Source organism: Hyunsoonleella sp. J2K-J805 (genome assembly GCF_057167125.1).
Genome location: NZ_CM169901.1, coordinates 1268774 through 1326444, shown reverse-complemented (window position 1 = coordinate 1326444; position 57671 = coordinate 1268774). Strand labels below are relative to the sequence as shown.

The 57671-nt window shown below is 36.7% G+C and carries 38 protein-coding genes, 2 tRNA genes and 3 rRNA genes (2 of these 43 running past the window's edge); 24 read left to right on the top strand and 19 right to left on the bottom strand.

Annotated features, from left to right (window positions below; translation table 11 throughout):
- The 3 genes from AC1B0Z_RS05790 to AC1B0Z_RS05780 all read right to left on the bottom strand — a co-directional run.
- Nucleotides 1-461, bottom strand: partial view of a carbonic anhydrase family protein gene (locus tag AC1B0Z_RS05790; RefSeq protein WP_483794672.1) — the 5' portion only. It extends 229 nt beyond the left edge of the window; 461 of the gene's 690 nt are visible here — the first part of the coding sequence; the start codon lies at nt 459-461; its stop codon lies off the left edge, out of view.
- 207 nt (nt 462-668) lie between these two features.
- Complete coding sequence (locus AC1B0Z_RS05785) at nt 669-1622, bottom strand: transketolase family protein (RefSeq protein ID WP_483794671.1); 954 nt, start codon at nt 1620-1622, stop codon at nt 669-671.
- A gap of 18 nt (nt 1623-1640) precedes the next feature.
- Nucleotides 1641-2486, bottom strand: a complete 846-nt coding sequence (locus AC1B0Z_RS05780) for a transketolase (RefSeq protein WP_483794669.1) — start codon at nt 2484-2486, stop codon at nt 1641-1643.
- A 157-nt stretch (nt 2487-2643) separates the two neighbouring features.
- On the opposite strand from AC1B0Z_RS05780, the gene tgt reads away from it, so the two are divergent.
- From tgt to AC1B0Z_RS05745, 7 genes are all read left to right on the top strand, one after another.
- Nucleotides 2644-3774 (top strand): tRNA guanosine(34) transglycosylase Tgt, encoded by a 1131-nt coding sequence (gene tgt, locus AC1B0Z_RS05775; RefSeq protein ID WP_483794667.1) that lies wholly within the window; start codon nt 2644-2646, stop codon nt 3772-3774.
- Nucleotides 3775-3787: 13 nt separating this feature from the next.
- Nucleotides 3788-4864 carry an LptF/LptG family permease gene (locus AC1B0Z_RS05770; RefSeq protein ID WP_483794666.1) on the top strand — a complete coding sequence of 359 codons (1077 nt, stop codon included), beginning with the start codon at nt 3788-3790 and terminating at the stop codon, nt 4862-4864.
- Nucleotides 4851-5750, top strand: coding sequence for a DMT family transporter (locus AC1B0Z_RS05765; protein ID WP_483794664.1), 900 nt, complete (start codon nt 4851-4853; stop codon nt 5748-5750). Before AC1B0Z_RS05770 ends, AC1B0Z_RS05765 begins: the two co-directional genes overlap by 14 nt.
- Before the next feature lie 67 nt (nt 5751-5817).
- Nucleotides 5818-6771, top strand: a complete 954-nt coding sequence (locus AC1B0Z_RS05760; protein WP_483794662.1) for an acetyl-CoA carboxylase carboxyltransferase subunit alpha — start codon at nt 5818-5820, stop codon at nt 6769-6771.
- Nucleotides 6772-6937: 166 nt separating this feature from the next.
- Nucleotides 6938-8482: a replicative DNA helicase gene (gene dnaB / locus AC1B0Z_RS05755; RefSeq protein ID WP_483794660.1), complete on the top strand. Its 1545-nt coding sequence runs from the start codon at nt 6938-6940 to the stop codon at nt 8480-8482.
- On the top strand, nt 8460-8861 hold the full coding sequence (locus tag AC1B0Z_RS05750) for a hypothetical protein (protein ID WP_483794658.1): 402 nt from the start codon (nt 8460-8462) through the stop codon (nt 8859-8861). The genes dnaB and AC1B0Z_RS05750 overlap by 23 nt, the downstream gene beginning before the upstream one ends.
- 146 nt (nt 8862-9007) lie before the next feature.
- Nucleotides 9008-10192: an asparagine synthetase B gene (locus AC1B0Z_RS05745; RefSeq protein ID WP_483795258.1), complete on the top strand. Its 1185-nt coding sequence runs from the start codon at nt 9008-9010 to the stop codon at nt 10190-10192.
- Here AC1B0Z_RS05745 and AC1B0Z_RS05740 read toward each other — a convergent pair.
- Both AC1B0Z_RS05740 and AC1B0Z_RS05735 read right to left on the bottom strand, forming a co-directional pair.
- Entirely contained in the window at nt 10189-10656 is a 468-nt protein-coding gene (locus AC1B0Z_RS05740; RefSeq protein ID WP_483794656.1) for a hypothetical protein, read from the bottom strand. The genes AC1B0Z_RS05745 and AC1B0Z_RS05740 overlap by 4 nt on opposite strands.
- Before the next feature lie 71 nt (nt 10657-10727).
- Complete coding sequence (locus AC1B0Z_RS05735) at nt 10728-11549, bottom strand: HAD family hydrolase (protein ID WP_483794655.1); 822 nt, start codon at nt 11547-11549, stop codon at nt 10728-10730.
- A 208-nt stretch (nt 11550-11757) separates the two neighbouring features.
- On the opposite strand from AC1B0Z_RS05735, the gene AC1B0Z_RS05730 reads away from it, so the two are divergent.
- From AC1B0Z_RS05730 to AC1B0Z_RS05690, 9 genes are all read left to right on the top strand, one after another.
- Nucleotides 11758-12204, top strand: a complete 447-nt coding sequence (locus AC1B0Z_RS05730; protein WP_483794654.1) for a hypothetical protein — start codon at nt 11758-11760, stop codon at nt 12202-12204.
- 291 nt (nt 12205-12495) lie between these two features.
- Nucleotides 12496-13818, top strand: coding sequence for a hypothetical protein (locus tag AC1B0Z_RS05725; protein WP_483794652.1), 1323 nt, complete (start codon nt 12496-12498; stop codon nt 13816-13818).
- Between the two features lie 132 nt (nt 13819-13950).
- Nucleotides 13951-15393, top strand: coding sequence for a T9SS type B sorting domain-containing protein (locus tag AC1B0Z_RS05720; protein WP_483794651.1), 1443 nt, complete (start codon nt 13951-13953; stop codon nt 15391-15393).
- A gap of 1 nt (nt 15394) precedes the next feature.
- Nucleotides 15395-18106, top strand: coding sequence for a PorP/SprF family type IX secretion system membrane protein (locus AC1B0Z_RS05715; RefSeq protein WP_483794649.1), 2712 nt, complete (start codon nt 15395-15397; stop codon nt 18104-18106).
- Nucleotides 18107-18176: 70 nt separating this feature from the next.
- Nucleotides 18177-26396: a T9SS type B sorting domain-containing protein gene (locus AC1B0Z_RS05710; protein WP_483794647.1), complete on the top strand. Its 8220-nt coding sequence runs from the start codon at nt 18177-18179 to the stop codon at nt 26394-26396.
- Nucleotides 26397-26430: 34 nt separating this feature from the next.
- Nucleotides 26431-27408: a PorP/SprF family type IX secretion system membrane protein gene (locus AC1B0Z_RS05705; protein ID WP_483794646.1), complete on the top strand. Its 978-nt coding sequence runs from the start codon at nt 26431-26433 to the stop codon at nt 27406-27408.
- 382 nt (nt 27409-27790) lie between these two features.
- The gene (locus AC1B0Z_RS05700; RefSeq protein ID WP_483794644.1) at nt 27791-28798 is read left to right on the top strand and encodes an IS110 family transposase; all 1008 of its coding nucleotides are present in this window, start codon (nt 27791-27793) and stop codon (nt 28796-28798) included.
- A 144-nt stretch (nt 28799-28942) separates the two neighbouring features.
- Nucleotides 28943-29221, top strand: a complete 279-nt coding sequence (locus AC1B0Z_RS05695; RefSeq protein WP_483794642.1) for an EF-hand domain-containing protein — start codon at nt 28943-28945, stop codon at nt 29219-29221.
- Nucleotides 29222-29287: 66 nt separating this feature from the next.
- Nucleotides 29288-29710, top strand: coding sequence for a secondary thiamine-phosphate synthase enzyme YjbQ (locus AC1B0Z_RS05690; RefSeq protein WP_483794641.1), 423 nt, complete (start codon nt 29288-29290; stop codon nt 29708-29710).
- Nucleotides 29711-29979: 269 nt separating this feature from the next.
- Here the strand turns inward: AC1B0Z_RS05690 and rplT are convergent, their stop codons facing one another.
- The 4 genes from rplT to thrS all read right to left on the bottom strand — a co-directional run bounded on the left by rplT (nt 29980) and on the right by thrS (nt 33235).
- The gene (gene rplT, locus AC1B0Z_RS05685; RefSeq protein WP_483794640.1) at nt 29980-30324 is read right to left on the bottom strand and encodes a 50S ribosomal protein L20; all 345 of its coding nucleotides are present in this window, start codon (nt 30322-30324) and stop codon (nt 29980-29982) included.
- 143 nt (nt 30325-30467) lie between these two features.
- Complete coding sequence (gene rpmI / locus AC1B0Z_RS05680; protein WP_483794638.1) at nt 30468-30665, bottom strand: 50S ribosomal protein L35; 198 nt, start codon at nt 30663-30665, stop codon at nt 30468-30470.
- Between the two features lie 45 nt (nt 30666-30710).
- Complete coding sequence (gene infC / locus AC1B0Z_RS05675) at nt 30711-31220, bottom strand: translation initiation factor IF-3 (RefSeq protein ID WP_483795257.1); 510 nt, start codon at nt 31218-31220, stop codon at nt 30711-30713.
- Between the two features lie 80 nt (nt 31221-31300).
- A complete protein-coding gene (gene thrS, locus AC1B0Z_RS05670; protein ID WP_483794637.1) occupies nt 31301-33235 on the bottom strand; it encodes a threonine--tRNA ligase in 1935 nt (644 codons plus the stop codon).
- Nucleotides 33236-34424: 1189 nt separating this feature from the next.
- On the opposite strand from thrS, the gene AC1B0Z_RS05665 reads away from it, so the two are divergent.
- From AC1B0Z_RS05665 to rrf, 5 genes are all read left to right on the top strand, one after another.
- A 16S ribosomal RNA gene (locus tag AC1B0Z_RS05665) occupies nt 34425-35941 on the top strand.
- A gap of 152 nt (nt 35942-36093) precedes the next feature.
- Nucleotides 36094-36167, top strand: a tRNA-Ile gene (locus AC1B0Z_RS05660).
- Nucleotides 36168-36345: 178 nt separating this feature from the next.
- Nucleotides 36346-36419 (top strand) — tRNA-Ala (locus AC1B0Z_RS05655).
- 237 nt (nt 36420-36656) lie between these two features.
- A 23S ribosomal RNA gene (locus AC1B0Z_RS05650) occupies nt 36657-39479 on the top strand.
- Nucleotides 39480-39707: 228 nt separating this feature from the next.
- Nucleotides 39708-39815: ribosomal RNA gene (gene rrf, locus AC1B0Z_RS05645) — 5S ribosomal RNA — on the top strand.
- Together the 16S, 23S and 5S rRNA genes with 2 tRNA genes alongside form the textbook arrangement of a ribosomal RNA operon.
- 204 nt (nt 39816-40019) lie before the next feature.
- Here the strand turns inward: rrf and AC1B0Z_RS05640 are convergent.
- Nucleotides 40020-41003: an integrase core domain-containing protein gene (locus AC1B0Z_RS05640; RefSeq protein ID WP_483791788.1), complete on the bottom strand. Its 984-nt coding sequence runs from the start codon at nt 41001-41003 to the stop codon at nt 40020-40022.
- 147 nt (nt 41004-41150) lie between these two features.
- On the opposite strand from AC1B0Z_RS05640, the gene AC1B0Z_RS05635 reads away from it, so the two are divergent.
- Nucleotides 41151-42482, top strand: a complete 1332-nt coding sequence (locus AC1B0Z_RS05635; RefSeq protein WP_483794635.1) for an exonuclease domain-containing protein — start codon at nt 41151-41153, stop codon at nt 42480-42482.
- 12 nt (nt 42483-42494) lie between these two features.
- On the opposite strand, the gene AC1B0Z_RS05630 is transcribed toward AC1B0Z_RS05635, so the two are convergent.
- The 6 genes from AC1B0Z_RS05630 to AC1B0Z_RS05605 are packed head-to-tail and all read right to left on the bottom strand — an operon-like array spanning nt 42495 to nt 51330.
- Nucleotides 42495-43385 carry a phospholipase D-like domain-containing protein gene (locus AC1B0Z_RS05630; RefSeq protein WP_483794633.1) on the bottom strand — a complete coding sequence of 297 codons (891 nt, stop codon included), beginning with the start codon at nt 43383-43385 and terminating at the stop codon, nt 42495-42497.
- Nucleotides 43386-43428: 43 nt separating this feature from the next.
- The gene (locus tag AC1B0Z_RS05625; protein ID WP_483794632.1) at nt 43429-44952 is read right to left on the bottom strand and encodes a class I SAM-dependent DNA methyltransferase; all 1524 of its coding nucleotides are present in this window, start codon (nt 44950-44952) and stop codon (nt 43429-43431) included.
- Nucleotide 44953: 1 nt separating this feature from the next.
- Complete coding sequence (locus AC1B0Z_RS05620; protein WP_483794630.1) at nt 44954-46459, bottom strand: RNA-binding domain-containing protein; 1506 nt, start codon at nt 46457-46459, stop codon at nt 44954-44956.
- Nucleotides 46452-47042 (bottom strand): DUF4062 domain-containing protein, encoded by a 591-nt coding sequence (locus AC1B0Z_RS05615; protein WP_483794628.1) that lies wholly within the window; start codon nt 47040-47042, stop codon nt 46452-46454. The genes AC1B0Z_RS05620 and AC1B0Z_RS05615 overlap by 8 nt, the downstream gene beginning before the upstream one ends.
- Nucleotides 47042-48499 (bottom strand): restriction endonuclease subunit S, encoded by a 1458-nt coding sequence (locus AC1B0Z_RS05610; protein ID WP_483794627.1) that lies wholly within the window; start codon nt 48497-48499, stop codon nt 47042-47044. The genes AC1B0Z_RS05615 and AC1B0Z_RS05610 overlap by 1 nt, the downstream gene beginning before the upstream one ends.
- Nucleotides 48499-51330 (bottom strand): type I restriction endonuclease subunit R, encoded by a 2832-nt coding sequence (locus tag AC1B0Z_RS05605; protein ID WP_483794626.1) that lies wholly within the window; start codon nt 51328-51330, stop codon nt 48499-48501. The genes AC1B0Z_RS05610 and AC1B0Z_RS05605 overlap by 1 nt, the downstream gene beginning before the upstream one ends.
- A 333-nt stretch (nt 51331-51663) precedes the next feature.
- Here AC1B0Z_RS05605 and AC1B0Z_RS05600 point away from each other — a divergent pair, with 333 nt between their 5' ends.
- The gene (locus AC1B0Z_RS05600; RefSeq protein WP_483794625.1) at nt 51664-54108 is read left to right on the top strand and encodes a helix-turn-helix domain-containing protein; all 2445 of its coding nucleotides are present in this window, start codon (nt 51664-51666) and stop codon (nt 54106-54108) included.
- Between the two features lie 207 nt (nt 54109-54315).
- The gene (locus tag AC1B0Z_RS05595; RefSeq protein WP_483794624.1) at nt 54316-54813 is read left to right on the top strand and encodes a hypothetical protein; all 498 of its coding nucleotides are present in this window, start codon (nt 54316-54318) and stop codon (nt 54811-54813) included.
- Nucleotides 54814-55075: 262 nt separating this feature from the next.
- Here the strand turns inward: AC1B0Z_RS05595 and AC1B0Z_RS05590 are convergent, their stop codons facing one another.
- The 3 genes in view from AC1B0Z_RS05590 to AC1B0Z_RS05580 are tightly spaced (at most 52 nt apart) and all read right to left on the bottom strand, a layout consistent with a single transcriptional unit that may run on beyond the window.
- On the bottom strand, nt 55076-55309 hold the full coding sequence (locus tag AC1B0Z_RS05590; RefSeq protein ID WP_483794623.1) for a DUF6095 family protein: 234 nt from the start codon (nt 55307-55309) through the stop codon (nt 55076-55078).
- Nucleotides 55296-56117 (bottom strand): N-acetylmuramic acid 6-phosphate etherase, encoded by an 822-nt coding sequence (murQ, locus tag AC1B0Z_RS05585; protein ID WP_483794621.1) that lies wholly within the window; start codon nt 56115-56117, stop codon nt 55296-55298. The genes AC1B0Z_RS05590 and murQ overlap by 14 nt, the downstream gene beginning before the upstream one ends.
- Before the next feature lie 52 nt (nt 56118-56169).
- Nucleotides 56170-57671, bottom strand: partial view of an NADP-dependent isocitrate dehydrogenase gene (locus AC1B0Z_RS05580; protein ID WP_483794620.1) — the 3' portion only. It continues 709 nt past the right edge of the window; only the last 1502 of its 2211 coding nucleotides appear in the window; its start codon lies beyond the right edge, outside the window; the stop codon is at nt 56170-56172.

The window sequence follows — 57671 nt, the reverse complement described above, 5'->3', positions numbered from 1 at the left end:
ATAGCAGTAATATTGCCTAATTTTACATCATCAACCGCTGCTTTTACAGCACCACAGTGCTCATGACCCATTACAAGAATAACTTTAGATCCTGCAACTTTACAACCAAACTCCATACTACCTAAAATATCTTCATTTACAAAGTTACCAGCTACACGCGCTACAAAAAGATCGCCAATTCCCTTATCAAAAACATCTTCAACAGGAATTCTGCTATCTAAACAGGATAAGATTACTGCTTTTGGGAATTGCCCATTGGTTGTTTTTCTTATCTGTACAGTATGATCTCTGGCGGTAAGCTCATTATTTACAAACCTATGGTTGCCTTCCTTTAAACTTTTAATCACACTATCAGGTGTTAATTTAGCTTGTTCGTCAGCTGTTAAAACTTTTTCTACTAAAGGCTTTATTTCAATGTTTTTTCCTTTGTATTGAAGGGTTATTTTAGAAGTGTCGCTCATAATAAATGGTGTTTTATTCCTATAAAGATAAATGTTGAGTTTTGTAAAAGAAAGACTGATCCTTAAATGTTAACGTAAATTTATGGTTTTTCTAGTCTTGCAGAAAAACTTAAACCAATTTCCTATTATCTTTTATAGAGAAGAATTTTCAAAAAAAAGGTTTTGTCAACTAAGACAAAACCTTTTTTATTAAGTATAATAGAACTTTTATTTTCTTGAAATTACTTTTTTAGCTTTCTCAACAATGGCAGTACTATTTAATCCGTATTTATCCATGAGTTGTGCAGGTGTACCAGATTCTCCAAATGTATCATTGGTGCCGACAAATTCTTGAGGAGTAGGGGTGTTAATCGCTAGCAGTCTAGCAACACTTTCACCCAAACCACCAAAAATATTATGTTCTTCAGCAGTGACCACACATCCTGTTTTAGCAACTGATTCCAATATAGCAGTTTCGTCTAAGGGTTTTATGGTGTGGATATTGATGACTTCGGCAGAAATTCCGGATTCATGTAACACTTTTGAAGCTTCTAAAGCTTCCCAAACTAGATGTCCTGTGGCTACAATAGTAACGTCTGTTCCTTCGGTAAATTTAATGGCTTTACCAATTTCAAATTTTTGATCTGCAGGCGTAAAAATTGGAACGGACGGGCGTCCAAAACGTAAATACACGGGGCCTTCATATTCGGCAATTGCTATGGTAGCAGCTTTTGTTTGATTGAAATCACATGGGTTAATTACCGTCATTCCCGGTAACATTTTCATCATCCCAATATCCTCAAGAATTTGGTGAGTTGCACCATCTTCACCTAAAGTTAAGCCAGCATGCGATGCACATATTTTTACGTTCTTTCCTGAATATGCTATAGACTGACGAATTTGATCATAAACGCGTCCAGTAGAAAAGTTGGCGAAAGTTCCCGTAAATGGAATTTTTCCTCCAATAGTTAAACCTGCTGCAATTCCCATCATATTAGCTTCTGCAATTCCTACTTGAAAAAAGCGTTCTGGGTTTTCCTTAATAAACTCGTTCATTTTTAATGAACCGATGAGGTCTGCACAAAGGGCAACCACATCTGGATTGGTTCTACCCAGTTCAGCTAAACCAGCTCCAAAACCACTTCTAGTATCCTTTTTTTCTGTGTATGTATATGTTTTCATTATTGTTTGAGTAAGTGGTTAGTAATCTCCCAAAGTTTCTGGGTTTTGTTCTAAGCCTATTGCCAATTGTTCATCGTTCGGCGCTTTTCCATGCCATGCGTGTGTATACATCATAAAATCTACACCATTACCCATAACAGTTCTAAGTAAAACACAAACAGGTTTTCCTTTACCAGTTTCTGCTTTGGCTTTTGCCATACCGTTTAAAACAGCTTCAAGTTTATTACCTTCTTCAATATCTAAAACAGTCCAACCAAAAGCTTCAAATTTTGCTTTTATACTTCCCATTGGTAGTACATCATCGGTCGAACCATCAATCTGCTGTCCGTTTAAGTCGATAGTAGAAATTAGATTATCAACTTTTTTTGCTGAGGCATACATTATGGCTTCCCAATTTTGCCCTTCCTGTAACTCTCCATCACCATGAAGCGTATATACTATTTTATCATCATTGTTTAGCTTTTTGGCTTGTGCCGCACCAATGGCAACACTCATACCTTGCCCTAAAGAACCAGACGCTATTCTTACTCCAGGAAGACCTTCGTGTGTCGTAGGATGTCCTTGTAAACGAGAATCAATTAATCTAAATGTATTTAACTCTTCAACTGGAAAATATCCAGCTCTAGCCAAAACACTATAAAATACAGGTGAAATGTGCCCATTTGATAGAAAGAACAAGTCTTCACCAATTCCGTCCATTTCAAATTCATCTTTTCTGTCCATAATTTCGTTGTATAGTGCAACGAAAAATTCAGTGCATCCTAGAGAGCCTCCTGGATGTCCAGAATTGACCTTGTGTACCTGTCTCAAAATATCTCTTCGTACTTGTGTACAGATATCTTCTAAGTGTTTAATGTTTGGCATGTTAAATTATTTTTTGCAGCACAAAAATAGGGTATTGCAATAGTTTTACAAAGCATTAATATTCTATTTTTCATAAATCTACTTAAACATTAAGTAGTGCTGAATAGTTTGTTTTTTTTGCTATAAAATATGTAGGTTTGCGGCTGGAATTAGGTATATGAAATTCAATTTAAAGCAAACAGATTCCCAAAGTAAAGCGAGGGCTGGAACTATTACTACCGATCATGGTGTTATTGAAACGCCCATTTTTATGCCGGTAGGTACTGTAGCCACTGTAAAAGGAGTACATCAACGCGAACTTAAGAAAGATATCAATCCTGATATTATTCTTGGAAACACTTATCATTTGTATCTAAGACCGCAAACCAATATTATTGAAAAGGCTGGGGGACTTCATAAATTCATGAATTGGGACAGAAATATTTTGACCGATTCTGGTGGCTACCAAGTCTATTCACTATCAGCCAATAGAAAGATTAAAGAGGAAGGCGTAAAATTTAAGTCACATATTGATGGTAGCTATCATGTTTTTACACCTGAGAATGTGATGGAAATTCAGCGAACCATTGGTGCGGATATTATTATGGCATTTGATGAGTGCACACCATACCCTTGTGATTATAATTATGCCAAACGCTCTATGCACATGACGCATAGGTGGCTGGATAGATGTATTAATCATTTAGAAAAAACACCTTTAAAATACGATTATAGTCAAGCATTTTTTCCGATAGTTCAAGGAAGTACATATAAAGATTTACGAATTCAATCAGCGGAATATATTGCGAATGCCGGAGCAGTTGGTAATGCCATTGGTGGTTTATCGGTTGGCGAACCCGCCGAGGAAATGTACGCCATGACTGAGGTAGTTTGCAACGTTTTGCCAGAAGACAAACCAAGATATTTAATGGGAGTGGGCACTCCAATCAATATTTTGGAAAATATTGCGTTAGGTATTGATATGTTTGATTGTGTAATGCCAACACGAAATGCTAGAAACGGAATGTTGTTCACCGCTTATGGTACCATAAATATAAAAAATAAGAAATGGGAAGATGATTTTTCGCCTATTGATGATATGGCAATTACATTCGTGGACACTGAATACAGTAAAGCCTATTTGCGTCATTTGTTTACAGTAAATGAATTATTGGGAAAACAAATCGCCACAATTCATAACTTGGGGTTTTACCTCTGGTTGGTTCGCGAGGCAAGAAAACATATATTAGCAGGGGACTTTGCAGCATGGAAAAACAAGATGGTGAAACAAATGGATAAACGATTGTAATAGGCGCGCTTAGGTGAAAATTCTAGATTGGTACATATTAAAACGTTACTTATTTACATTTTTGATGATGTTATTGCTGTTTATTCCAATAGGAATTACAGTGAATTTAGCTGAAAAAATCGGGAAGATACTAGATAACGATGTGCCTTTTAATGAAGTAGCGTTGTTTTATTTAGATTTTACAATTTATTTTGCAAACCTACTCTTTCCACTTTTCTTATTTTTATCCGTAATATGGTTTACTTCAAAATTGGCAAATAATACCGAGATTATTGCTTTTTTAAGTTCGGGTGTGTCTTTCTCAAGATTCCTTAAGCCGTATTTGTATGGTGCTTCAATTACCGCTGCATTTGCGCTTTTTTTGGGGATGTTTTTAGCACCAGAAGCTAGTAAAGGCTTCAATGAATTTGACTACAAATATTTTAAGAGAGGGAAAAGTGCTGTGGACAATAAAAATGTTTACAGGCAGATAAATGATAACGATTTTATATACGTAAGCAGCTACGATTCTAAAAACAAACTAGGGCAGAATTTTACGCTAGAGCATCTTGAAAATAATGAACTAGTATATAAAATTAGTGCTCGAAGCATCAGATATATTGATAAAGACTCTTCCTATAGGTTGATAGATTATGTAAAAAGAAAAGTTGGGCCATTAGGAGACACTTTAGAAATTCAAAGGAGAAAGGATACATTGTTTTCTTTTGAAGCTGAAGATCTTACACCTGTTATTTATATTGCTGAAACCTTATCATATCCAGAGTTAACAAATTTCATAAAAAAAGAAGAAGCAAGAGGGTCTTCAAATATAGGACGTTATAAATTGGTGCTGTATAGAAAATGGAGTTTACCTGTTTCAATATTTATTTTAACTATTATCGCCGTTGCGGTGTCGTCCATAAAACGTCGTGGTGGTATGGGGGTTAATTTAGCTCTTGGTATTTGTATCGCCATGGTTTTTGTGTTTTTCGACAAAATATTTGGTGTAATGGCACAACAATCTAACTTTCCTCCAGTAATAGCAGTATGGTTTCCCAACTTCATTTTTGGTATTTTAGCTATCTATCTTTTATATAATGCCAAACGCTAAAGCTAAGAATTACCTTCATTTACATCTTTTAGTATTTATTGCTGGTTTTACGGCTATTTTAGGAAAAGAAATTTCAATCACAGCAATTCCATTAGTGTGGTATCGCATGGCTATGGCAACCATCTTAATGTTTCTTTTTATAAAGATTAGAAAAATTAAGTTAAAAATAGACAATAGGTCTATTGTGAGACTATCATTGGCAGGTATCATCATTGCATTACATTGGATTACCTTTTTTGCTGCCATAGATGCAGCCAATATCTCCATCGCATTGGCAATGTTTTCAACCGGTGCTTTTTTTGCCTCTTTTATAGAACCAATATTTTACAAAAGAAAAATTATTGGCTACGAAATTGTATTTGGAGTATTAGTGATTATAGGGGTATTCATCATCACAAAAGGTGAAATAAAGTATTTAACTGGTATTATACTTGGTATTTCATCTGCATTTTTTTCATCCTTATTTGCGGTGTTAAATGGCGTCTTTCTTAAGCGTCATTCCGCAACTGTCATATCATTTTACGAATTTATTAGTGGCGTATTTTTCATTTCCATATTCATTACTTTATTTAAAGGAGGCTTTTCTGCAGACTTTTTTAAACTAAGCACTAAAGATTTTTGGTATTTATTTATACTGGCTTCCATCTGTACTGCTTATGCCTTTATTGCAGCCGTTTATGTTATGAAACTTATTAGCCCGTTCACCGTCGTACTCACCTATAATTTAGAACCCGTTTATGGAATATTACTGGCAATTATCCTATATCCTGATAGTGAAAAAATGAGTGCAGATTTCTATTATGGCGCAATAATGATAATAGGAACCGTAATATTAAATGGTATTTTAAAAAACAAACATGCATTCAAACGAAAACAAATCCAATGATTTCTAAAATTGAAACAAAATAAATTCCTTAGTTTTGTATGCTAACTGAAAACCGAATTAAGTTCTTATGGAATATTTAGAATTTGAATTACCAATAAAAGAGCTCGAAGATCAACTTCAAAAATGCAAAATTATTGGAGAGGAGAGCGAAGTTGATGTTACTGAAACTTGCGAGCAAATTGAGAAGAAGCTAAAAAAGACAACAACTGATATTTATAAAAATCTTACGCCATGGCAGCGTGTACAGTTGTCAAGACATCCTAATAGACCATATACCTTAGATTATATCAAAGCCATTTGCGGTGACACATTTTTAGAACTTCATGGAGACAGAAGTTTTAAAGATGATAAGGCCATGATTGGAGGTTTGGGAAAAATAGGTGACCAAAGTTACATGTTCATTGGCCAGCAAAAAGGGTATAATACAAAAACACGGCAGTATAGAAATTTTGGTATGGCAAACCCTGAAGGCTATAGAAAGGCACTGCGGTTAATGAAATCTGCCGAAAAATTTGGAATTCCAGTAGTAACATTACTTGATACACCTGGGGCCTATCCAGGATTAGAAGCTGAAGAACGAGGTCAAGGTGAGGCCATAGCCAGAAATATTTTAGAGATGACACGCCTTAAAGTGCCTATTATAACCATTATTATTGGCGAAGGTGCTTCTGGTGGTGCATTGGGTATAGGTGTTGGAGATAGAGTGTTGATGTTAGAAAACACTTGGTATTCGGTGATCTCTCCAGAATCCTGTTCATCTATTTTGTGGCGCAGTTGGGAGCATAAGGAAACTGCTGCGGAGGCCTTAAAATTAACTGCAACGGATATGAAAAAGTTGAAGTTAATAGACGCTATTGTAAAGGAACCATTAGGTGGAGCTCACAGAGATAGGGAAAAAACATTTAAGACAGTAATTACGGCTATTGAAAAACATTTTGGAGAGCTAAAAAACTTATCACCAACAGATTTGGTGAACCAAAGATTAGAAAAATACTCAAATATGGGAGTGTATAAAGGGTAACTCCTTTAAAGCCAAAAGATAAAAAATCTGAAGTTTTTGCTTCAGATTTTTTTTGCGGTTATTAACAATAGAATTAAGTTATTAACAGTTCTTTTGTTAATGAAGCGTTCACAACGAAAGTCTAAATTTTTAAAATGCAAGACTTTATTTGTATATTTTCGTGGCCATGAAGCAACCTAACCAAATAACAGGGTATAAAGTAGATAAAAGTACGATTATCAACCTGGAGAAGGGCAAAATACCTCCTCAAGCAGTTGATTTAGAAGAAGTTGTGCTTGGAGCAATGATGATTGATAAAAAAGGTGTTGATGAGGTAATCGACATTTTGAGTCCTGATGCATTTTACAAAGAGGCACATCAACTTATATTTGAATCCATTTTTCAGTTATTTGAAGGAAGCGAACCTGTGGACTTATTAACCGTTTCCACGCAACTAAAGAAAAACGGAAAACTGGAAATGGTTGGTGGCGATTTTTACCTGATTTCGTTAACGCAAAAAGTATCATCTTCTGCTCACATTGAGTTTCATGCACGCATTATACTTCAAAAGTTTATTCAGCGAAGCTTGATTAAAATTTCAAACGAAATTATTGAAGATTCGTACGATGAAACCAAGGATGTTTTTGATTTATTGGACAAGGCAGAATCAAAACTTTACGAAGTTACTCAAGGGAATATTAAAAAATCCAGTGAAACGGCCCAAGAATTAGTAATTCAAGCCAAAAAGAAAATTGAGGAAATTTCAAATAAAGAGGGTTTAAGTGGTATTCCAACAGGGTTTCATAAGCTGGATAAACTTACATCGGGTTGGCAGCCGTCTGATTTGATTATTGTTGCAGCACGTCCCGGTATGGGTAAAACTGCACTTACGCTTTCTATGGCCAGAAATATCGCAGTAGACCAAAATATTCCAGTAGCTTTTTTCTCATTAGAGATGGCATCTGTGCAATTAATTACGCGTCTTATTTCAAGTGAAACTGGATTATCGTCAGAAAAATTGAGAACTGGAAAATTGGAAAAGCATGAATGGGAGCAACTAAATGTAAAAGTAAAGGATTTAGAAAAAGCGCCATTATTTATTGATGATACACCGTCATTATCCATCTTCGATTTACGCGCAAAAGCGAGACGCCTATCCTCGCAGCATGGTATCAAATTGATAATGATTGATTATTTGCAGTTAATGACAGGCGGAAGCAGTCATTCAGGAAATCGCGAACAGGAAATTTCGATGATTTCTAGAAATCTTAAGGCTTTGGCTAAAGAATTAAACGTTCCGGTAATTGCATTATCTCAGTTATCCAGAGCTGTTGAAACGCGAGGTGGTAGTAAAAGACCTTTGCTGTCCGACTTACGTGAATCTGGAGCCATTGAGCAAGATGCTGATATTGTTAGTTTTATTTACAGACCAGAGTATTACAAGATTGACGAATGGGATGATGAGGAGCGCACACCAACAGAAGGGCAGGCAGAATTTATTATAGCTAAGCACAGAAATGGTGGTCTGGATAATATTCGATTAAAATTTATCGGCCATTTAGGTAAGTTTGATAATTTGGACGATTTTGATTCACCTTTCGAATTCCATAGCAAAATGAATGCAGCGGCTAATGACGATACGTTTAAAACAGATAATTTTACAGCAAGTCCGGATCAAGCTTTTGGAAGTTCTTTTAATGATGAGGAAGATGATAACGATGTACCTTTTTAAGATAAAAACAGTCACAAAGTATACATGTTTGCTGCTGTTTTTAGTAACATTTATTTCCTGTGGGGGATCAAAATCAATTGGCTCTTCTACTGCAAAAGCTGTTAGTTCGGATTCCAAGGCATATTATGTTGAGAGTTCTGGCTTATCCCAAGAGGATGCCGTCATTATTTATGCTAGCGGTAGTATGGAGGGCATTCCATTAGAATATGAGTTTATTCGCAAAAAAGAAGGACGGAGAGGTTTTGATTGGAGTTTAGTGCAACAATCTTTAGTACATGATGGGGATAAGAGTTACGATGTAATTATTATTAAAGACCTAAAAGAGGACAAAAAGAGGACTTATTATTTTGATATTACAAACTTTTTTGGAAAACTATAAATCGTAATCTTTTCTTAAACAATTCTTGCAATCCACTTTTTTAATTATCTTTCAAAGAAATTATTTTAAAATTGAAAAAGATAATTCTTGTATTATTTTTGATTGGATTATGCTATCCTGCTTATGCATCCTATATCCTTGTCCCAATGGATGCAGAAACTCAAAAAAACCATCTAAAGGCTTACGGGATTACCTATTGGACGCTAGAAAAGCAGCTAAAGGTAAAATGGTTATTGAATTACAGGGGAGGCTCTTTTTTATTACCAGATACTGAGGCAATTCAGCAAGAATGCCAAATTAGAGGTGTTTCCTTTGAAGTTATTTCCAATGGAAAAGCCGAAAGCATTCTTGAAGAGATAGCAAGTCCAAGTCAAAATATGGAAGCTATCGTTTTGGAGAAAGCTCCAAAAATAGCTGTTTATACGCCTAAAGGCAAACTGCCATGGGACGATGCTGTTACTATGGTTTTGAAGTATGCTGAAATTCCTTATGAAACCGTTTATGATGAAGAAGTTTTAAATGATGGGCTTTTACTTTTTGATTGGTTGCATTTACACCATGAAGATTTCACAGGGCAATACGGCAAGTTTTACGGGATGTATCGCTCATCATCTTGGTATATACAAGAGAAGAAAGAAGCAGAAGCACTGGCAACAAAACTTGGATACGCAAAGGTATCTGATGCAAAACTAGATGTTGCACTAAAAATACGCAATTACGTTTTAGGCGGAGGCTTTATGTTTGCCATGTGCAGCGCTACTGATAGTTTTGATATAGCACTCGCTGCGGAAGGCATTGATATTTGCGAACCTATGTTTGATGGCGATGGTAGCGACCCCGCATATCAGAATAAAATTGATTTCAATAAAACTTTTGCTTTTACCAACTTTCTATTGGAAAGAAACCCCAAGGTTTATGAGTTTTCGTCGATAGATACTACACGAAAGCGCGCTATTTCTAAAACAACAGATTATTTCTCTCTTATGGAGTTTTCTGCAAAATGGGACCCAATTCCAAGCATGCTATGTCAAAATCATACAGCATTAGTTAAAGGGTTTATGGGACAAACCACCGCATTTACAAGGGATGAAATAAAATCCAATGTATTGATAATGGGAGAAAACAGAACTAATGGAGAAGCCAAATATGTTCATGGCATTAAAGGTAAAGGGTTCTTTACATTTTATGGTGGTCATGACCCAGAGGATTACCAACACAGGGTAGGAGATCCAAAAACAGAGTTAGATTTACACCCTACTTCACCTGGCTACCGCCTAATTCTTAACAACGTATTATTTCCTGCAGCAAAAAAGAAAAAACAAAAAACCTAATTAGTCGTTTCAGTTACAACCTTACGTTTAAAGGTGTAAACAAATCCGTCTGAGCCAGTAGCACCAGATGATTTGATGTTCTGATTTACGATTAAATCTTCTTCTGTAGGGGTGAGTAACCCTGCATATTCCTCGCCATTGATAAAAAGAATAGATTGAGAGTGGTGCACAGGGATAGAGATAGAATAAACTCCAGTATCTAAACCATCTTCTTGAGAAATGTCCAAATTATGATTTTGTACATTTAGAAATCCATTGCCCACAAGGTCAACACTAAAAACCCATATAACGGTATCAACTTCAAAATCAATATCAACAGCAGCAATACCGCCAGAAACATTTGTTAAATGCCATTGAAAAACTTGTGCTTCTTGTTGATCTTGTATTTCTGGGGTATTATCATTAACACTGCAACCAAGTATGAAGAATAGCGATATTATTAGAGCTATAAACTTAAAATTCATGATAAATAGGTATGTTCTTTTTTTATAATGATGTATAAAATAAGTAAAGGTTGCGTAATAAAGATAAAAACTTATGGTTTAGCAACCAATTTTTCTTTTTCTTCCAATAGCTTTTGAAGTATTACTTCAACTCCTAGGTCGTTATTGCTTTTAGTTTCAAATCGCGCAACTGATTTTACTGAAGGATGCGCATTTTCCATTGCAAAACTAAAATAAGCATTTTCAAGCATCTCCAAGTCGTTATTGTAATCTCCAAAAGCTAAAGTCTCCTTTGAACTTATACTATATTTTTGTTGTATTTGTTTAACGGCTGTGCCTTTATTAGCAATGTTTTCAGAAATATCTACCCAATGCGTAGCTGATAGTTTCACCTTAAATTCTGATTCTAGTTGCTTAATATGTGGGTATATAAATTTTTCAGAACTTTCTTCATGAAACAAAGCAATTTTATACACCTCTTCCTCAATGGTATCTGTATTGTCAATTACCTTGTAATTATGGTAGTATTCTGATAATAACCCTAGCAATTTTTCAGATTTGCTCATCACATATGCTCTATGGCGTGTGCAAAACACTGGGTGCGCATTTTTAATTGTGTTAATTATTTTAATAAATCTAATTAGATTTTTTTGTTTAATGGGGTTGGATAGAAGCACTTTGTCATTTATAATCGCTAAACCACCATTTTCTGCAACTATAAGCATATTGTCTTTTATGGTGCTTAGTTTATCTACCATCCCATAATAAGGTCTGCCACTTGCGGCAACAAATATGATATTGTGCTTTTTTAACTTTTTAAAAAGTTCAAAAAATAAAGGGCTTACTTCGTGTTGGGCATTTAATAAAGTGCCGTCCATATCAGTGACTACAAGTTTTACCTGTGATAAGTTCATGTGCTAAATTTAAGCGGTAAAAGTACTTTATTAGTTAGGATGAAAAAACGAATAGTATAATTAATTCTTAATCAAATATGTATTTTTTAATTTAATTAGATTGAATTGGAAGTACGATTTAAGTGAAATTTGTTTAAAAAAATCGATAAAATGATTGTTTTTTACGATAAATTACATAAATTAGCGGTCTAAACCCAAATCATAATCCATGAAAACGAATTTTTTTTTTCTTAGTTTTTGCTTTTTATTAATTTCTGGTGTCGGTTTTGCACAAAAAAAGAAACAGCCAAAAAGTATTATTAGCGATGGCGTAGCGATAAAAAAATATCATAGTAAAGATGAGCTAGATAGAATGGCAAAAGGTGAGTTGCTGGTGCTGTATGTTGAAAGAATTGAAAGCTTGGTAAAACTAATACCATATATTGCATTTGCTACAAAACCTGGAGTTACCATGTCTAGTTTAGGTATTCCAAATGATAGTGATAATAGAAAAGCTTTAGACGATCAATTTGATGCTACGGATGAGTTTTTAGATAAGAACTCAGAATTTCAAAAACGAATATTACCTTATTCTGATACCAATGATTTGGTTTCTGCCATAATATTTTACGAAGAAACTCTAAAATCGCTGCATGAGTATAGCGAATTTCATTAAGTAAGAAATACATAATATCGGCGTGAAAACAAACCCAATCTTATTGGGTTTTTTGTTATTTGTTTTAAATTTTAGTGCGTTATTGTGAGATAGATGTTTTTATATATTAATGTAATCTAATTCTTTCTATATTTTATAATAACACTAGTAAGTGTATTTCATCGATTATTTGAGTTTAATTTAATCAATATAAATGTATTTCATCGAAATATTTGGTATTTCATAGATAATTCTATTATTTTTGATAATGTTGCATTCTAGGCATTTAACCCTATATGGAAAATATTAAGTATGATGAAAAACATTACTCAAATCATTTTAGCAATCTCAATCACTTTTAGTTGTTTTGCACAACAGGAAAAAGGTATAGTTGGAGATGTAAATTGGCTAAATAACTGGACACAATTTAAATCAAATAAGATTGATTACGGTGAGCCAACACAAATTTTAGCAGGAACCATATCTGAAGATGCGCTATTAAAGAAAAGTGAAGTCTATTTACTTCTAGGAAGTGTTTTTGTTGCTCCTGGTGTAACCCTAACTATTGAACCTGGCTCTTTAATTCTTGGTGATTATAAGACTAATGGTTCATTAACCATAGCTAGAGGTGCTCAAATTCTAGCAGAGGGAAAATCTACAGATCCCATCATTTTTACTTCTAATAGAAGTATTAAAAGAACAGGGGATTGGGGTGGTTTAATTATTCTTGGTGATGCTCCAATAAATAGATACGGATCAGGTTCTGTGGCAAATTTTTACCCAAATATTAGTCCATCAGATTATGGCAATACTAATTACGGCGGCAATGAAATATTGGACTCTTCAGGTGTTTTAAAGTATGTTCGTATCGAATGTGCAGGTAAGCGTGTATCTCAGGACACATACTTTAATGGGCTATTGCTAGCCAGCGTTGGAGCAGGTACGGAAATAGATCATATTATGGTAAGTAATTCTGGAGAGGATGGGTTTGAAATATGGGGAGGAAGCGTTTCCATGTCGAATATGGTATCTTATAGATCCAAAGGGACAGATTTCAAATTTAATTACGGTACTACATCAAAAATTTTTAATTCTTTAGCAGTTAGGTCTCCATATGCTTCAAATGGAAGCGGCGACAGATGCTTGGAAGTACTTTCATACCAAAAGAAAGAAGAAGTAGATTTTGAAAAAAGCAAGACATCATTGGATGCTAGCAATCTTACTTTTTTAAATACCAGTAAAGATTTAGAGGCTGCGATTAAGATGAATTTAGTTCATGAGGCCATTTTTATTGGAGCTGATGCTGAATTAAACATGTCAAAAAGTGTTATTTCTGGATTTAATCCAGCTGTGATTTTAGACGAAAATATCCGTGTTAACCAAAGTAATTTAGAAAAAATTAGATTCGAAGAGATGTACTTCAATAATTGTAACGGTAACATTTTTGTTGAAAATAATTCTAACAACGACGATTTAGAAAATTGGTATGGTAATAGAGTGTTTTTTAATGTATACTCAAAAAGTAATAACACAGAAACCTTTATTGCTGCCGATAACGTTAAACGACCAGATTATAGACTTAGAATAAACAAAATCATAGCATCAAATATTGATAAAGATTCATTTGATGACTAAAAGATATTATTAACTAATAATTATGAAATAACTCTAGGTATTTAATCTCATTTACAGCCCAACATAGTTAGGCAAAATCTAATGTTCATTAGAAATCAAATTCCTAGAGGTTTTATTAAATGATAGAACTTTATGAGGAATTTTAATGTTTTTTATATTTCCTTCTTTTCACTAGCGTTGCTGTCGTCAACGCTAGTGGCACAAGTAGTTATAAGTAAACCTAATTTAGGCTTTACTCAAGCATGTGCTAGTTCTATTTTTAATTCCTACGACGTTACGTTTTCATTTTCACCTGAGGGAAATTTAGGAGCATCTAATACATTTATTATACAATTGTCCGATGCTAATGGGAGTTTTTCTAACGCAACGAACGTATACACTACTGCACCAGGAAGCGTAACAACTTCTCCTGCTACATTAAGCTTTTCAATACCTACGGAAACCGCTGGAGAAGGCTACAAGTTAAGAGTAAAAAGTACTGCTCCTGAGGCTACAAGCAGTGCTTCAAATGTATTTGCTGCTTATTACAAAATACAAGATAGCCCTTTTACCATAAACAATTTGATAGATACAGGTGTATTTTGTGCTGGAGGAAGTTATTTGCTTACTATCGATAACCCAGGTGATGCGATGAATGATTCGCCTTTACAATACCCTGGCTTAACATTTAATTGGTACAAAGAAACAAGTTCTACCACATCAGTTTTTGTAGCAAATGGTGATAGTTTAGAGGTTAATTCGGAAGGCACCTATTTTGTTGAAACCAACTACGGCACCTGTACGTCAGATTCATTTTCTAATAGGGTTACAGTAAGTGAAGCAACATCTGGTACAACATCATCTTCTATTAGTTCTAGTTTGGGTAACCCTTATTGTGCAACAAACGGACCTACAACTTTAAGGGTCATTAACGGTATATCCTATCAATGGTTTAAAGATGGTGAAGCAATTGATGGAGCTACCAACCAAAAGTACGAAACCAACGAGGCTGGAAAATATGATGTAAGAATAGATTTGGATAACTGTACCGCTTCAGCATCAATAAATTTGATAAATACAGATTTTACAAGTGAAATTGATGTAGATGAAAATAACAGACTGGAATCTGGTGAAAGATTGATGGTAAGCGTAACCACATCAGCAAGCAATCCCATATTTGAGTGGTATTTGAATAATGCACAAATTACTGGTGCTGATGAAAATAGTTATGAAGTAACAGAGCAAGGAAACTACAAAGTAAAGATTACACAAACCGAGGGCTGTAATGCTACACAAGAAATAAACTTTAGAGTTACAGAGCCGTTTCCTGATGTGGCAAACATTCCTAATGTGATTACGCCTAATGGTGATGGTATTAATGACACTTGGGTTATTCCGCAAGAATTTGTGAGTGGCACAAATACAGAAGTTACATTAATAAGTACACAGGGAAAAGTAGTGTTGCGCACCAATGATTATCAAAATAATTGGCCCGATAGTGGCTTAAATTTCAAAGACGTAAATCCGGTTTACTATTATATAATCAAAACCTCAAATCAAAATATAAAAAAGGGATCTATTACGGTTCTAAAATAAAATGAATAAATATCTATTATATATGTTTCTAGCGTTATGTACCATTCAGCAATTCCATTCTCAAGAGAGCAATGGTATTGTTGCATTGGCATTACCTGTTAGAAACTCCTTGAAGTTTAATAGATATGCCATTAACCCAACGTTTAGCTTTGTAAGAGAGCAAAACAAGTATATTAGCTTTACCAATAAGAAGCAATGGGCTCAATTTAATGATGCTCCACAGTCTTATTTATTTAGTTATTCAGGTCGTTTTTCTGAAAACATAGGTGCAGGTATTGGTTTGTTTCAGCAAGATTTCGGTGTTTTAACCACATTTGGTGGGATTTTAAATTTCGCATATAACGCCAATATAAGTAGAGAAAGTAACCTGACTTTTGGGTTAAATATTGGAGCTTACCAAAGCGGACTAAATGAAGGGAAAGTAGTAGTGAATACACCTGATCCATCTCTTCAAAATATACCGTCAAACTTTTTAATCACTGTTAATCCTGGGATAAACTATGGTACAGGTTTTTTTGATTTTGGTGTAGCCATAAATAATTTAGTATCCTATAATTTAAACGAATCCCAGATTGTTGAGGACAATCCAGAACAGGCACTTCAAGTACATGTAATGTACACAGGGTACATGAATTCAAGAGGATTTTTTGATGAAAGTAGATTTTCTACTTTGGTTAGAAGTGAATTTAAACAGGACCAAACTGTTATTTCTGGAATCGGAATGTTAAACGTTCCAAAAGGGATTTGGGCGCAAGTGGGCTACAACACATTATTTGGTGCATCTGCAGGAGTTGGTCTAAATGTTACCAATAATATAGCGGTGGAGTATAATTACGAACAGTCTTTGGGTGATTTCTCAGATTTTGGGAGTTCTCATGAAATTACGGTTGCCTATCGATTTAACAATAAATATAGATACAACTATGGTGATGAAGAGGAGCAACAGTCAGTCTTTAATTCAAATAGAAGAAGAGCTAAACAAAATAATCTAACAGACGAAGATCGTGCAAGAATCGCAGAACGAAGAGCTGAGATTGCTGCAAAAAGAAAAGCAGAAGCAGAAGCAGAAGCATCTGAAGCGAAAGTAGAACAAGAAGTTGTTTCAGAGTCAAAAGAAGGCGTAAATAAAGTTATTGAAACCAATAATCAAGAAGAAGAAGCCTTAGAAGAACAACGTAAAAAAGAAGCGCAAGAACTAAAGCTGAAACAGGAGGATGAAAGAAAAAGACTAGAAGAGGCAGCAAAGTTAAAAGAACAAGAAGAGATACGTAAAAGACTAGATAGAGAAAGACGAAAAACTGAAGCTGAGGCGAAAGCCAAAGAAGCTGAGCAAAAACGTTTACAACAACAAGAAGCAGAAATAAAGGCTAGAAAGGAACAAGAAAAAAAGGCCGCAGAAGCCGTAAAACTTAAAGCAGAACAGGAACGATTAAGACGAGAGCAGGAGAAAAAACGACTAGAAGAATTAGCTAGAATAAAAGCAGAAAAGGAAGTAAGTGCTAATCAAGAAGCTGAGGCTAAAAGAAAGAGAGTAGAAGAGGAGACGGTAAGATTAAAAGCAGAGGAAGAAGCAAGAAAACAAAAAGAGATCCAGAGACAGAAAGCTGAAGCAGAAGCAAAAGCTAAAGAGGCTGAACAAAAGCGTTTAGCACAAGAAGCTGTCCAGGCTAAAGCTAGAGAAGAACAAGAAAGAAAGGACTTAGAGGCCGCTAGACTCAAAGCCGAAGAAGAAGCGAGAGTTAGAGCTGAATCCGAAAGAGTAAGGTTGGAAGAAGAAACTACTGCTAAGTTAGAAGCTGAAACCATAAATAGGGATATTGAAGAAGAGGTGCCAGCAGCACAGGATGATGCTTCCAAAGAAATACAAGCTTTAGTGAGCCAAACTAATAGTGCTAAAAAAGCTCAGAATGATTTAATAAAAAGATTATCTGAAAAGATTAATGTTAAACAAAAAGATTTAGACGATTTAAAAGAAGAAAACGATCTAAGCGAAAAGGGAATTTATTTAGCACCAAAGCCTTTTAAGAGTTTATCAGCCGAAAATGCTGAAATAAAAACCTTAAAAGACGACATTGAAAAATTTGAGAAAGCACAAGAAATTAAGATGATTGAGCTTGAAGCACTTCTCATTAAACGAAAAAGAAAATTTAGAAAAGATGCAGAAGGAATTAACGAATTCTATATAAATGCATTAGACCAAATAAAGGCAGATCAACTTAGAATTAAAAACTCTAAAGAAAGGTTGTTTTCAAACTTAGAACAAATAACCGAAGACACTGATTTTGAGAGAAAAAGAAGAATACGTCGTGCGGCATATGATAACCAGCAAGATAGATATAATAAGGATAAAGCCGCATTAGAAAGAATCAAGAAGTTTACAGATGAAAGCACAGTTCCTTTACAGGAAGAAGATTTTGATTTTGGTGAAGAGCAGACTAAAAATATTCAAATCATAAAGAATGTATTAAACGAAGAATCAGGATATTATATGGTAATTGCAGTTCATAACAGTGTGGAAAAACGTGATGAATTTGTAGAAAAAGTTGTTGCTGCTGGAGAGAAAAACGTTAACTATTTCTTTGATGTAAAAACTAACAAATATTTTATATACTATGAAAAGTTTGACTCCATTAGTCAAGCAAAAAATGCTTTAGACCAAAAAGGAAGCAAACCTTACAATGGTAAAATGTCCCTCGTAAAAATTGATAACTAGAAGAATTAAATAAAAACAGATTGCTATTTCTCTCAACCCCAAATGAATTGAAATAGAAAAACTAACAACCATGAAAACACCTACTTATGTAAAAAACTGTATCCCTGCTTTGATGCTCTTAATGGGTATACAGTGTTTTGCACAAAATGTTGTTCCATTTTCACCAAGATATGATGAGGCTATCAAGGGTGATATGCTTTTGATTGGAAATAGTAATGTTGGGTTACATGTCACCAATCCGTATAATGGAAATGACACGAATGATAGAGTTGATGCTGCAGTTTATGTAGATATCGACAGCGACCCTACTACATTTAATTCCAGTACGGCTGATTTAGATGTACCAAGTGATGCCAATTGTTATCAAATAGTGTATGCAGGGTTGTATTGGAGTGCCGTCGTAAATGGTGCTGAGCCAATATCTGATATTAAATTCAGGGTACCTGGGAGTGCTGCCTATCAAGATATTACCGGAACACAAATTTATTTTCAAAATGCCACAAACAACAATAATTCAAACACTTATGTCTATTATCATGATGTAACCGATATTCTTACTGCTTTACCAAATCCAGAAGGCACCTATGGGGTTGCAAATATATCATCCTTAGTAGGTCCAAAGCCAAATTCAGAAGGACTTTCAGCAGGTTGGTCGTTGTTTGTTATTTATGAAGATCCCTTATTGCCAAGTAAATACATTACATCATTTGACGGTTTTACTAAAATTACCAGCACCATAAACGAAACCTTTCCTGTTTCGGGGTTTCAAACCATTCCAGTTGGTCCTGTTCGTGCAAAATTTGCGTTTAGTACAATTGAAGGTGATAGAAGATATACAGGTGACTATTTGGAGTTGAATGGAAGTGTGATTGATGCCACGGATAATTCAGGTACCGTTATAAGACCAGGGAATAACTTTTTTAACAGTACTGTATCTATTATAGATCCCGCAACAAACACGCCAGAGCTATTTTTTGATAGAAATCCTGCCGGTACAAATACACTTGGGTTTGATGCTGGAATTATTAATATACCCAACGCAGGAAATACACTAATCGGTAATGGCGATACTACAGCTACCATAAGTTTAGGAAGTAATTTGGATATTTATTACTACTATTTTAGTGCCTTTGCCATTGAAATTATCGCACCAAATATTGTGCTAACCAAAATTGTTGAAGATGAATTTGGTACAAATATAGAGGGACAGGAAGTAGATTTGGGTGACGAGTTAAACTATGTTATAGGTTTTCAGAATACAGGTAATGATGATGCTACCAATCTTACCATTAGAGATGTTTTACCAACAAACATAGTATTTAATTACCCTGCGGACATAGTATCGTTACCAACAGGCGTAACCGTTCAAAGCTATAACCCTACAACAAGAGAAATTATTTTTAGTGTTGATCGTTCAATTGTTGAGCAAAATGACCCAGTTCAAGACATAAGGTTTAGAGTAACTGTTGTTTCGGATTGTAGTTTATTGACTGATGCGTGTTCCAATATAATTGATAATCAGGCTTATGCTACTTATCAAGGAACCATAAATCCAAACTTTACAATTTCTGACGATCCCAGTTACAATAGTAATACAGGTTGTTTAATCACACCAAGAGCCACAAACTTTTTGGCCGATTTAAATTGTACGTTTGATGAAAATGTAGTGCTTTGTGGTGATTCTACGACTTTAACAGCTGGCGATGGCTATGATTCCTACACATGGTCTACCAGCCCAAGTTTGACACCTGTTATTGGAACAGGTCAATCTATAACAGTAAATGCTACAGGAACATATTATGTATATAATGCTGCCACAGCACCTTGTCAATCTATTACCCAGCAATTTGATGTTACACTTTTTGGCTCAAACGTTACAAATCCGGTAATTCCTTTTGCTGATGAGGTGGTTGTTTGTCCTAATGATGGAAAGGAATTACCAAATATCTTTTTGTGTGGTGCAAACGATTCAAGGTTTATCCAAACAAATATTACCGATGCAACTTCCATAATATGGGAGGTTTTAGATGAATCAAGTTGCGACGCTGTTTTAAATGAAGACTGTGCTAACGAAAGTAATACTTGTACATGGAATCAAGTAGCCACAGGCGCAAACTATACAGCTGATACTGCTGGTCAATACAGATTAACATTGAATTATGATGGTGGTTGTTTCAATCAGTTTTACTTCAATGTATATGAAAACCTTCTGGTACCAACAGTAACTTCTAGGGATATCATTTGTGCAACTCCTGGTGAAATTGTTGTTGGCGGTGTACCAAGCGGCTATGAATACAGTATTGATGGTACAAATTATCAATTAAGTAATACGTTTTCTGTAAATACAGCAGGAATCTATTCAGTATACATAAGACAAGTTGGAGTAACTCCAAACCCATGTATTTTCAGTGTTCCGGATGTTCAAATCAGAGAAAGAGATTTTACGGTTCAAACTACGGTAACACAGCCCATCTGTTATGGTGAATTAGGAAGTGTAGTTCTTGCAGCAAATGATGCGCGTCCACAATATTTCTTTTCAATTTATGATGGACCAACCTTAGTAAATAGTGTTGGACCAATTTTAGATGATAATTATACATTTGAAAATTTAAACCCTGGAATATATACTGTTAATGTTTCTACAGAAGATGGTTGTACATATACTGGAGATCTTGAAATTATAGAGCCGCCGTTGTTAGAAATAACTTCGGCTATTACAAAACCTTTAACATGTACTAATGGAGAAATTACGGCGTATCCAACAGGAGGAACACCACCATATTACTATTTTGTAAATGGTTCAACTACATTCCAAAGTACACCAATAATTGATGTGCCTGCTGCTGGAACATATACAATTAGAGTAGTAGATTTCAATAATTGTGAAGCGGAAACTACTATTTCTATTGATGCTATTCCTGCTCCAGATTTTACAGTGTCACAAACTGATATTTTATGTGCTGATGAACCAGATAGTGGTACCATAACAGTAAATGTTTCAAACCCTAACGGAAACACATTGCGTTATAGTATTGATAATGGTACTAGCTATCAAAACTCACCTAATTTTACTAATGTAACGGCTGGAGATTATGATGTAATTGTTGAATATACATCAGGAGTTGATGTATGTACAACTACACCGCAAACTATTACAGTAACAACAACTACTGCTATTAATGGAACAGTTACACTTACATCACCATATACCTGTAATTCAAATGGTGAAATTACCGTATCGGGAGTAACGGGAGGAACTTCACCTTATGAATACAGTATTGATGGCATAAACTTCCAACCAGGAATGACGTTTACTGGATTAACATCTGGAACTTATACAGTGACGGTAAGAGATGCCAATGTGTGTACGTTTGTAGCTGCGCCAATTACCATTGATGCATTAAATCCGCCTACTGATTTAAGTTTTAGTAGCACTCCGATAACTTGTCCAGCAAATACTTCGGATGTTGCACTTACGGTTACTGGGGGAACAGCACCGGTTGAATACCAAATCATAGCACCTTCAGGGTTGGCCACAGCATACCAATCATCAAATATTTTTGCAGGTTTAAACCCTGGAACATATACATTCCAAGTTAGGGATGCTAACGAATGTACATATGCTGAAACCTATACAATTGATCCGCTTCCACCATTAACTTTAGGAACAGTAATCACCAAAAATTTAGATTGTACAGCGTCTCCAGACGGTATTATTCAAGGCACAATTTCAGGAGGAACCGCACCATTTACTTATGCGGTTTCTATAAACGGAGGAACTTACACAAACCTTGGCGCAACAGGAACAGCATTTACCTATTCAGTACCAACAGATGGAGATTATCAATTTCAAATTACTGATGCGAATAATTGTACTGCAGAATCAGGAGTGCAAACTATAAGCGCTATTTCTTTACCAGAAATAACTTCCGTAGTACAAACACAAGATAATTTGTGTAATGGAGATGTAAATGCGGCAATTAGTATTACTATCAATAATACGGTTGGAACACCACCATTTATTATAAACGTAAATAACGATACTACAGGTACGGACTATGGAACACAAACTTCAGGTTTGCCAGCAGGCGATTATACCATCATACTTACAGATGCTAATTCTTGTACAGATACCGAAACCATTACAATTGTAGAACCTACACCAATAAATGTAGTGCATACCTCATTACCCATCACCTGTGATGTTTTAAGTGGAGGTGTTTCTCAAGGTTCTGTTATTGTGCAAAGTGTTACAGGGGGAACAGCACCCTATAATTATTTTGTAACTGGAACCAATGGATATTCTGCTGCGGAATTAAATGCTTCAGGAACTACATCTACAACTTTTGATGTAGTAGATTTTGGACTTTACCAAATAAATGTAGTAGATGCAAACGGTTGCTCTGTTTTAGTGGAGGATGTTTTAGTGGCTTCCCCACCAAACGATTTAGATATAGCCGTAAATGCAAGTATAAACTGTACTACAGGAGGAGAAGCTACGGTAAGTGTAAGTTCTGCTTTAGCAAGTTCTGGTCCTTTTTATTTTGATATTTATAGAGGTACGGTTCCACCACCGCCACCAGGAGGTACTTGGGTTTTACAAGACACGCCAGTTGTGGGTACACCTCAAACAACATTTACAGGATTATTACCTGGTGTAACCTATACATTTATAGTTTATGACGACTCAACAGGCTGTAGTTATTATGAAACCGCTTCGGCCTCTGTACCTACAAATTCAACCTTAACTTCGTCGGCATTAACATCAAACAATATTACTTGTGTAGGAAGTGCAGATGGTAATGTGTCATTTACCATCAATAGTGTTTATGGTGTTGCAACTAATGTTAACTATGAGATTTTCAACTCGTTATCTCTAGTAACTACTGGTATTACTGGAACTGGAGTTGTACCAGCAGGTGGAAGTTTGCCTGTTACTAACTTAGGCCCATTACCATTCGGAACTTATTTCGTGTCAATAACTGAAACTAGTGGGCCAAATGCAGGTTGTGGCTTGGTAACTATACCTTTCAATATTAATGAATCGGCTATAGATTTAAGCATTACTGCGACGGTTGATCGCAATGCAAATTGTAACCCTAATGCAGGATTAATAAGTGCTATTGCTAGAGATGGTACACCACCTTATCTATATCAAATTACAACGACAGCTTCGGCACCATTAGCAACTGATCTATCTTGGGCTTCAGCTAATACTTTTAATGTCGATGCAAACACATATTATGTTCATGTTAAGGATGCTTATGATTGTATTAAAACTACAACGGCACTAATATTGCCGCAAGACCCTGAACCGATAATTACGGTAACTGTAAATAACCGATGTACGGTTACAGAAGGTAATTTTGAAATTGATGTAGCTTTAACGACTGCAGGTATTGCACCTTACAGTTATAGTATTGATGGAGGCACTTTTCAAACCCAAACAGCACCATTTACCGTTACTAATTTAGCTTCGGGGAGTCATACCATAGAAATTCAAGATGCTAATGGTTGTGGCAATTTAGTTACTGTAGATATTGCTCCTCCGGTTGATTTAACACCAAGTGTAACAGCATTACCAACATGTAATAATGATGATGGAGAAATTACTATAACAGGTACTGGTGGAACAGGTGTCTATACATACACTATTAGCCCAAGTTTAGGGACTTTAAGTGGAAATGTATTCTCAGGATTACCTTCAGGATCATATACGATTACTATAACAGATGCTAATTCATGTTCTGCTGATATCGAAGTAGTATTACCTGAGGCTATTCCTCCAACGGTGACAACTACCCCATCTGCTGTAACTTGTTTTGGAGATAATACAGGCAGTTTTGAGATAAATGTTTCTGGTTATTCAGGACCCTATACCTACGAAGTTTTTGATAGTACATCAACTTCAATTACTGGAGTGGTTAATGCAAATACATCAATAAACCCAGAAGTTGTTCCAGGAATGGCATCGGGAATCTACAGTGTAGTAATTACGCAAACTGCAAGTCCATTCTGTACAACAACTACTAACGTTATTATCCAATCACCACCAACTCCATTAACAGTTGTAGCTACGGAAACATCAAATGTTACCTGTGATAATGATAGCGGTACAATTACAGCAGTTGCAAGTGGAGGATATGGCGATTACGAGTACGAATTAACAGGTGCAGCAATAGTAGCTTTTTCTCCAAATGGAACATTCTCAAATTTAGAAGCTGGTGTTTACACCGTAAACGCGCGTGATGCTGGAGGTTGTGTTGCTTCAGATGATGTTACGCTTATTGTACCAAACCCCATTGATGCCACGATAAGTGCAAGCAATACATTGCTTTCATGTTTTGGAGATACTAATGCAACAATTACTGTTACAACTACAACTGGTGGACAAGGTTCAAACTATACCTATGTGCTTAACCAAATATTACCTACAGTGTCTTCTTCTGGACCACAAACATCAACAGTGTTTGGTAATTTGGGGGCTGGTACGTATAACGTTACGGTTACAGATGGGTATAACTGTGAATTTACCACACCAAATATCGTAATAGATGAACCTACAGAAGTACAAGCAACTTTAGTTAAGGCAACTTCTCAAACATGTACAACGGAGTCCACATTAACACTAAGCGCAACAGGTGGAAATGGGCCTTACAGCTATAGCGCGGATAGCAGTTTTGCTACAATTATCGGAACGTTTACAACATCAACCACGTTCCCTGTTCCAGCAGGAAATTATCAATATTATGTAAGAGATGCCAATGGTTGTATTGCCGATGTTTCAAATCAAATTACAATCGATCCACTTCCAGATGTAACGATTGCTTTAGATGCGATGAACGCAACAATAAATTGTACTGGCGATAGTACAGGTGTTATAATAGCAACCGCTGAAGGTGGCCTAGGTAATTACGTATATACATTACAAGATACTTCTGGAAATGCAATTCCGGCAACCCAAAATACACCTGGAGTTTTTACGGAATTACCGGCTGGTAATTATCAGGTGAGGGTAGATAGTGGCGATTGTTTGAATACCTCGGCAGTAATTCCTGTTACAGAACCTGCTTTACCGCTAGAAGTAACTTTTAATACTACTGATATTACTTGTACTGGAGAAAATAACGGATCTATAGAAATGTTAGCTACAGGCGGAACAGGAACAATTAAGTATGCTATTTCACCCCAATTAAATCAATTTTTTGATGAACCAATATTTGAAGATTTAGCTCTTGGTAGTTATCAAGCAGTAGTTCAGGATGAATTAGGGTGTTTTGTAATTATTGATTTCAGTATAAATGAACCAGCACCTGTGTTCTTAACGGTAGTACCGAATTCTTTAGTACCTGAATTATGTGCTGGAGAACTTAACGGCGCATTTAGTGTCGATATTTCTGGTGGAAGCCTACCATACCAAGTAAGTTTAGATGATTATGATGGGCCTTACACAACAGGAACAAACACACAAACCATTTTTGATTTTACCGATTTGGCTGGTGGAAACCATGTAGTCTACCTAAGAGATAATGAGGGTTGCGAGGCGGAGTTTGAAATTGATTTCCCAGATGCCATCGATTTTAATCCAGAATTAGTTATTGAATATGCATGCGTGGATAACTCATTAACCAATACGGTGACCGTAAACTTGAATGTGAATGATACTGTTGATTCTGCTGATTTAGAATACGCATTGGACGGCGGCGCTTACCAAACAAGTAATGTTTTTACAAATGTAGCCTCAGGATTAGATCATTACATAGATGTAAGACATGTTGATGGATGTATAAAACGAACTGATTTATTTGATATAGAAGATTATCAACCATTAACATTAATGTTGCAAGAGGGCGGAGGATTAAACGAAATTGAAGCCATTGTAACTGGCGGTACAGGTAATTACGAATTTACACTCAATGGAGAGTCTCGTGGAAGTGAAACTACATTCCTAATTTATGAGTCTGGTACTTATATTGTGACCGTAACTGATAGAAATGGGTGTACGCTTGAAGCGTCAATTCCTATGGAGTTTATAGATGTATGTATACCAAATTACTTTGTTCCTGCCAATGGTGGTTGGGGCCCCGGATGTACCTCACAATACAGAGATTTAACCTTTGATATTTTCGATAGATACGGACGTAAAATAGCAACATTAAATGTTGATGATAAGTGGGACGGTAAGTATAAAGGAAAGGAACTGCCAACAGGAGATTATTGGTATGTGGTTAAACTAAATGATAATAGAAACGATAGGTCATTCGTAGGCCACTTTACACTCTACAGATAAAACGGAGATGATAAGAGATAAAAAAAATACTAAGATGCGAAACCTAATAACTGGGCTATTACTTATTGTAATGGTGAAAAGTTATAGTCAAGAATTGAACTTGCCTGTTTTTACACAATATTTAGCCGACAATAATTTTGTAGTAGCCCCAACGTATGCAGGTATTGGAGATAATTTAAAAATTAGAGCCAATGGTTTAACCCAATGGGTAGGTATAAAAGGTGCGCCAGATAATCAATCTATTTACGGGGATGTTAGAATAGCAGATAGAACAGGTATAGGCTTATCGTTCTATAGCGATAGAAACGGAAACACCATTCAGTCTGGTGGTAAATTCACCTTTGCTCACCATTTAATATTAGATTACTATTCAAAAATGTATTTGTCGTTCGGTATCTCTTATAACATCAATAACTTTAGGATAGATATCAATAACTTTAATACCACCTTTGAAAACCCTACTATTGACCCTATGGTAACCGATGATAGGCGAACAACAAACCATAATTTTGATGTTGGTGCACTATTTAGGTATGGTGGCTTTTTCACAAGCCTTAATTTTAATAATGTACTTCCTAAAAACTTCGATGAATTTATTAGAAATCAAGAACCAGGATTATTACTTAATTACCAATTGTACTCGGGGTATACTTTTAGAGGCCCTAAAAAAAGCGGAATAGAATATGAGCCTTCTGTTTTTTTTCAATGGTTTGATAGTGATGATCGATCTGCAACCGATTTAAATTTTAAGTTTAGAAAATACAATCGTTATGGCGATTATTATTGGGGAGGCATCTCATATCGTTTCTTGAACGATCAGGTTTTAAAACCATTAAATATTGGCCCTATGGTGGGTTTCCAAAAAAACATTTTTTACTTTGGTTATGCCTATCAAATTACAACAAACGAATTGGCAACATATAACTCAGGAACTCACGTGGTAACCATTGGTATCAACTTTTTACAAGGTATCAGTAATTGTCCTTGTACACAGGATCCTGTTCATGATTAGGGTGTAATTAATAAAATTCATTTAGGCGTTCCCCTCGATGAAACTTTTGTCAGTTTCATGTAGTCAGCGTACTCGGGTCGGGCTATTCGCTATATCTTTTTTGCTTGTCACCTTGAGCACAGTCGAAAGGTCATAGCGTAAGGCAAAAAAGGATGCCGCTACTATCCCTAACCTTTAGTTTGTATTCAGAGTAAAAGTTACCTTTATTCAAAAGAAAACAGAGGTGAACTATATCCCTAACTAAGATAGACTTAGCGCGCGTATCAGTCCTCTGTTTTCAGTTTGAATATCCGTTGAATTGCTTCAAATAGAATAGTAGATAAAAGCTCTAATAAAGGTTCTAAAGAAGTTCAACATTTTTAATTTACTTAAGGTTAAAATTATGAAAAATTATTTGTTTCACGTAGGTATTGACATTTCAAAATTAAAACTAGATGTTGTTATGGTTAACAAGAATGACATCAGCCAAAAAGATCATTTTGTTGTTGCTAATAATGCCAAAGGTTTAAAGGGTATGCGCCTTAGGTTAAAACAGGGCGGTGTTGATTTTGAGAACACCTTATTCTGTTTTGAAAATACAGGGGTTTATACCTTTCCATTAAGCTGCTTTTGTTTTGATAACAATTTTGATTATTGGATTGTTCCAGCAGTAGAGATTAAGCGATCCAAGGGTATATCACGAGGTAAGAGTGATAAGTCTGACGCAGGTGATATTGCATTTTATAGTATTAGGAATATAGACAAGCTTAAACTTTCAAGTATTCCAGAGAAAGAAATACAGCAGTTAAAATTGCTTTTTACAGAACGCGAGAAACTCAAAAAATCACTTTTACTATTTGGAATGACTAAAGAAAATAAAGATTTTATCTCGCCCGATGTCTACAACACCATAGCATCCCAAAATAAGAAAACCGTAAAATTCCTCCAAATGAGTTTAAAGTCTATTGAAGCCAAAATGCGAGATATTATAAAACAAACCCCTAAATTAAACCGGCAATTCGAACTCATAAAAAGTGTTAAGGGCGTTGGGGAGAAAACAGCCATTTATTTTATAATAGCAACAAAAGGCTTTGAGGTATTTGCTTCGGCGAGGAAACTAGCTTGTTATGCAGGTGTTGCCCCTTTTGGGTACAGTTCGGGCTCAAGTATAAGAAGCAAGACAAAGGTGCATCACATGGCGGATAAAACAATGAAATCGCTGCTTCAAATGTGCGCGCTCTCTGCGGTTAAACATGATGCACAGCTACGGGCATATTATCTAAGAAAACAAGAGGAGGGTAAAAATAAAATGTTGATTTTAAATAATGTAAGATGTAAAATTATTAGTCGAATTTTTGCAGTGATAAATAGAGATTCGCCCTTCGTGGATACCTATAAATTTGCAACATAAATTATCTAGATTTTATTTGGTTTTTATCATAGAATACGCACCTATCTGCCAGCTTTCATACATTCCCCAAATTAGTTGATGGTTTGTAAGAGTCTTTTTCTTAAATTGAACACATCTAGTTCTAAAACTTAAAAAACTAAAAATATGGCATCCAAAAAAACAATCATTAAAAAAATTCAAATCGTACTCACTAAGCATTTTGATTCGCCTCAGGATGCTTTTAATTTTTTCGACAAAAATGGAGATGGAAAACTATCTAAAAAAGAAGTGGTTAAATTACTAAGGGAAGCCGAGATCAATGGCTTTATTCGCGGATTGGTTGGCTCAAAATTAATTGATGGTTACGATAAAGACGGGGATGGTAAAATTGACTGGAAAGAGTTTAAAGTGGCATTAAAAGAAATGGCTAGGGATATTAATTAAAGCATGCGTTTTCATTCCTGCGCAGGCAGGAATCCACTATAAATTGATTAGTTCAATATCAAAGACATGAAATTCTTTCAAAACGAAATTAAATTAAAACCATATTCTAGAGGTTTTCATCTAATTACAGATGAAGTTTTAACTGCTATTGAAGAAATTAAAGACATACAAACTGGACAGTTACAAGTCTTTATAAAACACACTTCTGCAAGTTTAACCATAAATGAAAATGCGGATTATACCGTAAGGACGGACTTCGAAAGCCACTTTAACAAAATGGTTCCAGAAAATGCCCCGTATTACCAGCATACTTATGAAGGCTCTGATGATATGCCCGCGCATATCAAAGCTTCACTTTTAGGAACTTCGGTGCAGATCCCTATTACTAATGGAAAGCTAAATCTGGGTATTTGGCAAGGAATTTATTTATGCGAACATCGCAACCATGGTGGTGGACGTAAATTGGTGATTACTGCTTTTGGAGTCTAGAATTTAGCAAATAAAGAATATGAGCAAATTGATTTTTGCACAGACCTCGCCGGATAGATGCGTTAGGGATTGAGGTATTGTTGAAGCTCCCCGACCATAGGAGGGAGCGACTACCGAAAGCCCGACCCGAAGCGATCATGCAAGGTTTTGGAAACCTTGTAGGTATGAGCGAAGGGTAACGCCCAAAAAATAATTCAACAAAAAATCCAACTCTTGCGAATCGGATTTTTAAATTAAGCGAAATATGTTTTACAAATAGGCTAAGCGCCTTATTTTACTTTATCTACAACTGCTTTAAAAGCTTCTGGGTGGTTCATAGCTAAATCTGCAAGAACTTTACGGTTCAATTCGACATTATTAGCTTTTAGTTTCCCCATAAATTGAGAATAAGACAAACCGTGTTCTCTAGCTCCTGCGTTAATACGCGTAATCCATAGGGCGCGGAATGTTCTTTTTTTGTTTCTACGGTCTCTGTACGAGTATTGCATCGCTTTATCAACCGCATTTTTTGCTACTGTCCAAACGTTTTTACGTCTTCCAAAGTAACCTTTTGCTTGTTTAAGAACCTTTTTTCTTCGGGCTCTTTTTGCTACAGAATTTACTGATCTTGGCATAATTTTAATTGTTTTTGTAGTAGGCGGTCGATAATCGACACTTTAGTATTTGTCATTAAATCAAAAATTGTCAATCTTTAATCGTAAATCAAATGAGCCTAACTCCAGGGTTTATAAATTGTTTTAACCGATTAAAACTGGTGTTACTTTAAACGTAACATCGTTTTAATATTATCTTCGTCAGCCTTATGCACTAATGTGTCATGGGTTAACACAAGCTTACGCTTTTTAGACTTCTTTGTTAAGATGTGACTCTTAAAAGCGTGCTTTCTTTTAATCTTACCAGTACCCGTCAACTTAAAACGTTTTTTGGCACTAGATTTTGTTTTCATTTTAGGCATTTCTTTTCCTAGATTTTAATTATTGCGCTTAATTATCTTTAATTATTACTTCTTTGGAGCAATAAACATTGTCATTCGTTTTCCTTCAAGCCTTGGCATTTGTTCTACTTTACCAAACTCTTCTAAATCTTGAGCTAGACGTAATAATAAAATTTGTCCTTGCTCTTTAAATATAATCGACCTCCCCTTAAAAAACACAAACGCCTTTAATTTGGCACCGTCTTTTAAGAATTTTATGGCATGTTTCTTTTTAAACTCGTAATCATGGTCATCAGTTTGCGGTCCAAATCTAATTTCCTTAACCACCACTTTAGATGCCTTAGCCTTTAATGCTTTTTCACGTTTCTTTTGTTCATAAAGAAACTTTTTGTAATCCATAACTTTACAAACAGGTGGATCAGCTTTTGGCGAAATCTCAACTAGGTCTAAACCTAATTCATCAGCTAGCCTTAAGGCATCACCTTTGGTATAAATACCCACTTCTACATTTTCTCCAACTAAACGCAACTTTTGCGCCGTAATTTTGGAGTTAATCTTGTGTTTGTCTTCTTGAATAACCCTTCTATTGGGCTGTCTTCTTCTTCTAATTGCTATGGCTTATCTGTTTTTTAATTAAACTTATATTTTAATATATTTTAAAACGATTTTAACGTTTTGGTAATATCTTCTTTTATTATTTCGGCGAATGCATCTATAGAAATAATTCCTAAATCTTCGCCACCGTGCTTTCGCACAGTTATTTTATTTTCTTTTTCCTCTTGCTCACCTATAATGAGCATGTACGGATGTTTTTGCATTTCAGCTTCCCGAATTTTCTTCCCTATTGTCTCATTTCTGTGGTCAACAAGGGCGCGAATTTCGTGATTTTCAAGCAAATTTAAAACTTTTTCAGAATATTTTTCATATTTCTCACTAAGCGACAATATTTTAGCTTGTACCGGCATCAACCAAATCGGGAAGTTTCCACCTGTGTGTTCCAACAATAACGCCACAAAACGTTCCATACTTCCAAAAGGTGCACGATGTATCATTACTGGGCGGTGAGATTCATTATCACTGCCTTTATAAGTCAAATCAAAACGCTCTGGTAAATTATAATCCACCTGAATTGTTCCTAGCTGCCATTTTCTGCCCAAAGCATCCTTCACCATAAAATCTAGCTTTGGCCCGTAGAATGCCGCTTCGCCTTCCTCAATTACAAAATCCAATCCTTTATCTTCGGCAGCATTAATAATAGCTTGTTCCGCCTTTTCCCAGTTTTCAACATCACCAATATATTTGTCTGGATTTTCAGGATCCCTCACAGAAACCTGCGCGGTAAAGTTTTCAAAACCTAACGAACCAAATACATAAAGTACTAAATCAATAACATTTTTGAACTCTTCATCCAATTGATCGGGCATACAGAACAAATGTGCATCATCTTGGGTAAACCCTCTTACACGCGTTAAACCATGCAATTCACCACTTTGCTCATATCTGTAAACTGTACCAAATTCAGCATAACGCTTTGGTAAATCCTTGTAGCTCCATTGTGCGCTTTTATATATTTCACAATGGTGCGGACAATTCATAGGTTTCAATAAAAACTCCTCATCATCCTTCGGCGTAGTAATGGGCTGAAAACTATCCTTACCATATTTTGCGTAATGCCCAGAGGTCACATATAGTTCTTTCTGCCCAATATGTGGCGAAACCACCATTTCATAACCTGCCTTTTTCTGTGCAGTCTTCAAAAAGTTTTCCAAACGTTCACGTAAAGCAGCGCCTTTAGGCAACCATAACGGTAAACCTTGTCCAACTTTTTGTGAAAAGGTAAACAATTCCAGTTCCCTGCCTAGTTTTCTATGGTCACGTTTTTTAGCTTCTTCAAGTAGTTCTAGATATTCTTTCAGTTCCTTTTGTTTAGGAAAAGAGATTCCGTACACACGGGTTAACTGAGGTTTCGTTTCATCACCGCGCCAATACGCACCGGCAATACTGGTCACTTTTACCGCTTTTATAATACTAGTATTTGGAATATGCCCACCACGGCATAAATCCGTAAACGTACTGTGGTCGCAAAATGTAATTGTACCATCTTCAAGGTTCTCAATAAGCTCCGTTTTAAACTCGTTGTCTTTGTAGAGCGTTAAAGCCTCGGCCTTAGTAGCAGAGCGCATTTTAAAATCATGCTTCCCACGCGCAATCTCCAGCATTTTATCCTCAATGGTTTTCGCGTCCTTTTCCGAAACACTATGTTCACCAAAATCCACATCGTAGTAAAACCCATTTTCAATTGCGGGCCCAATGGTCAATTTAGCTCGAGGATACAACTCCTCAATCGCCTGTGCCAAAACGTGCGCCGAAGAATGCCAAAACGCCCGTTTCCCCTCATCATCCCTCCATGTATAAAGTACTAACGATCCATCGGTGGTCAAAGGCGTCACGGTTTCAACAGTTGTACCGTTAAAACTGGCTGAAATCACGTTTCTGGCCAAACCTTCACTAATGCTTTTCGCAACATCCATCGGTGTAACGTTTTCCTCAAACGCTTTCACACTGCCATCGGGCAAAGTAATCTGTATCATAAATCAATTTAAAATGGGCAACAAAGATAATAGTATAAACAAATCCACGCAATATATGTATATATAAATGTCACTTCGAGTGATTTCGATATATAATCGAAATTATATCCAGAAGTTGGGCGTTCCCCTCCTAAGGTCGGGTCGGGCTATCCGCTATATCTTTTTAAAAAACACGTCATTGCGAGGAGGTACGACGTGGCAATCTCAATCATTACTGTTCTTTTTAAAATTTATCTTCTCAAGATTTTAAAAAGGATGCCGCTTCTATCCCTTACGCGGGCGAGTTTACGAGCATAAGTTCCAATACACAGCTACAGACTTTTCTGGAGCTATTATTGCGTAGCCAAAAGAAAGAAAATAAAGTAAGATCAAGAATAGAGCTATAAGAAAGTCAAGCCCCGAATCAATTCGTGGAATTGACAGTCAAGGCGGAGCATAGGAGAAGAAAAGCTCCGAGAACAGGAGAACGAAGTTCGACGCGGAGTTTTCAATCGGGTTTTCAGTTTTTCAAAAACTGAAAAATGCCTCGGCTTGAACTTGATTTTTTGGTTCCATGTATTTAAACGAATATGTCCACTGGACATTTTCATTCAAATAGTGCATCAAGGCAAAATGAATATATGTACAATGTACCGATACATAGTAATTAATACACAACATTTTCTAGTGCTTAAGATGTCTTGATTCAGTCATTGTGGCAAATTTTAAGGCATGTAACCATCAGAGAACAAGCGCATTAAAAAGGGTCAAAAAAACTTTTAAAAAAAAGATCAAAAAAGTCATTGCAGAATAGAAAAAGGGTGCTATGTTTGCACCCGCAAAAACGGCCAAGGTTGTTTTTTTGGATTTCATCCGCAGGATGTTTTGGAATTGAGGAATAGTGTTAAAAAAATATTTCCAAAAAATTTTTCAAAAAGTATTGTGGGGGTAAAAAAAGGGTTTTATATTTGCACCCGCTTTGGGAGGAAAGACTCGAAGAGAAGTATAAAAAAGTTCATAGACATATTGAATTGACAGCGTAAGATCAAGAGATGACTTGCCGGAAACGGCAAAACATCAGTTTGTCGTTCCCGTGGAAACGGGAATCGAAGGAACGAATTTTGATCAATAAAGAGAATAGACCATTTTGAGTACTATAGATTCTAAATTAGTTGTTAAGCAAACAAGTCGTAAGAGACTTAAAAATTTAACGATGAAGAGTTTGATCCTGGCTCAGGATGAACGCTAGCGGCAGGCCTAACACATGCAAGTCGAGGGGTAACATTGGTGCTTGCACCAGATGACGACCGGCGCACGGGTGCGTAACGCGTATACAATCTGCCCTTTACTGGGGGATAGCCTTTAGAAATGAAGATTAATACCCCATAACATATAGCGTCCGCATGGGCATTATATTAAAGGTTACGGTAAAGGATGAGTATGCGTCCTATTAGTTAGTTGGTGCGGTAACGGCGCACCAAGACAGCGATAGGTAGGGGCCTGAGAGGGGGATCCCCCACACTGGTACTGAGACACGGACCAGACTCCTACGGGAGGCAGCAGTGAGGAATATTGGACAATGGGGGCAACCCTGATCCAGCCATGCCGCGTGCAGGAAGACTGCCCTATGGGTTGTAAACTGCTTTTATACGGGAAGAAACCGTGCTACGTGTAGCACCTTGACGGTACCGTAAGAATAAGGATCGGCTAACTCCGTGCCAGCAGCCGCGGTAATACGGAGGATCCAAGCGTTATCCGGAATCATTGGGTTTAAAGGGTCCGTAGGTGGACTGGTCAGTCAGAGGTGAAATCCTGCAGCTTAACTGTAGAACTGCCTTTGATACTGCTAGTCTTGAATCATTGTGAAGTGGTTAGAATATGTAGTGTAGCGGTGAAATGCATAGATATTACATAGAATACCAATTGCGAAGGCAGATCACTAACAATGTATTGACACTGATGGACGAAAGCGTAGGTAGCGAACGGGATTAGATACCCCGGTAGTCTACGCCGTAAACGATGGATACTAGCTGTACGGCTTCGGCTGTGTGGCTAAGCGAAAGTGATAAGTATCCCACCTGGGGAGTACGTTCGCAAGAATGAAACTCAAAGGAATTGACGGGGGCCCGCACAAGCGGTGGAGCATGTGGTTTAATTCGATGATACGCGAGGAACCTTACCAGGGCTTAAATGTAGAGTGACAGGCTGAGAGATCGGCTTTTCTTCGGACACTTTACAAGGTGCTGCATGGTTGTCGTCAGCTCGTGCCGTGAGGTGTCAGGTTAAGTCCTATAACGAGCGCAACCCCTGTTGTTAGTTGCCAGCATGTAAAGATGGGAACTCTAGCAAGACTGCCGGTGCAAACCGAGAGGAAGGTGGGGATGACGTCAAATCATCACGGCCCTTACGTCCTGGGCTACACACGTGCTACAATGGTAGGGACAGAGAGCAGCCACGTCGCGAGGCGGAGCGAATCTATAAACCCTATCACAGTTCGGATCGGAGTCTGCAACTCGACTCCGTGAAGCTGGAATCGCTAGTAATCGGATATCAGCCATGATCCGGTGAATACGTTCCCGGGCCTTGTACACACCGCCCGTCAAGCCATGGAAGCTGGGAGTGCCTGAAGTCCGTCACCGCAAGGAGCGGCCTAGGGTAAAATCGGTAACTAGGGCTAAGTCGTAACAAGGTAGCCGTACCGGAAGGTGCGGCTGGAACACCTCCTTTCTAGAGAAAGACGACTGGTTAAGTATCAAAACTATTACGAGAGATAGTTTATTCTCATTGCTGTTAATTTAAGAAATATAGTAATAAGTCATTAGTAATTAGATGTTAGTCTTGTGCTAACTACTAATAACTAACGGCTAACGACTAACAACAGTCTCATAGCTCAGCTGGTTAGAGCGCTACACTGATAATGTAGAGGTCGGCAGTTCGAGTCTGCCTGAGACTACGAAGCATGCAAGTGCGGAGTATGCCCACGAAGGTGGGTACCTGTTATGGCTAACGATAAGTTCAGTCAATAATGGTTAAGTTCATTGTATATTGAAAGGAAATTCTAGAAGTGGTTAACACCCCATTAGTCGGCTAACGACTGCAGACTGAGACTGTGGACTGCCAACTAGAAAGACGGGGGATTAGCTCAGCTGGCTAGAGCGCTTGCCTTGCACGCAAGAGGTCATCGGTTCGACTCCGATATTCTCCACTAGGCAATGCCTAGAGATAAGTATTACTTATTTCAAGCGTATTGCGGCAAATCAAAACTGATAAATGTTTGTCAGTGGCGACTCGCCACACGTTCATTGACATATTGAAAAAAGATACATGAAAATTAGATAGAAATATTTAATAAAATTAATTATTGTAACGAGCAATAATAACTCTAGAGGCTAATAGCGAATAGCTAAAAGCCGATAGTAAACTCATTAAAAAGACAAAAGTACAATAAGCTACAAAAGAGCGTATGGGGAATGCCTAGGCTCTCAGAGGCGATGAAGGACGTGATAAGCTGCGAAAAGCTACGGGGATTGGCACATACAAATTGATCCGTAGATATCCGAATGGGGCAACCCACTATATTGAAGATATAGTATCCGCAAGGAGGCGAACCCGGAGAACTGAAACATCTAAGTACCCGGAGGAGAAGAAAACAAAAGTGATTCCGTAAGTAGTGGCGAGCGAACGCGGATTAGCCCAAACCAGTGTTGTTACGGCAATACTGGGGTTGTAGGACCACGACATTAGAAGCATGATGAATTAGAATCCTTTGGAAAGAGGAACCATAGAGGGTGATAGTCCCGTATAGGTAAAGAGTGTGGATATAGTGGTATCCTGAGTAGTGCGGGGCACGTGAAACCCTGTGTGAAACTGGCGGGACCATCCGTTAAGGCTAAATACTCCTGAGAGACCGATAGTGAACTAGTACCGTGAGGGAAAGGTGAAAAGAACCCTGAATAAGGGAGTGAAATAGAACCTGAAACCATACGCTTACAAGCGGTCGGAGTCACGCGTTTCGCGTGATGACGGCGTGCCTTTTGCATAATGAGCCTACGAGTTACCGTTGCCAGCAAGGTTAAGGACTTCAGGTCCGGATCCGTAGCGAAAGCGAGTCTGAACAGGGCGCTATAGTTGGTAGTGGTAGACGCGAAACCGTGTGATCTACCCATGGGCAGGTTGAAGCTGTAGTAACATACAGTGGAGGACCGAACCGGTTGACGTTGAAAAGTCTTCGGATGACCTGTGGGTAGGGGTGAAAGGCCAATCAAACTCGGAAATAGCTCGTACTCCCCGAAATGCATTTAGGTGCAGCGTAATATTAGTTTTATAGAGGTAGAGCTACTGATTGGATGCGGGGGCTTCACCGCCTACCAATTCCTGACAAACTCCGAATGCTATAAAATGATGTATTGCAGTGAGGGCATGGGTGCTAAGGTCCATGTCCGAGAGGGAAAGAACCCAGACCATCAGCTAAGGTCCCCAAATGTATGTTAAGTTGAAAAAACGCGGTTGAACTGCTTTGACAGCTAGGATGTTGGCTTGGAAGCAGCCATTCATTTAAAGAGTGCGTAACAGCTCACTAGTCGAGCGGTTCGGCATGGATAATAATCGGGCATAAACATACTACCGAAGCTATGGACGAAAGTGGTAGGGGAGCATTCCATGGGTGCTGAAGGTTGACCGTGAGGTCTTCTGGAACGCATGGAAAAGAAAATGTAGGCATAAGTAACGATAATGCGGGCGAGAAACCCGCACTCCGAAAGACTAAGGTTTCCTCAGCTATGCTAATCAGCTGAGGGTTAGTCGGGACCTAAGGCGAACCCGAAAGGGACAGTCGATGGACAACAGGTTAATATTCCTGTACCCGCTCCCGCTAAAAGCGACGGAGGCGAATATTTGGTGCGTGCTGACGGAATAGCACGTTGAAGCCAGTGGTAACACGGCGATAGTACACTAAGACTTCGGTTGCGGTGATAACCCAGAGAATCGACTTCCAAGAAAAGCGAGGGAAGCGGCCCGTACCCTAAACCGACACAGGTGGTTGGGATGAGAATTCTAAGGAGCTCGAGAGATTCATGGCTAAGGAACTAGGCAAAATAGACTCGTAACTTCGGGAGAAGAGTCGCCCCGCCTCGGCGGGGCCGCAGTGAAAAGGTCCAGGCGACTGTTTATCAAAAACACAGGGCTATGCTAATTCGAAAGAAGACGTATATGGCCTGACACCTGCCCGGTGCTGGAAGGTTAAGTGGAGATGTTAGCTTTTAGCAAAGCATTCAAATGAAGCCCCAGTAAACGGCGGCCGTAACTATAACGGTCCTAAGGTAGCGAAATTCCTTGTCGGGTAAGTTCCGACCTGCACGAATGGTGCAACGATCTGGACACTGTCTCAGCCATGAGCTCGGTGAAATTGTAGTATCGGTGAAGATGCCGATTACCCGCTGTGGGACGAAAAGACCCCGTGCACCTTTACTATAGCTTAGTATTGGTTTTGGATAAGTAATGTGTAGGATAGGTGGGAGACTTTGAAGCGGCGTCGCCAGGCGTTGTGGAGTCATTGTTGAAATACCACCCTTTGCTTATCTAGAGTCTAACCTTCTTGTGAAGGGACAGTGCTTGGTGGGTAGTTTGACTGGGGTGGTCGCCTCCAAAAGAGTAACGGAGGCTTCTAAAGGTTCCCTCAGCACGCTTGGTAACCGTGCGCAGAGTGCAATGGCATAAGGGAGCTTGACTGAGAGACATACAGGTCGATCAGGTACGAAAGTAGAGCATAGTGATCCGGTGGTTCCGCATGGAAGGGCCATCGCTCAAAGGATAAAAGGTACGCCGGGGATAACAGGCTGATCTCCCCCAAGAGCTCACATCGACGGGGGGGTTTGGCACCTCGATGTCGGCTCGTCACATCCTGGGGCTGGAGAAGGTCCCAAGGGTTGGGCTGTTCGCCCATTAAAGTGGCACGCGAGCTGGGTTCAGAACGTCGTGAGACAGTTCGGTCTCTATCTACAGTGGGCGTTAGAAATTTGAGTGGATCTGACTCTAGTACGAGAGGACCGAGTTGGACCAACCTCTGGTGTACCTGTTGTCGCGCCAGCGGCACTGCAGGGTAGCTACGTTGGGAAGGGATAAGCGCTGAAAGCATATAAGCGCGAAACCCACCACAAGATGAGATTTCTTTAAAGGGTCGTGGGAGATGACCACGTTGATAGGCTACAGGTGCAAGGGCGGTAACGTCCGCAGCCGAGTAGTACTAATAACCCATAGGCTTATTGTAAGGCCCCTCTAACTCCCCCAACCGGGGGAGGACACTTGCCCGCAAGGGTAATGGGGGGCGCGTTGTTTTTTTATAAGTTCCATAATTATTACACAATCATGTTTCTTATTTTCAATATGTTAAGATATTAGTCACGCAATAACGTGAAAGTATTTAGTACTTAGTACAAAGTAGTTAGACGTGTAAGTATTCTAATTACTAAGTACTAAAGTCTAAATACTCAAAATTTAAGGTGGTTATAGCGATGGGGCTCACCTCTTACCATTCCGAACAGAGAAGTTAAGCCCATTAGCGCCGATGGTACTACATTTGTGGAAGAGTAGGTCGTCGCCTTTTTTGAAGAGTCTAATTACTTATGTAGTTAGACTCTTTTTTTTGTATTAAACTTTAGTGGCATGCCAAATCCCACTTGCTACAAACTAAAATTATAGCTAGGAGGTATATGATACCTCTTTTTGTGCGACATGACTAAGTCTATTCAATGCCATACCATATGTGATTTCTCGTCGTTCGTTCCTCTCTCTGTCGAAATTGTAAAGGTTAACTAATTCGAGGACAATTTTTGTTAAACTTGTTAGGAGCTTTACCATTTAAACTTTGGTGAGGCCTTTCCTCGTTATAATAGTAAAGGTATTGTAATATTTCCTCTTTTAGATGTTCTTTGGATTCGAAATATGTCTCTCTTATTAGGTCGTCCTCAATGGTTCTCCAAAAGCGTTCAATTTTTCCGTTGGTCTGTGGCCTATAGGGTCTTATATATCTATGTTTGACCCCAAGTTCGGACAGCATCCGCTCAAAGGCGTGGTTATGCTTTGATTTACTTTGTTTCTGCCCGAATTCGGGTCCATTGTCCGTAAGAGCCTCCCTGAACTTTATATTGTAATGTTCAGAAAGGATATTGAAGCTTCTAAGTCCCGCAAACATGGTTGTTAACGCGGTTAGGTCTTCTGTAAGTTCTACCCATGCCACACGGGTGCACGAGTCTATGATACCGTACAGATAATACCGTTTTTTAGGTTCTTTGGCTACGATACCTTTTGGGAGATAATGTGTGTCTATGTGTGCCAGTTCCCCAGCCTTTTCTTTTATGATACGTCGTTTGTTGGATTGCATCTTTGGTGTTAGCTTGTTTAGCCCATAGCGCTTGGTGATGTTATATACTCCAGATGGCGATGGGGTAAACTGTCTTAATTGGGGCTTTAAAATACAACTAATCTCGTATTTGTTGTTCCCCTGCTTTCTTAACGCTATGACTTTTTGCTCAATAAAGGGCAGAGGCCTTCTGCTCTTCCACTTTGGCCCACGCTTCTGGGGCAACAGGTCTTCTGCTTTTCCGCTTTGCTTGAACCTATTGTAATATTTTAAAAAGCTTCGTCGATCAGTGCCATTGGCCTCATGAAAATCCTTGACATATCGATACCTGGGATGGCACTTGTTCTTCACCAGTTCATACTCACTAATCAAAAACTGGTATTTCTGGAGGTAATTGCGTTTTAAGGTTAGGTCGTCGTTGTTATTTCTCATGGAACAAAATTAATCTCTTGGTTAATTCTGTCATCGAATTAGTTGACTTCTACAGAAATGACTAATTACTATCTTTTAATTCTTAAATTGTACTTTTTTAATATCTTTAATCTCCTTTAAAATAAGTATCAAGATTTAGTCCCAAATATGAAATATACTATTATAGATGTTGAAACCACAGGTAAAAGCAACAAGCTTACTGAGATATCTATTTTTAAATATGATGGGACACAGGTTATTGATGAGTTTACGTCTTTGATTAATCCGCAGATGCTTATTCCAGATTATATTACGGCACTTACGGGTATTGATAATGGTATGGTTGCTGATGCTCCAACGTTTTCAGAGATTGCGCAGGCTATTTTTGACTTTACTAATGATTGTATTTTTGTAGCGCATAATGTTAATTTTGATTATAACGCGATTCGGAATGAGTTTAAAGCTGTTGGTATTGATTTTAACAGAAAAAAGATATGTACCATTCGGTTGGCGCGAAAACTGATTCCTGGTCATCGATCTTATAGTTTAGGGAAATTGTGCAATGCGTTGCATATTCATATTGCAGATCGTCATCGGGCGCGAGGTGATGCTGAAGCTACGGTTATTTTATTTGAACTTTTACTGGCTCAAGAACAGGCGGAAATGGTGTTCAATGATTTCTTAAAAAAATCGTCTAAGGAAGCGACATTGCCTTCGCATTTACCAACGGCTGTTTTTAATAATTTACCCAATACTCCTGGTGTGTATTATTTTAAAAATAAAAAAGGGAAGATTATTTATGTTGGGAAAGCGAAAGACATTAAGAAGCGTGTGTTAAGTCATTTTTATAGTAAGACGAAGAAATCTTTGGCGATGTGCAGAGAGACTGCTGATATTGATTTTGCGCTTTCTGGTAGCGAATTGATTGCCTTACTTATGGAAGATGCAGCCATAAAACAACATTACCCAGAATACAACAAAGTGGCGAAACGTGCGCCTAAAATGTATGCTATTTTTAGCTATACTGATAGAAAAGGGATTTTACATTTGGCGTATAACACCCTTAAAGCCACACCAAACCCGATACTGATTTTACATTCTATAACGGAATGCCGCCAAGAGATAGAACAGTTGTGTAGCCAATTTGAACTCTGCCCAAAGTATTGCCATTTACAGGAAAACGTTAGCACTTGCAACCATTTTAAAATACATACTTGTAATGGGATTTGTAAAGACGAAGAAGCTTTTGAGCAGTATAACCAACGTGTTTTACAAGCTATAGAGAGCATCAAAACCAACAAAAAAGATGTGGTTTTAAAACAAAAAGGACGTTACGAGTACGAAGATGCCTTTATTATGATAGAACAAGGTACCTATTTGGGTTATGGTTTTATTGATAAAACCGAACAGATTAATACCACCGAAGATTTGGAAACCTTTTTAATACGGCAACAGGATAATAGTGATATTCAAAAGATTATTAGGCGGGTGTTGAATTGAGTTTTTATTTAACTAAAATATATTGTCCTTTAAAATTGGGTTTGCCATAGAAGTTCTACCATCAGAAGGTTTACCTGTTTTATGACAGTACTTTTCTGGGTAATAAGGGTCCTCAAACATCTTCCATGTTCTCCAAGCTGAAATACATAATGGTTGTTCTGGATTGAATGGTATTTCAATTCCTGTTCGAATACAATAGCCAGTATTTTTTTTGTCTTTTGCTATGCTTTCATTTGAGTTAGTTTTGTCATCATATCTTTGAGGCTTAGTCTCAAACTTTTTCTCTAAAGATGTTTCAACTTCTAAATCAAAATCAGTTAGCATTTTAGATTCATAATTATTTCCCGAGAAAAAATCTTCTGAAATATCAAATACAATATTAGATTGCTCGTATTGCTTTGACAGTCCAAATAATTTTTTTGAGTATTGAGGTTTTTTTAGAAATACAACTTCGCTAGTTTCATGTACAAGTTGATAGGTAAAGTTATAAGTTTCTTCATATAATTTATCTATTGGATTTAATAAGGATTTAGAAAAAAACACGCCATACTCTATATTATTAACCATTGAGTAGCCATATAAATTTAATGATGTAATTAACCCTTCACTTTCATTTGAGTAATGCTTTGCATGTAAATCTTTATTATAAAGAATAGCTACATTTTTAAACTCTTTAATAAAGTCAAAATCTTCTTCATTAAAACTTTTGTGCTTGTATTCCTCATTCTTGCCAAAAACGATGTACAAGCTTATCTCATGTTTACTTTTTATTTTTTCAAATACTGATTTTACGTAATCATCTAATTTAATAAAGGGAGATACTATGACCACGTATTTTTTAGCATTCCAAATGATATCGGTTAATTTGTTTTCTAAGTCCTTTCCGGTTAAAAATGTACTCATGGTAGGTTATTTAATTTGGTTTTTTAAACGATTTTCTGATTTTCTATTCCGATTCTCCGTTTATCGTTTCCATTATTTCTCTAAAACTATTCAGTCCAGATTCTATGTTTTCAATTATTTCATTTGCCAGAACATCTGGATCTGGTAGATTGTCTAAATCGGTTAAACTTTTGTCTTTTAGCCAAAAAATATCTAAGCTCGTTTTGTCTCTTGCAATGATTTCATCATAAGTATATTTTCTCCATCTTCCTTCGTCATTTTCTTCGCTCCAAGTTTCTTTTCGTTTGTTTATGTTCTTGCCATTATATAACTCGATAAACTCTTTTAAATGCTCTTGTCGCATCGGACTTTTCTTTGGTGTATGATGTACGTTTGTTCTGTAATCGTAAAACCAAATATCCTTAGTCCAAGGTTCTTTACTTGCGGGTTTATTATTAAAAAACAACACATTTGCTTTTACTCCTTGCGCATAAAATATACCTGTTGGTAATCTTAAAATGGTATGTAAATCGGCAGTTTTCATTAATTGTTTTCTTACTTCTTCACCAGCCCCACCTTCAAATAACACATTATCTGGAAGCACAACTGCTGCTTCTCCTGTAATTCTTAGTTGTGTTTTTATATGTTGTAAAAAGTTTAATTGCTTGTTTGAAGTGGTTTCCCAAAAGTCCTGACGATTATAACTTAAATCTTCTTTTACAATTTCCCCTTGTTCATTGGTAAACGTCATACTGCTTTTTTTACCAAAAGGAGGATTAGCTAAAACATAATCATACCGTTCTCCATCATCTGCAATTAACGCATCATTTGGATTTATAAATGATTCTCCGTCTATTTCTCCAATGTTATGCAAATACATATTCATTAAGCACATTCTGCGCGTGTTGGCAACAATTTCGTTTCCGTAAAAGGTTTTGTTCTTTAAAAACTCTTTTTCTTCTCGGTCTAATTTATTGTTATCTACAATCCAATCGTAAGCTGCTAAAAAGAAGCCTCCAGTTCCACACGCTGGGTCAACAATGGTTTTCATTGGTTTTGGTTCTACACAAGCTACCATTGTTTTAATTAATGCTCTAGGTGTAAAGTATTGACCAGCTCCACTTTTGGTATCTTCTGCATTTTTCTCCAAAAGTCCTTCGTAAATTTTACCTTTTATATCTGCTCCCATCATAGACCAATCTTCTTTGTCTATTAGATTTATGACTTTTAGCAGTTTTGCAGGGTCTTGAATTTTATTCTGACTTTTGGTAAAAATCTGTCCAAGCGTTCCTTTTTCTGTGGAAAGTGTACGCAATAATTGACTGTAAAACGATTCCAATTCTGCGCCACGTTTGCTAGATAATGTTTCCCAGTTGGCTACTTCTGCATCTGCAACTTCATTACCTTCAACATCTTTTAGTTTAGGAAAAACCAAGCCTTTGTTGTAAGGTGGTTTGTTTAATTCATCTGCCATTTTTAAGAATAGCAAATACGTTATTTGTTCTAAATAATCTCCATAACCAACACCATCGTCACGAAGTACATTGGCAAGGTTCCATATTTTTGATATTATACTTGAGTCTGTCATCTTAAATTTTTTCGATTTCTTTTTTAAATGAGTCTGTTAATTCATAAACACCTGTTCTAGGCGAACCTTTAAACACTACAAATTGATGTGCTTTTAAAAGAGCCATATCTCTTTGCATAGTTGCTCTGGCAACATTAAATGAAGCCATTAAATCTTTCAGACCTTTACCTCCTTCTACTAAAAGCAGCAAAACCTCTTGTATTAACCGTTTAATTACAGCATCACTTGCAGCATCATTTACAGCATCACTTACAGCATCATTTATAAATTGTTTTACAGCATCATTTACAGCATCATTTACAGCATCATTTACAGCATCATTTCTTTCTTTCTTTTCAGCTAAACCTTTAGGACCATTAAAAGTGAGTACAACACCAGAAGAAGTTTCTTTCCAAATAGGTGCTTTTAAACCAGCATCTTTACATTCTTCTATCATTCTAATAGTACCTCTACCAAGTTTATCAATTAAACCATTAAGAAATACAATATGTGCAATATCTGGATTAACAGGATGAGAATCGTGATTCTTTTTTAAATCTTTCACCTTAATATCATCAGGAAGTTTTCCACTATTCGAAATCATAAACTTATCTGGATAAACACTGATGGTAACACTACTTGAAAAACTGCTATAGTCTCTATGCATTAAAGCATTGATGATTCCTTCTTGTAATGCTCTTTTAGGAAACGTAAAATCTAAACGTTTCCATTGTTTTTTATCAAATACACTTCTTACGCCTAAACCATTTACATAACGTTCTAGTTTATCTCTTGTTTCAAATAAGTTTCCTTCAAAAATTTCATTTCGAATTAAAGCATTATCACTTTTACCTTCTGCATATTCAGTTAATCGAACCCTAACTTGAGGAATAAATTTACTTGGGTTTTTAGCAAATAAAACTACACAAGCATTAGTGAAAGAACCGTTAACATATAAACCATAATGTATAAGAAATTCTAAAATATCATCATTCTTAAAACTACTCCGGTTATTGAATTTAGAAACAGAAATAGTTGCTTTTATTAAGTCAATATCTAAATCTTCTAATTCCACACCTACTGCTAGTTGGCGTTCCCAATGTTGTTCAGATTGTTGTCTATCGTGAATAAGTGATGCTATTTCTTTGGATGTTGCCTTTTGGGTTTTGCTTCCTTTTCTGTAAAATATACTACCATCATAAATATATGGTTGTTTGCTGCCACCCCAAACTTTAAAAACCAATAATTCTTTTTGATTTAAAATTTCAACCGAAATACTAATAGGCACATCAGGGACTATGGCATTGATTAAAAAAGCTTGCATATCTTCTTTATAAGAAACTGCATTTTCAATACCCAAAACTTCACTGTCATCAGCGACTCCTACAATTACTCTTCCGCCATCTGCATTTAAAAATGCACAAAGGTTTTTTGCAATACTATCTTTATGAACAACTGTTTTGAACTCTAGTTGTTCACTTTTACCTTCTTTTATAAGGTTTATTAAAAGTTGTTCGTTTTTATTCATCGTTTAAATTATCTAAATCATTCTTAAATCTTTCAATATCACTAAAATTGGCTTCTACGTGAACCAAGGCATCTCCATTCGTATGCCCAAATTCTTGTGCCCATAAACGTTGTTCAATAGGTTTACCATCTCCAATAGCATCATCATACATATCTATAATTCGAGCATCCTGAAAAACTGGTGTGGCTTTAAACTCAAAATCTGGATTTTTAACTCTTTCTTTTATGTTAGTATACATAAATTGAGCTAAAATATCTCTGGCATAACGTACCGAGAAATGAGATAAATATCCTCTTGGTTTACCAAGCTCGATTGCTCTGTCAAATTCTTGATGGGTGATACCTGAACCATATCTAGGTAAGATAATACCTAAAAAATAATCACAATCTTCAACAGCTCTTAAACAAGATTCTGTAGGTGAGAAACCTGGAATGGAAGGAATAGAACCTATATGACTATTAAGTACCTTATAAGAGTACTTTGAATTACTGTAAGAGTCTATTGTAGCGCAAATTTGCCGAATTTCATTTTCAAATCCGTACACAGCAGAAGAAACCATTATTTTAATTATTTTTTTTGCCATTACTTCTTCTTTTTCTCTTCTTTTATCTTCTCTAACAAAACACAAGCAGGTTCGTAATCTTTATGTTGTTTACAAGCTGCAATTTCTTCTTCACTTAATAGTTTACCCTCAAATGCTTTTTTAAGAATACTTTGGCGTAAGGCTTGGGCTTTTTCTAAACTGTCTGCAATGTCTTTTTCTACTTTATCACAAACCGATAAACGACTTTCTATTTCTTGTATGATTTGGTGTTGTTCTTTTATTGAAGGGATTGGAATAGGAATTTCTTTTAATTCTGTCATTCCAATCATGTTAGGCATTGCTGTTCCTAAAGATTTTGCAAAAATTAATCTTTGAAATGTTTCTGAACGGAATAAAAGCAAAAAGAATTTTTTCAAAATAATATTTTCATCTAAATCAATTTTAAGTAAAGCTTGATTTATTACACCAATATCTGCATTATCTGGAAGTAATGAGATTCGACCTAAAGTTGCACCAGAGCAACTAATTATCATATCTCCACCTTGTACTTTAAAAGCTTTTAATTCTTCAAACTTTTTTGGTGTTATGAAATACCTGTGCCTAAACGGGTCATCATTAATTGCGTGACCTTGTTCGTAAACAACGATTCCTTTTTCAACAAAAAAAGCTTTTTTAAGAGCACTTCCAAAAGGACCTCTCTTCATAGCATATTTATTGTTTGAAGTTGTGGTTTTCCAAGGTAATGAAAGCCAATTATTAGGTGTCTTATATGTTAATTCCTTTTCTTCAAATTCAGGAAAATAATTGGATTTAGAGATTAATTTGGATTTTATTGCATCCTCTTTATCTTTCTTTATTTTTTCTTTGAAAGAATCCATTTTATAAGGATTTTTCTCTCGCCATTCTTTCGTCAATTCTCCCTCAAAAGCCTTTTTTAAAACCGCTTGTCTATAAACAACTAATTGGTCTTGTGCTTTTTTAAGGTCTGTAATTCCACTATCTAAACTGCTAAATAATTCTTCTATTTTTTTGACGATTGCTTTTTGGAGGGGAATAGGAGGCAATAAAAACTCAACAGATTTAAGATTTGGAAGATTGATGCCTAATACCGTTGTGCCACTTGAAAGTTTAAGTATTTCAGGTTTTAGTGTATTAAATAACCAAAAGAAATATTCTATTTCGGATTCAATTTTTGGTTTAGCAACTTTTAAATCTTGATTTATAGCTGTTTTAATTTTCGATAAAATCGGTGTACCTGGGCTTATTCTTGTTGCGAGAATTATTTCATTTTCATTTGCAATATTTGCCGAACTGTTTTTTAAACCTTCTTCAGTAATAAAGTCTTGTGTACTTATTAAGTTATCGCCTTTTAGGTCTTTTATTGATGCCCAAGGAATATTACCATTCCAATAATCAGGATTACTTTTGCTAGGTGTACCTCCTCCAATAAAATCGAACACTTCTCCCAACGTACATTCAATCCAATCCTCTCTCATTATGCTGCTAGTACTTCATTGAGTTCATTAATAATGTCATTCATTTGGTTGCCAAATAATTGGTGCATTTTTCCTTTTCCGCCTTTGGCATCAAAAGGTGTATAATCTAAATCGTCAATCTCAATATGATAACTGCTAACAACATGGTCTTTTATCATTCTTAACCAGTCTAGTTGTTCTTGCGAAAAACGATTGTGTTGTCCTGCGTTTTGCTTAAACATCCACGTTTTAAAATTGTTTTCAATGGTCTTGTCGTAAGCTTTCAATTCGCTATCTATTCCACAAGCTCTTCTAATTAAAGATACCAACGCAGTTAATTCGTCTTTGGGTTTTCTTTTGCCTTCGACTGCGCTCAGGCTGACATTCTCGATGGTTGCATAAGCATCCCAAACATAATCAGGTGCTAATGATGGTTTTTCTAATTGTAGTTTTTCCATTACCTCTTTTATCATTTTAAACGTAATGTCTCTACGATTATAAGGTTGATTGTAAAAAATACTCAAAGCCTTAATTTCGTCTTTGTTGGCTTCTAAATATTCAGTAAAATCTTTTACAATTTCTGTTGCTTTATCTACAGAAGTGGTTTCCCATTCGCTTTTTGTAACGGTATCTATGTTTACGCTATCAATTATTTGTTCGTGTTGTTTACGAACATTATCTAAGTAGTCATTTAATTCTCCGTTAAACGTTTTACTAGCTTCTAAAATCAATTTTTCTTGTGCGTTCTTTTTTGCATCTTCAATTAAAGCAGGTGTTTGGTCTTGCACAGGAATTTTGTCAATCTCAATTTGTGCCTTGGTTTCAATTTCGTCTTGGTCGAAAGCAATAATTAATTCTTTGGTAATTTGCTTCAAATTTTTACCACCAGAAAACTCCAATAATTTTTCTTTTTCTTTTTCTGTGATTTGTTTTTCTAAACGAATCAATCGGTTTGCTAAAGACAAAAACAAATCTTCGTCTGCAACTCCCATTGTTATTGCACCCAATAAATCTTTCATTGGTACAGACTTTTGGCGTTCTAAAGGTCTGCTATCAGTTTTTTTAGATTTTGTAGCACCAACAGCATCTACAATTACGAAATGCGTTTTGGTTTTGGCTGTTTTTGTTACGAGTTGTAAAGAATCGCTATTAATCGTTCGTGTTCCACGACCTTTCATTTGCTCAAAATAGTTGATGCTTTTTACATCTCGCATAAATAGTAAAACTTCTAAAGGTTTTACATCTGTTCCAGTTGCAATCATATCAACTGTAACTGCAATTCGAGGATAATAGGAATTTCTAAAACGGTTTAAAACTGATTTTGGGTCTTCCTCAATTTTGTAAGTTACTTTTTTACAAAAGTCATTTCCTTCGTCAAACTCTTCTCGAATGATTTTTATAATATCGTCTGCATGACTATCTGTTTTTGCAAATACTAATGTTTTTGGTACTTCGTAATCTCCATTTTCATCAACACGTTTTGGATAAATAGTCGTTTTTAATGCCTTTTTGTATTCACGAATTATATTTCTAATTTGACTAGGATTGACAACTTTTTTATCTAAATCGTTGCGTTTGTAATCCGTGTCTTCATCTTCTTGCTGCCAACGTTTTTTACGTGTTAGTTTATCTCGTCTGTCTACAAACCAACCTGCTTTTATAGTTTCTCCATTTTGAGAAATTTCCGTTTCAATCGTGTAAACATCATACGGTACATTTACGCCATCAGTTACCGATTCTTCGTATGTGTATTGACTCACAACGTTTTCATTAAAAAAGCCAAAAGTTCTTTTGTCTGGTGTTGCTGTTAAACCAATTAGAAAAGCATCAAAATAATCTAGTACTTGTTTCCATAAATTATAAATAGAACGGTGAGCTTCGTCAATGACTATAAAATCAAATTGTTCAATAGGTACTTTCTGTGTGTACTCCACAGGAACCGCTTTGTTTTTTGACATTTTATTCTGCAACCACGAATTTTCGTTTGGATTATCGAGTTCAGCACTTTCGTCTAATTCTTCTCCTTTTAAAATAGAGTACAAACGCTGTATTGTTGAAATACACACTTGACTATCAGAAGCTATATAGCTTGAAGATAAACGCTGTACATTATACAATTCTGTAAATTTTCGGTTATCGTCATTTGGCTGAAAAGTCATAAATTCCTGTTCGGCTTGTTCTCCAAGGTTTTTGGTGTCCACCAAAAATAGAATACGTTTTGCATCTGCGTGTTTTAGCAAACGATATACAAATGTTGCAGCTGTAAATGTTTTTCCAGCTCCAGTTGCCATTTGGATTAAGGCTTTTGGTCTGTTCTTTTTAAAAGAATGTTCCAGATTATTAACTGCAACAATTTGAGCAGGACGAAGTCCAGTTTCATCTAATGCAGGTATTGATAAAAGTCTTTCTCGAAGACTTTTTCCCTTTTTCAACCATTCTGCAATTGTTTCTGGTTTATGAAAACTAAAAACATTTCTACCTCTTGGTTTTGGGTCTCGATAATCTGTAAAACGTGTTATTGTTCCTGTGCTTTCGTAAACAAAAGGCAAAGGGTCGTTATTTAAGTATTTTAATTTTGCGTTGGCGTAATTTGAAGATTGTTCCTCAACAACTGTAAGTCTGTGTCCTTCGTCCTCACGTTTCGCTTCTATAATTCCGACAGGTTTTCGGTCTACGAATAGAACATAGTCGGCAGGACCAACATCAGTTTGGTATTCACGAACAACAACTCCTTTGTTTGCAGATAAATCAACTTTCTTTTTAGACTGAACTAACCATCCAGTTTCTCGTAGCATTTCGTCTATTTTATCACGAGCTATTTGTTCAGGATTTTGGTTAATATCTTCAGTCATTTAAAGGTCTAAATCTTTTAAAGTATACTAGGATAATACTTAGATGGTAAAATTGGTTAACTACACTATAAAAATAAAATTTTTTATAAGAATAATAGCACTTTTTTAAATTTATATAATAAGAAATTGACCTTTGCAAATAGAAATTGTTTTTTAGGTTTTAAACTGACCTTGGCAGACACATGCGGGAGCGATAGTAGTGGTTAGCTTTTGGCGAGGCGCGCATCGAGCCAAAACTAGTAACGGATAGCGCGGTTTTTATTTTTTTATAAAAACCCGCCCAGAAAAATAGTCAATATTAGTATCTTCATTTTTTTAATTTTTAGTGTATTAATGGCAGAGAATAGGGAGTTGGAATTGGCGTGGCAATTTGTAAATAATACAAACCGATCGATTTTTTTGACGGGTAAGGCGGGTACTGGTAAAACCACGTTTTTGCACCGTTTGAAGATGCATAGTTTAAAGCGTTTGGTGGTGGTGGCGCCTACGGGTGTGGCGGCGATTAATGCGAAGGGTGTGACGATACATTCGTTTTTTCAGATGCCTTTTGGTCCCATTTTACCGGATACGGATTTGAATGCCAGCAAGGGGTTTAACCGCAAGTTTAGCAAGACGAAGATTAATATTATTAAGAGTATGGACCTCTTGGTGATTGACGAGATTAGTATGGTGCGCGCCGATTTGCTGGATGGGATTGATCGCACCTTGCGCCGTTTTAGAAATCGCAACAAGGTATTTGGTGGTGTGCAGGTGTTGATGATTGGCGATTTGCAACAACTAAGCCCCGTGATTAAGGAGCAGGAGTGGGAGTTGTTGAAGCATGTGTATGCTAACGGTTTCTTTTTTAGTAGTAAGGCGTTTAGAGAGTGTAATGCGATTACCATTGAGTTGCAGCATATTTACCGGCAGGAGAATCCGAAATTTATTGAAATTCTTAATGAGATACGGAACAATGCCTTGAGCCAAAGGGCTGCGGATGAGTTGAATAAACGGTTTGTGCCTGATTTTACGCCAGAGCCTGATGCGGGTTACATAAGTTTAACCACACACAACAACAAAGCGGAGGCGACCAATAGGAGTGAGCTGGCAAAATTAACGACGAAACCGTTTACGTATAGGGCGGAAGTGGATGGGAAATTCCCGGAATATGCCTACCCGAATGCTGTGGATTTGGAGTTGAAAGTTGGGGCGCAGGTAATGTTTGTTAAGAATGACAGCGACCCTGCGAAACGCTATTTTAATGGTAAGATAGGGAAAGTGATTTTGTTGGACCGTGATGAAGTGGTGGTGCATTGCCCTGAGGATGATTTTAATATTAACGTGACGCCCGAAACTTGGGAGAATATTAATTATTCGGTTGATGCTGAAACGAAGGCGATTACTGAAGAGAAAATAGGATCGTACACCCAAATGCCCTTACGACTGGCGTGGAGTATTACGATACATAAAAGCCAGGGTTTAACCTTTGAAAAGGCCATTATTGATGCGGCTGGTGCTTTTGCGCATGGGCAAACGTATGTGGCGTTGAGTAGATGTAAATCCTTAGAAGGTTTGGTGTTGAAGAGCAAGATACATGCTAGCCAGATTATTAGTGATGGTAATGTAGCGCGTTTTAACGAAGCTGCTGAAGAGAATGCGCCCGATGAAACGGTTTTGGCGGATTCGCAGAAGCAGTTTCAGTTGGATTTGATTGCTGAGATTTTTGAGTTTTATGGGTTTTTGTATCCGTTGAACAGGATTTTGGATGTGTATTATAAAAATAGAACGGTGGTAGAAGGGAAGGTAGAAGACATTTTTGTACCTATTAAAGATTGTATTACTAACTTTTTGAAAGTGGCTAATGGGTTTAATACTCAGTTACAACAACTTGCTTTGGATGGTGGTTTGCCTGAAGACAGTGTTTTGATTCAAGAGCGTTTTAAAAAGGGTATTGCTTATTTTAAAGCAGAAACCGATACTAAGATTTTAGCGCCTTTAAAAACCTTTGCCTTTACTACAGATAACCAAGCGGTAGGTGGTGAGATTACTAAACATTTGGACGCTTTTGAAGATTTATTAACGGTAAAGGTGTTGTATTTTAAAGGATTAGACACAGGTTTTGAAGCGCGTAAATTTTTAGAGTTGCGGGCAAAAGCGGTATTTTCTGGAAAGGAAGCGCCTAAAAAAGCACGAAAGTCTATTGTTGAAGGGACGAGCAATGTGGAACTTTTTGAAAAGCTACGTTTGTTACGGAATGACATTGCTGCGGAGAAGGATTTAATTCATTATCAGATTTTTACCCAAAAAGCGTTGTATGAAATGTGTGAAACCTTACCTACCAATAAAGCGGAATTGCTTAAGGTAAATGGCATGGGGAAAACCCGTGTGGAGAAGTATGGTGCTGCAATTTTGAAGGTGATTAAGGCGTATTGTGAGGAAAATGATATTGAAACGGCTGCTGAAGTTGAGATTTTTGATGCGCCCAAAACCCCTAAACGCCAAAAAGGGGATACTAAAAAGGAATCGTTAGCCTTGTTTCAATCTGGGAAATCGGTGCAGGAGATTGCAGATTTACGGGAGTTGAATACCAATACGATTATTGGGCATTTAGCGAGTTTTATGGTTACTGGTGAGGTGAAGATTACAGATTTGATGTCTGCCGACCATTATGAAGAATTGAAAGTTTTGATACCCAAGACAACTTTTGAGAATTTATCGGATTTAAAACATCAGTTGAATGATAAGTTTAGTTATGGGGAATTGCGGTTGGTTTTAGAGGATTTGAAGAATTCGGTATAAGTGAGGCAGATTCTTGCGTCGCGCTTTGGCGCTCCTCAGAATGACGTTTCTTTATTATGAGATATTCTTGTGGCAGTTTTTATCAAATATCTTAAGTCGCGCTTTTTTGCTCTTTTGAATACTAAGCATTTTTGTAAGGATTTACGAGAGACTAGACTAAACTGAAGTCTTATTTGAAATTCAAATTATTTATTTAAATTAGTGTCCATGAACTTAATCATCCAATCTACGCTTAAAACACTTCGTAAATCTCAAATTTTATTAGATAATTTATCCAACTCCCAATTAAGTGATGCTTCGGTGTCGCCTTACTATTCTAGCATTGGATGCCATATCAGGCATATTTTAGATTTTTACGATTGTATTTTTAATGCTGAAGATGATAAAGTTGATTTAACGGCTAGAAGTAGAAATAAAGCTGTGGAGTGCGATTGCGGTTGCGCTCAAGATTATCTCAATCAAATTATAGGACGGTTAAGTTCTGCTTCGTTTGATATTAAAGATATTGTTTTAGTGACTGATGATTTAGGCTTAGGAAAAACCGAAATATCTTATACTTATGGCGCTCTATTAGCTCAAGCGAATAGCCATACCATTCATCATTATGCCATTATCAATTATATTTTTGATAGTTTGGGTATTGTGATTAATGATAATGAATTTGGCTATAATCCAACTACGCCAAAGCAGGTTTCATCAGAATAATTTACTAGCGAGTTGAGTTCTATATGTTGTTGTTTTATAATCACTTATATAGGAATAATAGATGTTAAACATGTTATTCAGCACGAGGAAGCACCTCATCACTCCCCCGATAACTATCGGGGTCAATTTGTCGATATGACGATATCTTATCTATAATTTAATTGTAATGAGTTGGTTAATCTTTAAATCCAACTCGCTAAGTATATTAATTCTCGATAAAATTTTATCGAAATCACTCGAATGGACTAGTATAAATGAAAAGTTACTTCTTTTTGAACATGCTATTCATGATGGTTCGGATGCCTTTAAATAACATAATAACTGCCAAAGCAGAAATTGCACAACCAACAATAAGTAAAGGATAATACAGTTTATCATCAGGTTTACTAAAAGCAAAACTGAGTAGTATTGGACCCATAAATAGACTTAACAATGCAAAAATTAGTGTTTTAATACCTTTAAATAATACTTGTTTGTCTGTTCTATTTTCTTCCATTGTTATAATGTTTAACTGCGTTTCGAACGCTTTTATGTTGATTTAGTAAATTTAAAGCTTCTGCTTCGGAAACTTGAATCTCTTTCATAATCATTTTGGTTCCTCTTTCCACAAGTTTGTTGTTGCTTAGTTGCATGTCTACCATTTTATTACCTTTAACATGACCCAGTTGAATCATTGTTGATGTGGTAATCATATTCAATACTAACTTTTGAGCAGTTCCGGCTTTCATTCTTGAACTTCCTGTGACGAATTCTGGACCCACCACAACTTCAATAGGATATTTTGAAGCTTGCGATAATGGACTATTATGATTACAGGTAATACAACCTGTAATGATATTATTTTCGTTACATTTTTCTAAAGCTGAAATGACATAAGGCGTAGTGCCAGAAGCCGCAATACCAACTACAACATCTTTTGCATTGATGTTGTATTCTTGTAAATCTTTCCAACCTTGAGTTTTGGAATCTTCGGCAAATTCAACAGCTTTACGAATCGCTGAATCGCCTCCAGCAATTAATCCGATTACCAAATCGTGAGACACACCAAAGGTAGGAGGGCATTCTGAAGCATCAACAATACCCAATCTTCCGCTTGTTCCTGCACCCATGTAAAATAGGCGTCCGCCTTCCTTAAGCTTTACCACAATTTGCTCTACTAATGCTTCAATTTGCGGCAGTGCTTTTTCAACAGCATGAGGCACGGTTTTATCTTCTTCGTTGATGTTTTTAAGCAGTTCAGAAACAGGCATCTTTTCCAGATGGTTGTGGTTGGAGTCTTGCTCTGTGGTTTTAATGAAATCCATGATTCAAAAGTAATCATTTACAAAAAAAGCTCCCGGAAAGGAGCTTTGTATTTTAATTTAAAATTGTATTGAACGTTTCACTTGGTCGCATCACTTGATTTATCAAATCTTCATCTGGTTCATAATACCCACCAATATCTGCAGGTTTGCCTTGAATGTCAATTAATTCTTTGATGATTTTACCCTCATTATCTTCTAAGCCTTTTGCAATAGTTGAAAATTCAGCTTTTAAATCAGCATCTTCATTTTGATTAGCCAACTCTTGTGCCCAATAAAGTGCTAAATAAAAATGGCTACCTCTATTATCTAATTCACCAGCAACTCTTGAAGGTCCTTTTTTATTTTCTAACAATTTTTCTGTAGCATTATCCAGACCTTCACCTAAAATTTTGGCTTTGGCATTATTGTTCACCTCACTGTAATGTTCTAATGAAACCGCTAAGGCTAAAAACTCGCCCAGAGAATCCCAGCGCAGGTGATTTTCTTCAAGTAATTGTTGCACATGCTTTGGTGCAGAACCACCGGCACCAGTTTCAAATAAACCGCCACCATTCATTAAAGGTACAATGGATAACATTTTTGCACTGGTACCAACTTCCAGAATAGGGAATAGGTCTGTTAAATAATCACGCAATACGTTTCCAGATACTGAGATGGTATCTTTTCCAGCTTTTAACCTTTCACATGTAAATAACGTGGCATCTACTGGAGCTAAAATTCTTAAATCCAAACTAGAAGTGTCGTGGTCTTTAAGATAGGTGTTTACTTTTTTGATCAGTTCAGCATCATGTGCTCTATTTTCATCCAACCAAAAAACGGCAGGTGTTTCTGAAGCTCTTGCTCTAGTAACGGCTAGTTTAACCCAATCTTGAATAGGTGCATCTTTAGTTTGGCACATGCGCCAAATATCGCCCTCCTCAACATCATGCTGCATTAAAGTATTGCCTGAATCATCAATCACTTTTACAACACCATTTGCAGGTATTTCGAATGTTTTATCGTGAGAACCATATTCCTCAGCTTTTTGAGCCATAAGACCAACGTTAGGAACAGTTCCCATAGTAGTAGGATCAAAAGCGCCGTTCTTTTTGCAAAAATCTATAGTTGCGGCATAGACGCCAGCATAACTACTATCAGGAATTACTGCTTTGGTCTCTTGTAAGTCACCATCGGCATTCCACATTTTACCTGAGGTGCGAATCATTGCTGGCATGGATGCATCAATAATCACATCACTTGGTACATGCAAATTGGTAATACCTTTGTCGGAATTTACCATAGCAATACCAGGTCCTTTTTTATAAGTAGCGGCGATGTCAGCCTCAATTTCTTTCCGCTTGTCATCTGGCAATTCTTGAATACGCTCTAGTAAGTTACCAAGCCCTGAGTTAACATTTACTCCAAGTTGCTCTATAACAGCCCCATGTTTTGCAAATACATCCTTAAAGAATACTTTAACTGCATGACCAAAAATAATAGGGTCGCTTACCTTCATCATGGTACCTTTCATGTGCAATGAAAATAGGATACCTTGTTTTCTCGCATCTTCAACCT

What these genes read in the sequence shown, in the direction of transcription:
- AC1B0Z_RS05785 (WP_483794671.1), bottom strand. Translation starts at nt 1,622, where the DNA reads ATGAAAACATATACATACACAGAAAAAAAGGATACTAGAAGTGGTTTT.
- AC1B0Z_RS05780 (WP_483794669.1), bottom strand. Translation starts at nt 2,486, where the DNA reads ATGCCAAACATTAAACACTTAGAAGATATCTGTACACAAGTACGAAGA.
- tgt (WP_483794667.1), top strand. Translation starts at nt 2,644, where the DNA reads ATGAAATTCAATTTAAAGCAAACAGATTCCCAAAGTAAAGCGAGGGCT.
- AC1B0Z_RS05765 (WP_483794664.1), top strand. Translation starts at nt 4,851, where the DNA reads ATGCCAAACGCTAAAGCTAAGAATTACCTTCATTTACATCTTTTAGTA.
- AC1B0Z_RS05760 (WP_483794662.1), top strand. Translation starts at nt 5,818, where the DNA reads ATGGAATATTTAGAATTTGAATTACCAATAAAAGAGCTCGAAGATCAA.
- dnaB (WP_483794660.1), top strand. Translation starts at nt 6,938, where the DNA reads ATGAAGCAACCTAACCAAATAACAGGGTATAAAGTAGATAAAAGTACG.
- AC1B0Z_RS05750 (WP_483794658.1), top strand. Translation starts at nt 8,460, where the DNA reads ATGATAACGATGTACCTTTTTAAGATAAAAACAGTCACAAAGTATACA.
- AC1B0Z_RS05745 (WP_483795258.1), top strand. Translation starts at nt 9,008, where the DNA reads ATGGATGCAGAAACTCAAAAAAACCATCTAAAGGCTTACGGGATTACC.
- AC1B0Z_RS05740 (WP_483794656.1), bottom strand. Translation starts at nt 10,656, where the DNA reads ATGAATTTTAAGTTTATAGCTCTAATAATATCGCTATTCTTCATACTT.
- AC1B0Z_RS05735 (WP_483794655.1), bottom strand. Translation starts at nt 11,549, where the DNA reads ATGAACTTATCACAGGTAAAACTTGTAGTCACTGATATGGACGGCACT.
- AC1B0Z_RS05730 (WP_483794654.1), top strand. Translation starts at nt 11,758, where the DNA reads ATGAAAACGAATTTTTTTTTTCTTAGTTTTTGCTTTTTATTAATTTCT.
- AC1B0Z_RS05725 (WP_483794652.1), top strand. Translation starts at nt 12,496, where the DNA reads ATGATGAAAAACATTACTCAAATCATTTTAGCAATCTCAATCACTTTT.
- AC1B0Z_RS05720 (WP_483794651.1), top strand. Translation starts at nt 13,951, where the DNA reads ATGAGGAATTTTAATGTTTTTTATATTTCCTTCTTTTCACTAGCGTTG.
- AC1B0Z_RS05715 (WP_483794649.1), top strand. Translation starts at nt 15,395, where the DNA reads ATGAATAAATATCTATTATATATGTTTCTAGCGTTATGTACCATTCAG.
- AC1B0Z_RS05710 (WP_483794647.1), top strand. Translation starts at nt 18,177, where the DNA reads ATGAAAACACCTACTTATGTAAAAAACTGTATCCCTGCTTTGATGCTC.
- AC1B0Z_RS05705 (WP_483794646.1), top strand. Translation starts at nt 26,431, where the DNA reads ATGCGAAACCTAATAACTGGGCTATTACTTATTGTAATGGTGAAAAGT.
- AC1B0Z_RS05700 (WP_483794644.1), top strand. Translation starts at nt 27,791, where the DNA reads ATGAAAAATTATTTGTTTCACGTAGGTATTGACATTTCAAAATTAAAA.
- AC1B0Z_RS05695 (WP_483794642.1), top strand. Translation starts at nt 28,943, where the DNA reads ATGGCATCCAAAAAAACAATCATTAAAAAAATTCAAATCGTACTCACT.
- AC1B0Z_RS05690 (WP_483794641.1), top strand. Translation starts at nt 29,288, where the DNA reads ATGAAATTCTTTCAAAACGAAATTAAATTAAAACCATATTCTAGAGGT.
- rplT (WP_483794640.1), bottom strand. Translation starts at nt 30,324, where the DNA reads ATGCCAAGATCAGTAAATTCTGTAGCAAAAAGAGCCCGAAGAAAAAAG.
- rpmI (WP_483794638.1), bottom strand. Translation starts at nt 30,665, where the DNA reads ATGCCTAAAATGAAAACAAAATCTAGTGCCAAAAAACGTTTTAAGTTG.
- thrS (WP_483794637.1), bottom strand. Translation starts at nt 33,235, where the DNA reads ATGATACAGATTACTTTGCCCGATGGCAGTGTGAAAGCGTTTGAGGAA.
- AC1B0Z_RS05640 (WP_483791788.1), bottom strand. Translation starts at nt 41,003, where the DNA reads ATGAGAAATAACAACGACGACCTAACCTTAAAACGCAATTACCTCCAG.
- AC1B0Z_RS05635 (WP_483794635.1), top strand. Translation starts at nt 41,151, where the DNA reads ATGAAATATACTATTATAGATGTTGAAACCACAGGTAAAAGCAACAAG.
- AC1B0Z_RS05630 (WP_483794633.1), bottom strand. Translation starts at nt 43,385, where the DNA reads ATGAGTACATTTTTAACCGGAAAGGACTTAGAAAACAAATTAACCGAT.
- AC1B0Z_RS05625 (WP_483794632.1), bottom strand. Translation starts at nt 44,952, where the DNA reads ATGACAGACTCAAGTATAATATCAAAAATATGGAACCTTGCCAATGTA.
- AC1B0Z_RS05620 (WP_483794630.1), bottom strand. Translation starts at nt 46,459, where the DNA reads ATGAATAAAAACGAACAACTTTTAATAAACCTTATAAAAGAAGGTAAA.
- AC1B0Z_RS05615 (WP_483794628.1), bottom strand. Translation starts at nt 47,042, where the DNA reads ATGGCAAAAAAAATAATTAAAATAATGGTTTCTTCTGCTGTGTACGGA.
- AC1B0Z_RS05610 (WP_483794627.1), bottom strand. Translation starts at nt 48,499, where the DNA reads ATGAGAGAGGATTGGATTGAATGTACGTTGGGAGAAGTGTTCGATTTT.
- AC1B0Z_RS05605 (WP_483794626.1), bottom strand. Translation starts at nt 51,330, where the DNA reads ATGACTGAAGATATTAACCAAAATCCTGAACAAATAGCTCGTGATAAA.
- AC1B0Z_RS05600 (WP_483794625.1), top strand. Translation starts at nt 51,664, where the DNA reads ATGGCAGAGAATAGGGAGTTGGAATTGGCGTGGCAATTTGTAAATAAT.
- AC1B0Z_RS05595 (WP_483794624.1), top strand. Translation starts at nt 54,316, where the DNA reads ATGAACTTAATCATCCAATCTACGCTTAAAACACTTCGTAAATCTCAA.
- AC1B0Z_RS05590 (WP_483794623.1), bottom strand. Translation starts at nt 55,309, where the DNA reads ATGGAAGAAAATAGAACAGACAAACAAGTATTATTTAAAGGTATTAAA.
- murQ (WP_483794621.1), bottom strand. Translation starts at nt 56,117, where the DNA reads ATGGATTTCATTAAAACCACAGAGCAAGACTCCAACCACAACCATCTG.